This window comes from Acidovorax sp. sic0104, from assembly GCF_019219095.1.
In the GTDB taxonomy this organism is placed as follows: domain Bacteria; phylum Pseudomonadota; class Gammaproteobacteria; order Burkholderiales; family Burkholderiaceae_C; genus Acidovorax.
This window is the reverse complement of the sequence record NZ_JAHUWH010000016.1, coordinates 1-57,671: the sequence shown is the minus strand read 5'-3', so window position 1 is coordinate 57,671 and position 57,671 is coordinate 1. Positions and strand designations below refer to the sequence as shown.

Genomic DNA, 57,671 nt, shown 5'->3' with positions numbered 1-57,671 from the left:
GATCTGGTTGATGGCAAAGGGCGCGGCGGGCTTGTCGGGGTGGGCCTTGTTGTAGGCCGCCAGCGTCTCGGTGATCTCGGCCAGCCATTCGTCGAGCAACTCGGCCGGACGGGCATTGAGCGCGGGCATGGAGCCCACCACACCGGCCTTGCACTGCTCGATCACGAGCTTGGGGTTGCTGATGATGAACAGCGGCGAGCCGATGACGGGCAACGACAGGTTTTGCAACACGGGAGGCAGTTTGGACATGGCAACGACTTCCAGGACAGAAAATTGAATCAAATCAGCCCCTAACGCTTATCCATCAAGCGCCAGCAGCTATTATTTTTATAGCACCCCTGCACTGCAGGAATGCGTCTCCTCACACCACGCTCGGGCCTCAGAAGGCTTCCAGGGCCAACTCGGTCACGCTGGCGGCGCCATCCACGATGCTGTCGCGCAGGCCGGGGGCCTTCACGAGGATGTGCTCGGCGTAGAACTGCGCCGTGGTGATTTTTGCGCGCATGAAGGCTTGGTCCTGTCCCTTGTGCAACAGCTCCTGCGCCACCAGCAGGCTGCGCGCCAGCTGCCAGCCCGCCACCACGTTGCCCGCCAGCATCAGGTAGGGCACGCTGCCCGCGAACACGGCGTTGGGCTGGGCCTTGGTGCCACCAGCCACGAAGTCGATCACGTCGAGCAGCGCCTTGCGCGCGGCCGTCAGGCGCTTGGCCACGGCCAGGGCGGCGGGGGTGCCGCTGGCCGCCAGCTCGCCTTCGGTCTTCTCGATCTGCGCTGCAATGCCCTTGGCCGTCTGGCCACCGTCGCGCGCCGTCTTGCGGCCCACGAGGTCGTTGGCCTGGATGGCGGTCGTGCCTTCGTAGATGGTAAGGATCTTGGCGTCGCGGTAGTACTGCGCGGCGCCCGTCTCTTCAATGAAGCCCATGCCGCCGTGCACCTGCACGCCCAGGCTGGTGACTTCCTGGCTCATCTCGGTGCTGTAGCCCTTGACCAGCGGCACCATGAATTCGTAGAACGCCTGGTTCTGCTTGCGCGTGTCGGCATCGGGGTGGTGGTGCGCGGCGTCGAATGCGGCGGCGGCCACCGTGGCCATGGCGCGGCAGCCTTCGGTGTAGGCGCGCATGGTCATGAGCATGCGCTTCACATCGGGGTGGTGGATGATGGGCGCGCTGGCCGCAATGGAGCCATCCACCGGGCGGCTTTGCACGCGGTCTTTGGCGTACTGCACGGCCTTCTGGTACGCGCGCTCGGCAATAGCGATGCCTTGCATGCCCACGGCATAGCGCGCGGCGTTCATCATGATGAACATGTATTCGAGGCCGCGGTTTTCTTCACCGACGAGATAGCCCACGGCACCGCCATGGTCGCCAAACTGCAGCACCGCCGTGGGCGATGCCTTGATGCCCAGCTTGTGCTCGATGCTCACGCAGTGCGCGTCGTTGCGCGCGCCCAGCGAGCCGTCCTTGTTCACCACGAACTTGGGTACCACGAACAGGCTGATGCCCTTCACGCCTTCGGGCGCGCCCGCCACGCGGGCCAGCACCAGGTGCACGATGTTGGCGGCCATGTCGTGCTCGCCGTAGGTGATGAAGATCTTGGTGCCGAAGACCTTGTAGCTGCCGTCCGCCTGAGGCTCGGCGCGCGTGCGCACCAGGGCCAGGTCCGAGCCCGCTTGCGGCTCTGTGAGGTTCATGGTGCCGGTCCACTCGCCGGTCACCAGCTTTTCAAGGTAGGTCGCCTTGAGCTCGTCGCTACCGGCCGTGAGCAGCGCCTCGATGGCGCCGTCGGTGAGCAGCGGGCACAGCGCAAAGCTCATGTTGGCGCTGTTGGTCATCTCGATGCAGGCCGCGCCGATGGTCTTGGGCAGGCCCTGGCCGCCGAAGTCGGCTGGGTGCTGCAGGCCCTGCCAGCCGCCTTCGCCGTACTGGCGGAAGGCGTCCTTGAAGCCGGCGGTGGTGGTGACCACACCGTCTTTCCAGCTCGACGGGTTCTTGTCACCTTCGAAGTTCAGTGGAGCCAGCACGCCCTCGTTGAACTTGGCGCACTCTTCCAGCACGGCAGCGGCCGTGTCCAGGCCCGCGTCTTCGAAGCCAGGAATTTGTGCGATCTGATCGATACGGGCCAGGTGCTCGATGCCGAACAGCATGTCCTTGACGGGGGCGGTGTAGCTCATGGTTGTCTCCGAAAAAGCAAAACTCGTCAAAAAAAAGGCATCGCAAGCGATGCCTTTTGTGGCGGCTGGTGGGCCTGAGCGCCTTACAGCGCCTTCACCAGTTCCGGCACGGCCGTGAACAGGTCGGCTTCCAGGCCGTAGTCGGCCACACTGAAGATCGGCGCTTCGGGGTCCTTGTTGATCGCGACGATCACCTTGGAGTCCTTCATGCCGGCCAAGTGCTGGATCGCGCCCGAGATACCGGCCGCGATGTACAGCTGCGGTGCCACGATCTTGCCGGTCTGGCCCACTTGCAGGTCGTTCGGTGCATAGCCCGCATCCACCGCGGCGCGCGATGCGCCGATGGCGGCGCCCAGCTTGTCGGCCAGGGGCGTGATGACTTCGTCGAACTTTTCCTTGCTGCCCAGAGCCCGGCCACCAGAGACGATGATCTTGGCGGCGGTGAGTTCGGGCCGGTCGCTCTTGGCGATCTCGCTGCCCACGTAACTGCTCTTGCCGGCGTCGGCAATGGCAGCGGCGGTTTCGACGGCGGCGCTGCCACCGGTGGCGGCAGCGGCGTCAAAGCCCGTGGTGCGCACGGTGATGACCTTCACGGCATCGCCCGATTGCACGGTGGCAATCGCGTTACCGGCGTAGATGGGGCGCTCGAAAGTGTCGGCGCTCACCACCTTGGTGATGTCGCTGATCTGGGCAACGTCGAGCTTGGCGGCCACGCGAGGGGCAACGTTCTTGCCGCCGGCGGTGGCGGGGAACAGGATGTGGCTGTAGCTGGAAGCAATGGCCAGCACTTGCGCGGCCACGTTCTCCGCCAGGCCATGGGCCAGGCCTGCTGCATCGGCATGGATGACCTTGGCAACACCGGCGATCTGGCCGGCGGCGGCCGCAGCGGCGCCCGCGTTGTGGCCCGCCACCAGCACGTGCACGTCGCCGCCACAGGCGACGGCAGCGGTCACGGTGTTCAGCGTCGCGCCCTTGATGGACGCGTTGTCGTGTTCAGCAATAACGAGTACCGACATGTCAGATCACCTTCGCTTCGTTCTTGAGTTTCTCGACCAGTGCGGCCACATCGGCCACCTTCACGCCTGCGCCGCGCTTGGCGGGCTCGCTGACCTTCAGGGTCTTCAGGCGGGGCGCCACGTCCACGCCGAGGTCTTCGGGCTTGACGGTATCGAGCTGCTTCTTCTTGGCCTTCATGATGTTGGGCAAGGTGACGTAGCGTGGCTCGTTCAGGCGCAGGTCGGTGGTGATGACCGCGGGCAGCGTCAGGGCAAGGGTTTCGAGGCCGCCGTCGATTTCGCGGGTCACGTTCACCTTGTCGGCCGCGAGGTCCACCTTGCTGGCGTTGGTGGCCTGGGGCAGATCGGCCAGCGCCGCCAGCATCTGGCCGGTCTGGTTGGCATCGTCGTCGATGGCCTGCTTGCCCAGGATCACGAGGCTGGGCTGTTCCTTGTCCACCAGGGCCTTCAAGAGCTTGGCCACGGCCAACGGCTGCAGTTCCACATCGGTCTCGACCAGGATGGCGCGGTCGGCGCCGATGGCCATGGCGGTGCGCAGGGTTTCCTGGCACTGGGTCACGCCGCAGGACACTGCGATGACTTCGGTCACCAGGCCCTTCTCCTTCAGGCGCACGGCCTCCTCGACGGCGATCTCGTCAAAGGGGTTCATGCTCATCTTCACGTTGGCGATGTCCACACCCGTGTTGTCCGACTTCACGCGGACCTTCACGTTGTAGTCCACCACGCGCTTGACAGGGACCAAGACCTTCATTGCAGCGGCTCCTAGATAGAGTTGGTTGAATTGACGTTTACGTAAACTAGAACATTCTATGCCGCACTGCAGCGCGAGGACTGCGGAGCCGGGTCACAGGGTGCCAGATCGAAAAAAGAACGATCGTGCTTTTTATGAATTATAGGCGACTGAAGGGCGCGCCTGTCCAGAGTTTGCTGTCGCATGCGGCAACCTGGCCCAGACATCTGGCTAAGGCGCTTCATTGGATCGGGCCGCCGGGGGCACTCCCGCCGCCAGTGCAGTGGGCACGGTGCCATCGACCTGCACATGCATCACCCGCTGCGGGAAGGGAATTTCGATCTTGTGGGCTCGCAGCGCCTTGAGGATGGCCCGGTTGATCTCGGACCGAAGGCCCAGCGAGCCGTTCTCGGGGTCGGCGATCCAGAAGCCCACGGTGAACTCCAGCCCGTCGGCACCGAAGGCCGACAAAGCCACGCTGGGTGCAGGGTCGCGCAGCACGCGGCTGCTGGCCAGGGCCGCTTCGGCCAGCAAGCCCGTGACCAGCTCGACATCCGTCTCATAGCCCACGCTCACCACGGTGGACAGCCACACCCGCGTGTCGGCCAGCGACAGGTTCTCCACGCGCTGGATGATCAGCATCTCGTTGGGCACGATGGACTCGCGGCCCGTGGAGGAGCGCACCACGGTGTAGCGCGCCCTGATGTCGGTGATGCGGCCCTCGAAGTTGTCCACGCGCACGTTGTCGCCGATGCGCATGCTGCGCTCGGCCAGGATCACGAAGCCACTTACATAGTTGGATGCGAGCTTCTGCAGGCCGAAGCCCAGCCCCACGCCGATGGCCCCGCCCAGCACCGACAGCGCCGTCAGGTCGATCCCCACGGCCGACAGGGCCATGATGAGCCCCACGAAGATCAGGAGCGCCCGCACCGCATTGCTCACCGCCTTGCGCAGCGACAGCTCGGCCCCTGTGGCGGCGCGCAGCAGGCGCGACTCGATGGCGGCCGATATCCACAGCGCGATCAGCAGCACGCCGCCTGCCGTAAGTGCACCTTCGATCATCGTGCGCACCGACAGGTTGGAGCCTCCCACCTTCCAATGGATCTGGTCCAGCTCCTCGAGCACCAGCGGCAGCAAGCCGGTGACCCACAGCACCATGCCCAGCCATGCCAGCCACGAAATCGACCGCTCGATGGGCCGCACCCAGGAGGCATCCGGGTACGCAGCCTGCAGCACCTTCACCCCGATGCGTATCACCACCAGCGACACCAACACGGGGATCGCCACCTTGAACACCGCGAGCGGCATCCAGTGCATCAGCAACGTACGGGCCACGTAGGCCAGGCTCAGCAGCGCCAGCGGGAACAAGGCGCCATCGATGACGCGGGCACCGAACAGAATGGAGCGCGGGTCGTCCTGGCCCAGGCCGCGCTTGAGCAGCGAGACCAGCCACCACGCCACGCCCACGCAGACGGCGAGCGCCGCCAGTTCCACGAGGACGGCGGGCTGTACAAACGCCTGGGCCCAGCGGCCCACGCCATCCAGCATCAGGGTCGTATCGATAGCCATGGCGCTCACTGCTTCCAGGCGGGCTGGCGCTTGTCGGCAAAGGCCTGCGCGCCCTCCTGCGCGGCGGCATCCATCATGTTGACAGCCATGGCCTGGCCTGCGAGCTGGTAGGCGGCCTCCATGCCCAGTTCGCGCTGCTGGTAGACCAGCGCCTTGCCCATGGCCACCGCCACACGGGGCTTGCCAAGAATGGATGCCACGAGCTGCTCCACCTCGGCATCCAGGGCATCGGCCAGCGCCACGCGGTTGACCAGCCCCTGGGCGAGTGCGGTGCGCGCATCGATGAAGTCCCCCGTGAGCAGCATCTCCATCGCCCGCTTGGCCGGCACATTGCGCACCAGCGGCACGCTCGGCGTGGCGCAGAACAAGCCATAGTGGATGCCGCTGGTGGCAAAGCTCGCCGTGTCCGCCGCCACCGCCAGGTCGCACTGCGCCACCAGTTGGCAGCCCGCCGCCGTGGCCATGCCCTGCACGCGCGCGATCACCGGCACCGGCAGCTTTTGGATGGTGAGCATCATGCGGCTGCACTGCGCAAAGAGCTTCTGGTAGTAGGCGAGCTCGGGATTCGCCGCCATGTCCTTGAGGTTGTGCCCCGCGCAGAAAGCCTTGCCGGCTGCAGCCAGCACAACAACCCGCACGGACTCGTCACGGCCCGCGTCGTCCAGCGCCTGCTGCAGCGCGAACAGCATCTCGGTGCCCAGCGCATTGAAGCGGGTCGGGTCGTTCAGTGTCAGGGTGACCACGCCGCGCGCATCGCGGGTGTTCATCAAGAAATTTTCAGGATTCAAAATCGTCATGTCTTACTTCTTCAGTGGCAGCGAGCGTCACCAGCGGGCGCTGCCTTGCCAGCGCCACCGTGGAACTGGCTCCGCCAGGCCACGGGTGGCGTCCCCCTCCGGGGGAAGACGCCGCAGGCGGCTCAGGGGGAATCAAAGATCAGCCAGGACCCGCACGTGCGCCTCCACGCTGCGCGCGAGCGGCCCCATCACATAGCCGCCCTCCAGGCACGAGACGATCCGCCCCTTGGCAAAGCGGCGCGCCACGTCCTTCACGCGCTGGGTGATCCAGGCGTAGTCCTGCTCGGTCAGGCCCAGTTGGCCCATGTCGTCCTCGCGGTGGCCATCGAAGCCGGCGGACACGAAGATCATCTCGGGCTTGAAGGCCTCCAGCCGGGGCATCCACATCATCTCGATGATCTCGCGGATGTCCATGCCGCGCGTGTATGCCGGCACAGGCACGTTGACCATGTTCGGTGCCGGGTCCTGGTCGCCGCTGTAAGGGTAGAACGGGTGCTGAAAGATGCTGACCATCAGCGCGCGCGGGTCGTTGGCGAGGATGTCTTCCGTGCCGTTGCCGTGGTGCACGTCGAAGTCCACCACCGCCACGCGCTGCAGGTTGTAGCGCTGCAGCGCGTACTTGGCCGCCACCGCCACGTTGTTGAAGAAACAAAAGCCCATGGCCTTGTCACGGCAGGCATGGTGGCCCGGCGGACGCACGGAGCAGAACGCGTTCTCGATCTCCCCGGCCATCACCGCATCGGTGGCCGCCAGCGCGGCCCCTGCGGCGCGCAGCGATGCCTTCCAGGTGTGCGCGTTGATGGAGGTGTCGGTGTCGATCTGCGCGTAATTCGGGCCGCCCGCCACCAGCTCTTCGTTGAGCCGGTCGGACAGGCCGCGCAAGGCGGCGATGTGCATGCGGCCATGGGCCAGCTCGATGTCGGCGAGCGACGCCTCAGGGGCGTCGTAGCGCTCCAGCGCATCGCCCACACCGGTGACCAGCAAGCGGTCTTCGATGGCGTCCAGCCGTTCGGGACATTCGGGGTGGCCCGGACCCATCTCATGCTTCCAACAGTCCCGATGGGTGAAATAGCCCGTCTTGCTCACAGTCTTGTCCCCGTCTCTCGCAATTTCTGGTGTTTTTCGGATAACGTCACGCCATGAATGCACAGCACAAGATCAAATCCTTACTGGATCAGCTTAACACGGTGATCGTGGGCAAACAGGCCCAGGTACAGGACTGCGTGGCCTGCCTGCTGGCCGGCGGCCATCTGCTCATCGAGGACGTACCCGGCGTGGGCAAGACCACGCTGGCCCACGCGCTGTCGCGCACCTTCGGCCTGCAGTTCTCGCGCGTGCAGTTCACCGCCGACCTCATGCCCAGCGACCTGACCGGCGTGTCGGTGTACGAGCGGGGCAAGGAGTCCTTCGTGTTCCACCCCGGCCCCGTGTTCGCCCAGGTGCTGCTGGCCGACGAGATCAACCGCGCGAGCCCCAAGACCCAGAGCGCGCTGCTCGAAGCCATGGAGGAAAAGCAGGTCTCGGTGGAAGGAGAGACGCGCGCCCTGCCCCACCCCTTCTTCGTGATCGCCACGCAGAACCCGCACGACCAACTGGGCACCTTCGCGCTGCCCGAGTCGCAGCTCGATCGCTTCCTGATGCGCATCTCCATCGGCTACCCTGACCGTGCGGCCGAACGCGTGCTGCTGGCGGGCGCCGACCGCCGCGACATGGTGGACACCATGCTGCCGCTGCTGTCCGACGAAGAACTGGCCGAGCTGCAGCGCCAGGTACTGGCCGTGCACACCGCCGACCCGCTGCTCAACTACGTGCAGGACCTGATCGCCGCGACCCGCTCGGGCCGCTGGTTCCTGCAGGGTCTGTCGCCGCGCGCCGGCATCGCGCTGGTGCGCGCAGCCAAGGCGCAGGCACTCATCAGCGGGCGCGACTACGTGGCCCCCGACGACGTGCAGGCCGTGCTGCCGCAGACCATCGCCCACCGCCTGGTACCGGTGGGAGACGCCGGGCGCGGCGCGGTGGAGCAGGTGCGTGCGATGGTGGACGCCGTCCCACTGCAGTGACCCATGGACTCCACTGCATCGCTCCCCCAGTCACCCTTGGCGCGCTGGCGCGCCCTGGCGGCGCGGTTCAGCCCGCTCGCTCCGTTGCGCCGGCGCTTTCAGCGCTGGTGGCAAGGCCGGCTGCCCCTCAACGACACGCTCACGCTCACCCAGCGCAATGTGTACATCCTGCCTACTGGCTCGGGCTGGATGCTGGCGCTGACGCTGATCGTGCTGCTCATCGCATCGATCAACTACGAACTCAACCTCGGCTACCTGCTGACGTTTCTGCTGGCCGGCAGCTCCGTGGTGGGCATGCACATCTGCCACGCCAACCTGCGCGGCCTGACCCTGCACCTGAAGGCGCCCGATGCGCACTTCATGGGCACGAGCACCGCATTCGAGATCCAGATATCGAGCGCCCGCAAGACGCCGCGCTACGGCATCGCGCTGTCGGTGCACGGTACGGGCAAGGAGGCGCACCACTGGGCCTGGACGGACGTGCCCGCACAGGGCCAGACCAGCGTGATGGTGGCCTTCAAGCCCGAGCGCCGAGGCTTGCACCGGGTGCCGACGCTGACAGCGGAGACGCGTTTTCCGCTGGGCACCTTCCGAGTGTGGACCTACTGGCGCCCCGCATCGCAGGTCATGGTGTACCCCGCACCAGAGACACCTGCCCCGCCGCTGCCGCCTGGCGAGCCGCGCACTGGCGGAGCTGGCAGCACGCCGACTCAGGGCATCGGCGAATTCGATGGTGTGCGCGCTTACCGGCGCGGCGATCCCCTCAAGCTGGTGGTCTGGAAAAAAGCCGCCAAGACGCTGGGCACAGGCACCGACGATCTGGTCAGCCGCGATGCGCAGCAGGCCCAGCGGCAGGAGCTGTGGCTGGACCTGGCGCGCGCCACGCTGGCAGACCACGAAGGCCGCGTATCGCGCCTGACAGCCTGGGTGCTGCAGGCCGACCAGCTGGGCCTGGACTATGGCCTGCGCCTGCCCAACGCGGAACTGGCCCCGGATTCGGGGCCCGTGCACAAACGCAACTGCCTTGAGGCGCTCGCGCTGTGCTGACCCCCCACCCGCGCCAGGCGCCCCCTTGCGCACCGCCCCTGCCGTCAACCGACTCCCACCGGCCCGCGTCCCCGCGATGAACCTGCGCCAGACCCTCTCCTCCCTGCCCCGCGACGCCCGCGACACGATCTTTCTGCTGCTGGTCATCGTCTGGGTGATCGCGCCGCAGGCGCCCAACCTTCCGTTGTGGACGAGCGTGCTTGCGGGCGCGCTGCTGCTGTGGCGGGGCCATATGGCCCTGAAGGTCCGGCCGCTGCCGGGCCGCTGGATGGTGTTCGCGCTGCTGGTGGCCTCAGTGGCGGGCACCGTGTTCACGCACGGCACGATCCTCGGACGCGATGCGGGTGTGACGCTCATCGTCCTGCTGCTCGCCCTCAAGATGCTGGAGTTGCGTGCCCGGCGCGATGCCATGGTGGTGTTCTTCCTGGGCTTCTTCACCATCCTCAGCAACTTCTTTTTCTCGCAGTCGCTGACGACTGCTGCCGCCATGCTGGTGGGCCTGATGGGCCTGCTCATGGCGCTGGTCAACGCACACATGCCGGTGGGAAGGCCGCCGCTGTGGCAGACGTTCCGCATCGCAGGGGCGATGGCGCTACTGGGCGCACCGATCATGGTGGCGTTGTTCATGCTTTTCCCCCGCATGGCGCCCCTGTGGGGCCTGCCCAGCGACGACCCCATCGGGCGCAGCGGGCTGTCGGGCAACATGCGCATCGGGGACATGGCCGAGATCGCGCTCGATGATCGGGTGGCGATCCGCCTGCGCTTTGAAGGCAACCCGAATCAGATGCCGCCCCAGTCGATGCTGTACTTCCGAGGCCCCGTACTGACGGCCTTCGACGGCCGCCAGTGGCAGGCCGAGCCGTACCGCGAGGACAGCACCTGGGCCGCAAGCGCGGCACTGCCGGCCAACCTGCAGGTCAGTGGCAGGGAGTTGCGCTACGAGGTCACGCTCGAGCCCCAGCGGCAGCCCTGGCTGATGGTGCTGGAGGCCACGCCGGATGCTCCCCAGTTGTCCAGCATGAAGGCCCACATGACCCAGGACCTGCAGTGGATGACCAACCGGCCGATCACCGAGGTACTGCGCTACCAGGCCGTGAGCTATCCGGAGTTTCGCCACGGGCCGCAGAAATCCGTGCGCCAGTTGCGTGCATTTACGGAGCTGCCACCCGGCTTCAACCCCCGCACCCTGGAGCTGGCCGCGCAAATTCGCGCGGACCCAAAGCTGTCGGCAGGTGGCACCCAGGCCCTGGTCGACGCGGCACTGCAGCGCCTGCGAACCGGCGGCTATACCTACACGCTGGCACCCGGCCTCTACGGCGAACACACGGCGGACGAATTCTGGTTCGACCGCAGGCAAGGGTTCTGCGAGCACATCGCTTCCGCCTTCGTCGTGCTGATGCGGGCCATGGATGTGCCATCGCGCATCGTTGCCGGCTACCAGGGCGGCGAGCGCAACCCGGTGGATGGCTACTGGACCGTGCGCAATGCCGACGCGCATGCCTGGACAGAGGTGTGGATGGAGGATCGCGGATGGGTGCGCGTGGACCCCACGGGGGCTGTGTCTCCCGGGCGCGTCGGCCAATTCCAGCGCCTGCGGCCACCCGAAGGTGTCTTCGGCGCCGCCATCGGAACGCTCAGCCCCGGCCTGGCCCAGAACCTGCGCGCCGTCTGGGAGGCCGTGAACAACAGCTGGAACCAGTGGGTGCTCAACTACACCCAGAGCCGCCAGATGGACCTGCTCAAGGCCCTGGGGTTCGAGTCCCCCAGCTGGCAGGACCTGACCACGGTCCTGGGCTACCTGGTCATTGCCACGGCACTGGGTGCCGGTGCCTGGAGCCTGTGGGAGCGCAGCCAGCACGACCCCTGGCTGCGGCTGCTCGCGCGCACACGCCAGCGGCTGGCACGTGCAGGCCTGGTGCTGCCGGACAACCTGCCGCCCCGCGCCATGGCCGAACGCGTGCAGGCACAATTTGGACTTCCGGCCGCAGGGGTGGCTGACTGGCTGCTGCGCCTGGAGCGCCTGCGCTATGCCCCAGAGCCTGGTGCAGAGCTGGGCGCCTTGCGCCGCCAGTTCCGCGCCCTGCCGTGGCCCAAGCCCGCCAGACATTGATTGAACACACCGATATCGGACATGCAGAAGAACTTGAGCCGGACCGCCATTGCAATAGCTATCACTTTAATAGCAATCAGCACAAGCCCTGTCAGCGCAACCCCCCAAAAATCCCCAAAATCCGCAGCCAAAGGCAGCGCTGCGCCCGCCAGGCAGCCCGCCATCCTGTACGCCACCCGGCCCGAGGCCCTGCAGTTCGCCGACGACCTGGCCGCGCGCCGCGACCTGGACCGCGAATGGGTGCGCCAGGCCATCGGCCAGGCGCAGTTCCTCACGCAGGTGCCGCGCCTCATGCTGCCACCGGCCAAAGGCACGGCCAAGAACTGGCGCGTGTACCGCAGTCGCTTCGTCGAGCCCATCCGCATCCGTGCGGGCGTGCGCTTCTGGCAGCAGAACCAGGCGGCGCTGGAGCGGGCCGAGCGCGAGTACGGCGTGCCTGCCGAGATCATCGTGGGCATCATCGGCGTCGAGACCATCTACGGCCAGCAGATGGGCAACTTCCGCGTGATGGACGCGCTGGCCACGCTGGCCTTCGACTTCCCCTCGGCCCACCCACGCGCCAAGGAGCGCACCGAGTTCTTCCGACGTGAGCTCGAGCAGTTCCTGAGCTTCACCAACCGCAGCAACACCGACCCGTTCGAGGCCCGCGGCAGCTACGCCGGCGCGATGGGCCTGGGCCAGTTCATGCCCTCGAGCTGGGTGCGCTATGCCATCGACTTCGATGGCGACGGCCGTGTGGACCTGTTCAACAGCCCGGCCGACGCCATCGGCTCGGTGGCCAATTACTTTCGCGGCCACGGGTGGACGCCCGGCATGCCCACACACTTCGGCGTGCAGTTCGACACCGCACGCCTGCAGCTCGATGACCTGATGGCCCCCGACATCCTGCCCACCTTCAGCGTGGCCAGCATGCAGGCCAAGGGCGCGGTGCTGGACGCCGCAGGCGTTCAGCACACAGGCCCACTGGCCTTGATCGAACTGCAAAACGGCGGTGATGCCGCCAGCTACGTGGCGGGCACAGAGAACTTCTACGCCATCACGCGCTACAACTGGTCGAGCTACTACGCCATGGCCGTGATCGAGCTGGGCCGCGAAGTGTCCGCCGCGCGCGCCGGGCAGTGAGCACCGGGGGCCCCGGGCTCCGCAGCAGCCGGTGACCAGCCGAGTTCCGGTGCGATATACCGCGCGGTGTCGCGCAGGATCTGCGCATATTCGTCGACGCTGAAGTCGTACGGCAGCTCCAGACGCAGTTCCTGCACCCGCGGCACGATGGGGTCCTTGCGCAGGCTCTCCAGGATTTCGTCGGACGTGCCCACCAGATCGCGCGCGAACAGCGTGCGGCGATCTCCTTGCGGCCCCAGCGTGCGCGGCAGCCTGAGCGCGGCCCAGGCGCGGTAGCGGGCACGCGTGGCAGCGTCGGCACCGTCCAGCGGCACGATGACCCGCCCCAGCGCCACGCGCGGGGCATAGGGCGCCGACCAGTTTGCGTGGAACAGGTCGAGCTGGCTGCGCTGCGCCTCGAAGAAGTCGTCAGTCTGCTCACCTCGGTTGAGATTGCCGATCAACAGGTGATGGCCGCTCGCACCCGCCCAGTGGGCTGACCGCAAAGAGCCGCCGCCGTACCACAGTCGCTCCACCAGGCCCTGGGCATGAGGCTGCACCCGCGGGCGCTGGCGGCCTGCGGGCGACTCCACGAAAAAGTCATCGTCGCCGAAGAAATCCCCGCGCAAGTTGCTGCGCAATCGCTCCACCCGCGCATGCGAAAAGTCGATGCCCTGCGCATCGCCGTCGAACAAGTGCCCGCCCAGCAGAGGCCCGTACGGCGGCGCCCCTGCACTCAGCCCCACCTGCAGGCGCCCGCGCGACAACACGTCCACCGTCGCCAGATCCTCGGCCAGCCGAAAGGGGTTCTCATACCCCATCTGGATCACCGCCGCACCGAGCGCAATGCGCCGCGTGCGCTGCGTGGCGGCGGCCAGCAGCGTGGCCGCGGACGACACCGCCCTCTCCAGATGCCGCTGCCGCACCCAGGCACCCTGGAATCCCAGCGCCTCCCCGTGCTCGAACAGCCGCAAGGTGTCTTCCAGGCCCTGGAAGGGACCGTCCTCGGCATAGTTGCCGGGTGTCAGAAATGCAAGGTGCGCAATGGCCATGGTCAGAACTTCGGGAGCCCAGGGGGGTTGGTCTCAGACTTGGGCAAGGCTTCTTCCAGCAGGCTCCAGCGCTGCAGCGCCTGCGTGTACTTGCCGTTCTTGATGAGCCCGTTGGTGGCCAGCGTCAGCGCATCGGCCAGGCCCGAGCCTCTGCGCGTGGTGATGGCCACGTCGGACTTGAGCGGCCAGCCCGCGTTCACCGTGCCCACGAGCTTGATCTTGCCGTCCTTGGCCGCGTGGTAGGCCTGCGGCGCGTTGGGGTTGAAGTTGGCGTCGGCCCGGCCCGACACCACGCCCAGCAGCCGCGCGGCGTCGTCGTCGAAGTACACAGGCTCCACGGGCTTGAGGCCCGCGGCGACGTTCTGCTTGTTCCACTCCAGCAGGATGCGCTCCTGGTTGGTGCCCGAGCCGGTAATGACCTTGAGACCGGCGATGTCCTTGGGCTCCTTGATGGAGGTGATCTTGCTGTCGGCGCGCACATAAAAGCCGTGCAGCCCCAGGCGGTAGGTGGAGAAGTCGTACTTCTCCTTGCGCAGCTCGGTCACGCCCACGTTGGAGATCACCGCGTCGTACTTGCCCGAGGTGAGCCCGAGCGGCCAGTCGGCCCAGGCAATCGGCAGCAGTTCGAGCTTGAGCCCCAGGGCGTCGGCAATCAGCTGCGCATAGTCCGGGTCGAACCCCACCACCGTCTTGGCGTCGCTGGCATACGTGGCGATGGGCGGCGCAAACGGCGCGATCGCCACGGTGAAGACTCCTTCCTTCACGAACTTGAAAGTCTTCGGAATGGCCTGGACGGCCGCTGCGTCTTTCTCGGTGCGGATGCGGCCCTTCTGCTCGGGGCTGAAGTCAAACGCGGTGGCAGCACCGGCCACGGTCCACGCGCAGGACAGCGCGCACGCCGAGGCCAGGGCCACCAGGCTGCGGCGCAATAGGGAATGGAGAGTCATGGATCGTCCTTGAAGGCCGCGGGCTTATTTCTTGGGCAGGCCGGGAGGGTTGGTGCGCGAGACCTGGATGGCCTCGGACTGCAGGTTCCAGCGCTCCAGCGCCTTGGCGTAGTTGCCGTTCTTGATCTGCGCATTCAGTGCCGTGGTGATCGCGTCGGCAATGCCCGAGCCCTTGCGCGAAGTCACGGCGATCTCGGCCGCCTGCGGCCAGCCGCCTGAAAAGGTGCCTACCAGTTTCGTCTTGCCGTCGCGCGCGTTGTGCGCGGCGATGCCGTTGGGGGCCAGGTACGCGTCCGCACGGCCCGAGGCCAGCGCCAGATACAGCACCACATCGTCGTCGTAGTACTGGATCTCCACGGGCTTGAGGCCTGCGGCGATGTTCTGCTGGTTCCAGCGCAACAGGATCTGCTCCTGGTTGGTGCTCGCGCCCACCACCACCTTGAGGCCCGCCACATCCTTCGGCTCCTTGACGGAGGTGATCTTGCTGTCGGCCTTGACGTACACGCCCAGTTGGTCGTTGCGGTAGGTCGAGAAGTCGAACTTTTCCTTGCGCTCCTCGGTCACGGTGACGTTGGAGATCACCACATCGAACTTGCCCGACTGCAGGCCCAGCGGCCAGTCGGCCCAGGCCACGGACACCAGCTCCAGCTTGCGCCCGAGGCTGTCGGCCACCAGCTGTGCGATGTCGGGAGCATTGCCCACGGGCGTCTTGTTGTCGGTGGCATAGGCGCCAAACGGCAGCCGGCCCGTGGTGGTGCCCACGGTGAGCACGCCGTCCTTGGCGAACTTGAAGTCCTTGCCGACGAGCTTCAAGGCATCGTCCACCTTCTGCGAGCGCGGCCTGCCCGGCTGCTCGGGGCTCAGGTCGATGGCCTGCGCCGACGCATGGAGGGGCGCCAGCGCGGCGACGGAGGCGGCGGCCAGCGCGAGCGCGGCCAGGGTCTTGTTCACAAGGGTCATGAAGGGGCTCCGGAATAACAAGCAGGTTGCGTGGGTGGGTGTGAAAGAAAAATGAGTGCTGCGTCCACGCTGACGCCCGGCCTGGGTGCAGGCCGGCGGCAGCGGGCAGGGAAAGAGGTTTTCTAGAGCACCTTGGCCAGAAACTCGGCCGTGCGCGGGTGGTCCGGCCGGCTGAACACCTTGGCGGGCGCGCCCGTTTCGATGATCCGACCCTGCTCCATGAACACGACCGTGTCAGCCACCTCGCGGGCGAAGCCGATCTCGTGCGTCACGATGATCAGCGTGGTGCCGGTGCGCGCCAGTTCCTTGATGACATCCAGCACCTCGCCCACCAGTTCGGGGTCGAGCGCCGAGGTGGGCTCGTCGAACAGCAGCACCTTGGGCTTGAGCGCCAGTGCCCTGGCAATCGCCACCCGCTGCTGCTGCCCGCCGGAGAGCTGCCGGGGGTAGCTGTGCGCCTTGTCGGACAGGCCCACGCGGGCCAGCAGCTCCAGCCCCAGGGCCTCGGCCTCCGCACGCGCGACCTTGCGCACGTTCACCGGTGCCTCGACGATGTTCTCCAGCACCGTGAGGTGCGGGAACAGGTTGAAGTTCTGGAACACCATGCCCACGTCCACCCGGCGCTTGAGGATGTCCTTCTCGCCCAGCTCGTACAGGGTGTCCGCGTCCTGGCGGTAGCCGATCAGCTCGCCATCGATGGCGATGAAGCCGTCGTCCACGCGTTCGAGGTGGTTGATGGTGCGCAACAAGGTCGACTTGCCCGAGCCGGACTGCCCCAGGATCACCGTGACGCTGCCGGGGGGAACCGTCAACGTCACGTCCTTCAGTACGCGCAAGGCGCCGTAGCTCTTGGACACGCCGTGGATGGTGACTTCACCACCGCGGTTGCGCTCGCCCGTCCAGCGCGGCACGGTGGCGACGGCGGGCGCGGGCGCCGCCACGGTGCGTTCAGCTACTGCATCTCCCTGGACGGCCACGCGCCGCGCAGGCCACAGGCGCTGCGCCATGCCGCTGAAGATCGACGGCGGCAGGCTGCGCAGCGCGCCCTTGGAAAAGTGGCGCTCGATGTAGTACTGCAGCAGCGACAGCACCGTGAGGATCACCAGGTACCACACGGTCGCCACCATCAGCAGCGGAATCACCTCCAGGTTGCGGCGGTAGATGATCTGAATGGTGTAGAACAGCTCGGGCAAGGCCAGGATGTACACGTTCGACGTGCCCTTGGCCAGCCCGATGATGTCATTGAAGCCCGCCGGCAATATGGACCGCATGGCCTGCGGCAGCACGATGCGAAACGCCTGGCGGCGGCGCGGCAGGCCCAGGGCGGCCGCCGCTTCCAGCTGCCCCTGATCCACCGATAGGATGCCGCCGCGCACGATCTCCGACGCAAAGGCCGCCTGGTTCAGCGTGAGGCCGATCAGCGCCGCCACGAAGGGACTGATGAGCTGCGTGGTGGGGTACGAGAAGAACGTCCAGCCGGTGAAAGGCACGCCCAGGCTCACGGTTTCGTACAGGTAGCCCAGGTTGTTGATGATGAGCAGCAGCACGATGACCGGGATGGACCGGAATATCCAGATGAAGGCCCACGACAGCCCCGCCAGCAGCGGCGAGCGCGACACGCGGGCCAGCGCCAGCGCCGTGCCCAGCGTGAAGCCGAACAGCGCCCCGAGCGCCGTCAGCAGGAGCGTGCGGCCCAGGCCCACCAGCACGGGTTCCGAGAAGAAATACTCGCCGAAGATGCTCCAGCCCCAGCGCGGGTTGGCAAGCACCGAGTACAGCACCAGCGCAATGACAACAGCTGCAAACACGGTGCCCACGGCCCGCGCCCGGTGTCGCGCAGGCACGACCCGGTAGTGCGAGAAGTCGCCCTTGGCGGGCGCGGACGATGGCGTGGCAGGGGACGCACTGGATGCATGGCTGCCAACGGCTGCAGCGGGATGCACTGGGCCTCGTGGCAGACCTCCAGCGGCATCCAGGATGGTGGTTGTGGACATGGTGGCAAGAACTCCCGAAACAATGCGTCGGACAGGGTGAAATCAGGCTGCGCGGGCCAGTTCCTGCGCCCGCAGCCACTTCTCGAACGGCAGGTGCCGGTAGGTCTCGTGCGGCAACGATGTATCGAACAAGGCGGCGTAGCCATGGCTCAGGTACAGCCCCACGGCCTCGGGCTGGCGAAAGCCCGTGGTGAGGTACAGCCGCGCGTAGCCTTGGCGCAGCGCCTGCGCCTCCAGTTCCTGCAGCACGCGGCCCGCCAGGCCCTGGCGGCGATGGGCCGAGTGGGTCCACACGCGTTTGAGTTCGGCCGTGTCGGGGTCGTCATGGCGCTTGAAGGCGCCGCCGCCGATGGCCCGCCCATCGCGCAGCAGGAGCAAGAAATTGCCGCCTTGGGCAGGCGAGAACAACCCGGGCGCGTATTTGTCCATTTCGCGCAGGCCGCCTTCCTGCTGGTAGAAATCGCCATAACGGCTCTCGTACTCTTGAGTCAGCTCGTCGATCAAGGGCCGAGCCAGCGGGTCCTGCGGCGTGGTGTAGATGAATCTGTCGCTCATGGTGGGCTCCGGGTCAAGCGAGAAACCGCTCGGCCAGCCGCACCCAGTACGTGGCCGATGGCGCCAGGATGGCGTCGTTGAAGTCGTAGTACGGGCTGTGCAGCGATGCGCCATCGCCATTGCCCACGAACACGTAGCTGCCGGGGCGCTTGAGCAGCATGAACGCGAAGTCCTCGCTGGCCGTGCGCGGGCGAAACCCGGCGTCCACGCGCGCGGCGCCGAAGGTGTCGATGGCCACACTGCGCGCCAGCTGCGTCTCGGCATCGTGGTTGAGCACCGCCGGATAGCCGGGCCGGTACAACACATCGGCCGTGGCGCCGAAGCTCTCGGCCTGCGCGCGGGCGATGGCCGGAATGCGCTCCTTGAGCACCTCGCGCACCTCGGGCTTGAAGGCGCGGGCCGTGAGCTTGAGCTCCACGCTCTCGGGCACCACGTTGGGCGCGTTGCCGCCGTGGATGGAGCCCACCGTGACCACGCCCATGTCGAGCGGATCGACATTGCGCGAGACCACCGTCTGCAGCGCGGTGATGATGTGCGCGCTGGCGACCACCGGGTCCACCGTTTCGTGCGGCGCCGCGCCGTGGCCGCCCTTGCCGCGCACGGTGATGGTGATCTGGTCGACCGAGGCCATGGCAGGCCCCGTCACGCAGCCGAAGTGCCCCGCGCCCACGCAGGGCCAGTTGTGAAGGCCGAACACCGCGTCGCACGGAAAGCGCTCGAACAGGCCCTCGCCGATCATGTGCTGTGCACCGCCGCCGTTCTCCTCGGCGGGCTGGAAGATCAGGTTCAGCGTGCCATCAAAACGGCCCGACTCGGCCAGGAAACGCGCGGCGGCCAGCAGCACTGTGGTGTGCCCGTCGTGCCCGCAGGCGTGCATCACCCCGGCGTTCCGGCTGGCATAGGGCAGGCCCGTGGCCTCGGTGATGGGCAGTGCGTCCATGTCGGCACGGATGCCCAGGGCCTTGGTACCCTGCCCTTTGCGCAGCGTGCCCACCACCCCCGTGCCCGCGATGCCGGTGGTCACCGCGTAGCCCCAGGACCCCAGGCGCTCGGCCACAATGGCCGAGGTGCGGTGCTCCTGGAACGACAGCTCGGGGTGCTGGTGCAGGTCCCGGCGCAATGCCTGGAACTCGCCGATGAAGGCCGCAATGCCCTCTTCCACACATTTCACGCGCTGCACGTCCTGCTCTGGAGCCGCTGTCGGCAATGCCGCTCCCATCACGCGACCTTCTTCTCAGGCGTCTTGCCTGCGTCAGCCGCGACCTGCGCGTACCGGCTGGCCTTGCGCGGCAGTCCCAGGTGGTCGCGCAGGGTGTGGCCCGGCAGCGTGCGCTGGTAGCGGCCCCGCGCCTCCAGCACCGGGATCACGTGGGTGATGAAATCATCCAGCCCCTGCGACAGCACGGGGAAGCCCAGGATGAAGCCATCGGCCGCGCCTGCGTCCACCCAGCGGATGATCTCGTCGGCCACGCGCTCGCCGGTGCCCACGAACTGCGAGCGCGGCGTGGCGGCCTCCAGCGCCACTTCGCGCAGGGTCAGGCCGCGCGCCTTGGCGTCGGCCTTGATGCGGTCGGTGGTGGAGCGAAAGCTGTTGCGGCCGATCTCGCCCAGCTCCGGGAAGGGTTCGTCGAGCGGGTACTGGCTGAAGTCGTGGTGGTCGAAGTAGCGGCCCAGGTAGGCCAGCGCTTCATCGACCGTGAGCAGCTCGCGGATGGCCTGGTACTTGGCCTCCGCCTCTTCCTGCGTGGCGCCCACCACGGGGCCGATGCCGGGGAATATCTTCACATCGTCGGCCTGCCGGCCGTGCACCACGGCGCTGGCCTTGACCTTGCGCAGAAAGCTGCGCGTCTCATCGACCGAGGGCGAGTGGGTGAACACCGCATCGGCGTACTTGCCTGCCAGTCCGATGCCTGCGTCGGATGACCCGGCCTGGAAGATCACCGGCTGCCCCTGCGGCGACCGGCCGATGTTGAGCGGCCCCGCCACCTGGAAGAAGCGGCCCTTGTGGTTCAGCGTGTGCAGCTTCGCCGGGTCGAAGAACTGGCCAGTGGCGCGGTTGCGCACCACGGCGTCTTCGTCCCAGCTGTCCCACAGGCCCTGCGTCACCTGCAGGTACTCGTCGGCGATCTCGTAGCGCAGCGCATGCTCGGGGTGGTTGCGGCTGTAGTTGCTGGCCGTGCCCTCCAGCGGCGTGGTCACCACGTTCCAGCCTGCGCGCCCCTTGCTGATGAGGTCCAGCGAAGCGAACTGCCGCGCCACCGTGAAAGGCTCGCTGTACGAGGTGGAGATGGTGCCCGCCAGCCCGATCTTCGACGTCGCCACGGCGAGCGCCGACAGGATGGAGATGGGCTCGAAGCGGTTCAGGAAGTGCGGGATGGACTTCTCGTTGATGAACAGCCCGTCGGCGACGAAGGCGAAGGCAATGCCATGGGCCTCGGCCTTCTTCGTGGTCTCGATGTAAAAGTCGAGGTTGACGCTCGCGTCCGCAGGGCCTGCGGGGTGCTTCCACGAATTCATGTGGCCGCCTGCGCCATGCAGCATGACGCCGAAACGGATGGGGGATGGGGTGTAGCTCATGGTGTCTTTTCCAGGGAAAGTAATGGCCGCGCCCGGCAGCTCAGACCTCGGCGGTGGCGTAGGCACCGGCCAGCAGTTCGACCGACGCCAGCCGCTCGGCAAAGCCCGTGACGGGCGTGTCGACCACGAACTCCTCGATGCCGTAGCGCTCGCTGAGCACATCGAGCTGCTCGCGCACATGCTCGGGCGAGCCGGCGATCACGTGGGGCCGGGTTTCTTCGAGCCGGTAATCCGCCACGCCGGCCTGGCGCGCGAACTCCGCGGCCGCCTGCGCGCTGGGCAGGTTCACGCTCTGTCCGGTGGACAAATGCAGCTTGAAGACGCGCAAGGCACCCACCAGGCTTTCGGCCTCGGCCTGCGTGGGGGCCACCAGCGCATAGAGCGCCAGCGACGGGGCCCGGCCAGCGGCTTCGCGGTACACGCGCACCGTGCGCTCGATGTTGACGGGGTCGCCGTTGAAATGGCCCGCGTACGTGAAATGCCAGCCGTGGCGCGCCGCCAGCACAGCGCTGTCGGGGCTGCCGCCGAGCAGATGGCGCTCGGGCAGGCTGGGCGGTGCGGGGTAGGCCACGGCGCCCGCCAGCGCGTGGTCCGGGTCCAGCGTGCCGTGCAGGAAGGCGTCCAGCTCCGCAAAGCGCGCGCTGAAATCGGACGGCCTGGATTTGTCGTGCAGCGCCTGCAGCGCCCGCGTGGACAGCGGCAGGCCGCCGGGCGCCTTGCCCACGCCCAGGTCCACGCGGCCGGGCGCCAGCGAGGCGAGCACCTTGAAAGCCTCGGCCACCTTGAAAGGGCTGTAGTGCTGCAGCATCACGCCGCCCGAGCCGATGCGGATGCGCGAGGTGCGCGCCAGCAGATGCGCCACCAGCACCTCGGGCGCCGAGCCGGCCAGGCCCGGGTTGCCATGGTGCTCCGCCACCCAGAAGCGTCGGTAGCCCAGTTGCTCGGCGCGCTGGGCCAGCGCTACGGTGCGCTGCAGCGCCTCGGCCGCCGTGGCCCCGTCGGGGATGGGACTTTTGTCGAGCAGGGAAAGGGCGTAGGACACGGTGGAGGCAGCGAATCGCGCATGAGTGATCGATGCGGCAAATTCTGTGGCCCGGGGGCCTCCACCGGTTGCGCTAACTTTTCATATCGATATGCGGCGCGCGCTGGGCCGCACATCCCCAAGTCGCGCGTCAGGGACGCTGCATTGCACAGCTGTGAGGCTGCTGGGCCTTGGCGGCGGCAATCTGCCTCACTACGCGAAAGCCGTAGCCCGAGCCTTCGACGTCGAACTTCACGCCCGGTGCGCCCTTCCTGTCCATCACGCCCACCACCAGCGCCTGCTGGAACTGGTGGTCCGCCGCGCGCATGCTGCCGCCCTGGCCGGAGAGCTGCACGTTGGCGCCCTCCATCTGGCGTGCGATGGCCACGACATCGGTGCTGCCCGCGCGCTCGATCGACTGGGCCAGCGCCTCGACCATGAGCTGCATGCGCATGTGCACATAGTCGTCCTGCGGTTTCGGGAAACGCGTGCGGAACGACTGGTAGAACGCCTCGCTCTGCGCGCCCGGCACGTTGGGCAGCCAGTCGGCCACCGCGACCACCTTGCCGATGCCTGCATCGCCGATGGCGGCGGGCGCACCCAGTGCGTTGCCGTAGAAGGTGTAGAAGCTGCCTTCGTAGCCCACCTCGCGCGCAGCCTTCACCAGCAGCGTGAGGTCGTTGCCCCAGTTGCCGGTGACCACGGCCTGCGCGCCGCTGGTCTTGATCTTGACCGCATAGGGCGCGAAGTCCTTCACGCGGCCGATGGGGTGCAGCTCGTCGCCCACCACGGCCACATCGGGGCGCTGGGCGGCCAGCTGCTTTTTCGCCTCGCGAAGCACGGCCTGGCCGAAGCTGTAGTCCTGGCCGATGAGGTAGACGCTCTTAAGAGCCTTGTCCTCGCGCATGACCTCCATGAGCGCGGCCATGCGCATGTCGGCATGGGCATCGAAGCGGAAGTGCCAGAAGCTGCATTTCTCGTTGGTGAGGATGGGGTCCACCGCCGAGTAGTTCAGGAAGATCACGCGCTTGTTCGGCTCGCGCTCGTTGTGCTTGTTGATGGCCTCGATCAGCACCGCTGCGGTGGCCGACGAGTTGCCCTGCAGGATGACCTGCGCGCCGTCGTCGATGGCGGCGCGCAGCGCAGAGAGCGCCTCTTCGTTCTGGCCCTTGCTGTCGTAGCGCTCCAGCGCCAGCGGACGGGGGCCGCCGCTGCTGGCGGGCAGCTGCACGCCGCCGCGCGCATTCACGCGCTCCATGGCCCAGTACACGTTGCGGTAGACGGCCTCGCCGGTGTTGGCAAACGCGCCCGAGAGGCTTTCGATGAGGGCCACCTTGACCGGCTTGGCCGGCGCGCTGGCTGCTGCAGGATTCGCACTTTGCGCAGCCGCTGGTGCCATTGAAAACAAGGCACCCGCCATGCCGAGAAGCGCCGCAAAAACCGTAGGACGTAGTGCCTTGGCGCCTGTTTTCAAGCCCCCGGATCGCAATTTATTCATGCCACTTTTTCCCTTGAAAAGCGATGCGGCCGTACATAACTCCTGTCCATGCGGCGACCACGTCGAGAGCCGCGCAGTGTAAAGGAGTACCTTCCATGATCTTCGCCCCCGTCGCCCGCCGTTCCGCCTTCAACGCACCCCGCTCCGCAGACCTGGCGCTGCAGCGCTTTTTGCTGGGCAGCTTTGCCAATGCCGCCCCTGCCGGCTCCGCTGGCGTGAGCGTGACCCAGGACGAGAAGACCACCACCTTGCAGCTCGATGTGCCCGGCCTGGCGCGCGAGCAGCTGTCCATTCAGATCGAAGGCAACCAGGTCCGCCTGCACAGCGTGGAAGGCGCGCCCCGCCAGGTGCAGCGCGCCTGGGAGCTGGCCACTGAAATCGACGTGGCCAACAGCAGCGCCAGGCTGGAAAACGGCGTGCTGACCCTCACGCTGGCCCGCCTGGAGCCCGTGAGCCGGGCCACGCAGCTGAGCATTCAGTAAAGCACCTGCTTGGAGAACGCATCCGTCCGCTCTGGGCGGGTCGTCTTCAGACAGCAGTTTTGCTATTGATTCAATAGCTTGAGACGCCCTTGCCGCGAGCGGCAGGGGCGTTTTTCATTGTAAAAATCGGCTGCCAGGCCTGCACCGCGGCCTGCGGGCACACCCGCTCCTCAGTGCGCCAGCGCCGGCGCACTCGCCCGCGTGCGGTACTCGCTGGGGCTGCATCCCACCTGCGCGCGGAACACGCGGCTGAAATGCGCGCTGCTCGCAAAGCCCCAGGACAGCGCGATGTCCGTGACCGAGCGCTGCGCCTGCGCACTGCTGCGCAGGTCGCGCAGGCAGGCCTCCAGGCGCCGCCGCTGGATCATGGCGGCCAGCGTTTCCTCATCGTCGGCCACCGCGTTGTACAGGTGGCGCTTGCTGCAGTTGAGCGCCTGGGCCATGCGGTCGATGGTGAGATCAGGGTCTGCGAGGTGGCGGTCGATGAATTGGCCGATGCGGTCGCGCAGGGCTTCGCGCTGCGACACGGCGCTGTGCTGGCCGTTGCGCTCCAGCAGCGACAGCTGCACCAGGTGCGTGATCACGTCGGCCACGCCGTCGGCAGCGGCGTCGGACATGCTGGGCAGTTCGGTGAACGCCGCGCGCATGGTGTCCCACGCCAGGCGCGACACGCCCGTGGTGCCTGAAAACCGCTGCACCATCAGGTCATCGAGCTTGAGCTTGCGCTCGGGCAGTTGCTCCTTGGGGATCATCAGCACCATCTGGCGCACGGCCTCGGGGTTGCTCACGGCGTAGGCGCGCGTGGTGTCGTACACGCTCCATTCGCCGGGCGACAGCCACACCTGGCGGCCGTTCTGCTCGAAGCAGGCGCGCCCTTCGAGCTGCGCCACCACCTTGATGTAGGCCCGGTCGCTGCTGCGGATGAGGCTGGGGGTGCGCACCACGCGGTGGCGGCTCACGTCCAGCTGGCACAGGTTGACGTAGCCTGCCTGGCCCGAGGTGATGTGGCCCGCGAAGGCCTCGTCGCCGAAGGCATCGGACTCCAGCCCGCCAATGAGGCGCCACACCGCGTCGCCCCACAGGTGCAGGCGGTCGCGCGGTGGCACGGTGTCGGTCGATACCTCGGTCAGAGGGTGGGCCATGGGTGTCTCCAGTCGTCATGCAGACGGTGCCGCCTGTCTCTGGCTGGATTATCGACCGCAGCCCTATTCCTGCGGCGGGTGCGGAAATCCGGGTAAACCCCCTGCACCGTGCACGCTCGGACAAGGCTTTTGTGCACGCAGAGCGCAGCGTGCAGGCCGGTGTCTTCCTACGATCCCGGTACGGCCTGCGCTGCGCGGGCCTCCCATCCGTGGAGACACACAATGACAAAGCACCACCAACCCTCCAAGCGCCAATGGATCAAGGGGGCCGCCGCCACCGTGGGCGCGCTGGCCGTGGCGCCGCAACTGCTGGCCCAGTCGGGCCCCGTGCGCATCGGCTACGCGATCGCCCGCACGGGCCCCTGGGCTGCGGGCGCCCAGGTCAGCCAGGAGCCCAACTACCTGCTGTGGGCCGAACAGGTGAATGCGGCGGGAGGCCTGTCCGTCAAGGGCGCCAAGCGGCCCATCGAGCTCATCGGCTACGACGACCGCAGCGAGACCGAGACCTGCGTGCGCACCTTCGAAAAGCTCATGGGCAGCGACAAGGTGGACCTGATCCTGCCGCCCTGGGGCTCGGGCGCCAATTTCGCCATCGCGCCGCTGGCCAACCGCTTCGGCTACCCGCTCCTGGCGCCCACGGCGCTGTCGCGCAAGCTGATCGACATGAACCTGCCCTACTTCTTCTCGCTCTTGCAGCAGCCCGACAAGATGATGGGCGCGCTGGTGGACATGCTGGTGGCCAACGGCGTGAAGTCGGTCGCCATCGTCTACATGGACGACCTGTTTGGCCTTGAGAACTTCGCGGCGCTGAACAACGCGCTCAAGAAGACCAGCATCCAGGTGGTGGAGAGGAAGAGCTACCCGCTGGGCGTGAAGGACCTGGCGCCCGTGCTGCGCGGCATCAAGGACCTGAACCCCGACGCCTTCATCGGCATCACCTACCCGCCCGACACCATCCTGGCCAGCCGCCAGGCGCGCGAGGTGGGGCTGAACCCCAAGTTCTTCTACGCCTCGGTGGGCACGGCCTTCCAGCTCTACAAGAACGTGATGCAGGCCAACACCGAGGGTGTGATCGGCATGGGATCGTGGAGCGTGAAGACCAGCCCCGAGGCCAAGGCGTACTTCGACGCCCACGTGAAGAAGTTCAACAAGGAGCCCGACCGCTGGGCCAGCGGCCATGCCTGGGCGGGCCTGCAGATCCTGCAGCAGGCCGTGGAGAAGGCGGGCCTGGACCGCAAGGCGCTGCGCGAGCACATCGCCAGGAACGAATTCAAGACCATTCTGGGCGGCATCCGCTTTGCGGGCAGCGAGAACGCGTCCATCCCCGGCACCGTGAGCCAGTGGCAGGGCAGCGACTTCGAGGTGGTCTGGCCGAAGGATCGCGCCACAGCACAGCTCAACACCAACAAGCCTGCCTGGAAGTAACACGGAATGTCCCTGACCTCCTGGGCCGAACTGGTCGCCAGTGGCCTCATTACCGGCGGCATCTATGCGCTGGTGGCCATGGGCCTGAACCTGCAGTACGGGCTGATGCGCATCATGAACATCTCGCATGGCGAGTTTTTGATGCTCGGCGCCTTCATCACCTGGTGGGCGCACACGGCGTGGGGCTGGTCGCCCCTGCTGCTGATGCCCATCGCCTTCATCGCGCTGTTCGTGCTGGGCGTGGTGGTGCATGCGCTGTGCTTCAAGCGCCTGGCAGCGCGCGCACCGAACGTGGACGTGTTCGAGGCGCGCAGCCTGATGGTGGGCTTCGGCCTGATGTTCCTGGTGCAGAACACCGCCCTGGTGATCTGGGGCGGCGACCTGCGCGGCTACGAATATCTGGCCGACCCGATACAGGTGGCGGGCATGCGCTTCACCGAGAACAAGCTGGTGCTGTTCGGCGTGGCGCTGGCCCTGTCGGCCGCGCTGATCGCGCTGCTCAAGCTGACCCTGCTGGGCAAGGCCGTGCGGGCACTGATGCAGTCGCCCACCGGGGCGCAGCTGGTGGGCATCAACACCCGGCGCCTGCACCCCATGATGTTCGGCATCGGCCTCGGCCTGTCGGGCGTGGCGGGAGCGCTGCTGTCGATGACCTACGAGATCTCGCCCTCCATGGGCGAGCCCTACACCGTGACGGCGCTGATCGTCATCACGCTGGGCGGCTTCGGCAGCCTCGCGGGCAGCCTGGCCGGCGGATTGCTGCTGGGCGTGGTCGAAGCCCTGGGCATGCACTTCAGCAGCCCGTCTCTCAAGATGCTGCTGAGCTATGCGGTGTTTATCGGCGTGCTGATCTGGCGCCCCAACGGCCTCTTTTCCAAGAAATGAAATCCTTCCATTCCAACAAGCCCTGGCTCGCGCTCGCGGCGGGCACGGCCGTGGTCGGCACCCTGCCCTGGCTGGTGTCCGAATTCGCGGCCTCGGTGCTGCTCAGCTGCCTGATGTACATCGCGCTGGCCACCAACTGGTCGCTGTTCTGCGGCGCCACGCGCTACCTGTCGCTGGCCACCTCGGCCTTCTTCGGCATCGGCGCGTATGCCAGTGCCACACTGCTGGGCACGCTGCCCTGGCCGCTGGTGATCGTGGCGGGAGCACTGATCGCCGCTGCGGTGGCCGTGGTCATGGGGGCGGCGGTGCTGCACCTGCGCGGCACCTACTTCGCGGTGCTGACCTTCGGCATGACGGAGCTGATCCGCCACGCGGTGACCTTTGTCGAGAAGCAGGTCTCGGGCACCGTGGGCCGCGTGCTCACGGTGGTGCCCAGCAACGAGACGGTGTACCTCACGGTGCTGCTGATCGCCTCAGGCGCCATCGCCACCGCGATTGCCGTCAAGCGCAGCCGCTTCGGCCTGGCGCTCTCGGGCATTGGCGCCGACGAGCAGCGCGCCCAGACCCTGGGCGTGGACACGCGCCTTGCCAAGATCGCGGGCTTCGGCATCACCGCCGCGTTCGCGGGGGCCGTGGGCGCGGCCATGGCCGTGCGCTGGACCTACATCGAGCCCGCCGCCGTGTTCAGCCCCTTCATCGGCTTCCAGACGGTGCTGATCGCGCTGATCGGCGGTGCGGCCAGCATCGGCGGGCCGGTGCTGGCGGCCATCGTGTTCAGCCTGCTGGCAGAAACGCTGCGCCTGCAGCTGCCCTATGGCTACATGATGGTTCTCGGCCTGCTGCTGATTTTGTGCGTGATGTACCTGCCCAATGGCCTGGCCACGCTGTGGCAGCGCAAGCGGACTGCCACAGCGCAGCAGGAGGCGGCCCATGGCTGAGACCCTGCTGACCATCGACGCCGTGACGGTGCGCTTTGGCGGCCTGACCGCCGTGGACGGCGTGAGCGCCACGCTGCAGGCGGGTGAACTCATCGGCATCATCGGCCCCAACGGCGCAGGCAAGACCACCTTCTTCAACGCCATCTCGGGCGTGCAGCCGCCCACCTCGGGCACGCTGGTGAGCGGCACCGACAACCTCACCGGCAAGGGACCGCACCACTATGCGGCGCACGGCATTGCACGCACCTTCCAGACGCCGCGCGTGTTCCCCGACATGACGGTGCGCGACAACGTGCGCTTCGGCATGCAGTTCGCAGGACGCCACCGCCAGGGGCCCGTGGGCCTGCGCACCGAGGACGAGATCCTGGCCATGCTGGGCCTGGCCGCCCTGGCCGAGCGCCCCGCCGCCGACGTGACGCCCTCGCAGCAGCGTCTGCTGGAGATCGGCATGGCGCTGGGCACGCGCCCGCGCCTGTTGCTGCTCGACGAAGTGGCCGCCGGCCTGACCGAGGCCGAGGTGAATGCCATGGCCCAGCGCATCCGCCGCCTGCGCGACGACTGGGGCCTCACTGTGGTGTGGATCGAGCACGCCGTGACCACCCTGCTGAAATACGTGGAGCGGGTGCTGGTGCTGCACCAGGGCCGCAAGATCGCCGACGGCACGCCCGCCGAGGTGGTGCGCAACCCGGAGGTGATCGAGGCCTACCTGGGCGATGAAATGACGGCCACCAGCGAAGGAGCCACGGCATGAGCGGCGCACACCTCACCGTGCAGGGCCTGACCACGGGCTACAACGGCTTCCAGGTGCTGCAGGACCTGTCGCTGGAGGCCAGGCCCGGCATCACGGTCATCGTGGGCCCCAACGGCGCGGGCAAGACCACGCTGCTCAAGGCGCTGGCGGGCCTGCTGCCGCGCCAGGGCACAGTACTGCTGGATGGCCAGGCCGTGCCCGCAATGAATGCGACGGCCTGCGTGCAGCGCGGCCTGGCCCTGGTGGCCGAAGGGCGCCAGCTGTTCCCGCAGATGACGGTGACCGAGAACCTGGAGCTCGGTGGCTGGCTGGTGCCCTCGCGCGTGCGCGCCGAGCGCCTGGCCCAGGCCTTCGAGGACTTTCCGCGCCTGAAGGAGCGCGCCCAGCAGCTGGCCGGCACCATGAGCGGCGGCGAGCAGCAGATGGTGGCCGTGGCCCGCGCCATGATGAGCGGCCCGCGCCTGTTGATGCTGGACGAGCCATCGCTGGGCCTGGCGCCGCGCATGGTGGACGAGCTTCTCTCCATCGTGCAGCGCATCGCGGCCCAGGGCGTCACCGTGCTCATGGTGGAGCAGAACGTGCGCAAGGCGCTGCAGGTGGCGCAGCGGGGCTATGTGCTGGAGCGCGGGCGCATCGTCGCGTCCGGCGAAGCGTCGACGTTACTGCAATCGGATGCAGTCCGGCAGGCCTACCTCGGCGTAGCCTGATTGCCCTCTTCTTTCCTTCTTTCTTGTTGCCCAGGAGACTATTTCCAATGACCGCCATTTCCATGCTGATCAACGGCGAGCGCGTGCAGGCCACGGGCGGCGCCACCTTCGAGCGCCGCAATCCGCTGGACGGCTCCGTGGCCACCACCGCGCCGGCTGCCACGGTGGCCGACGCCAAGGCGGCTGCCGATGCCGCCGCCCAGGCCTTCCCCGCCTGGTCGGCGCTGGGGCCCAACGCGCGCCGCGCGCTGCTGCTCAAGGCCGCGCATGCGCTCGAAGCCAAGGGCGAGGCCTTTGCCGCCGCCATGGCGGCCGAGACCGGGGCCTCGGGCCTGTGGGCCGGCTTCAACGTGCACCTGGCCGCCGGCCTGCTGCAGGAGGCCGCAGCCCTGACCACGCAGATTGCTGGCGAGGTGATCCCGTCCGACGTGCCGGGCAGCTTGGCCATGGGCGTGCGCCAGGCCGCGGGCGTGGTGCTGGGCATAGCGCCATGGAACGCGCCCATCATCCTCGGCGTGCGCGCCATCGCCACGCCGCTGGCCTGCGGCAACACGGTCATCTTGAAGGGCTCGGAACTCAGCCCCGCCACGCACGGTCTGATCATCGAGGCCCTGCAGGAGGCTGGCCTGCCGCCGGGCGTGGTCAACTTCGTGACCAATGCGCCGGCCGATGCTGGTGCGGTGGTGGAGGCCATCGTGGCCCACCCGGCCGTGCGCCGCGTGAACTTCACGGGCTCCACCAAGGTGGGCCGCATCATTGCGCAGACCTGCGCGAAGTACCTGAAACCTGTGGTGCTGGAACTCGGCGGCAAGGCTCCGCTGCTGGTGCTGGATGATGCCGACCTGGACGCCGCCGTGGCCGGCACCGTGTTCGGCTCGTTCGCCAACTCGGGCCAGATCTGCATGTCCACCGAGCGCATCATCGTGGACAACGCAGTGGCCGACGCCTTCGTGGCCAAGCTCGGCGAGCGCGCCAAGGCCCTGCCCCTGGGCGACCCGCGCAAGGGCCCTGTGGTGCTGGGCTCGGTGGTGGACATGGCCACGGTGCACCGCTGCAATGCGCTCATCGACGACGCGCTGGCCAAGGGCGCCACGCTGGTCTGCGGCGGCAAGAGCGACAGCACGCTGATGCAGGCCACGGTGCTCGACCACGTGACCGCCGAGATGGACATCTACCGCGAAGAGTCCTTCGGCCCCGTCAAGCCAGTGGTGCGCGTGAACGGTGTCGAGGAAGCGATCGCCTGCGCCAACGACAACGAGTTCGGCCTGTCCTCCGCCGTATTCAGCCGCGACGTGGCCAAGGCCTGGAACGTGGCGGCGCGCATCGAGTCGGGCATCTGCCATGTCAACGGCCCCACGGTGCATGACGAAGGGCAGATGCCGTTCGGCGGCGTGAAAAGCTCGGGGTATGGGCGGTTTGGCGGGCTGGCCGGCGTGCGGGAGTTCACCGAACTGCGCTGGATCACGGTGCAGACCACGGCCCGCCACTACCCGTTCTGACGGCATCGGGCTGGCGGCCGAAGCGCCAGCCCCGGTGCGGACTTGGCGCAGCAGCTCCAACAGCCTGCACGCCCGCCGCGAACGCCCCGGGGCAGGCATTCGCAGCGCCAGCGAATCACTCGCCGAGCACGCCCGACACCAGCCTCACCACCCGCCCGCAGCGTGCCGCCAGGGATTCGTCATGGGTCACCATCACAAACGCGGTGCCGTGGTCCCGCGCCAACTTGAGCATCAGCTCGAACACCGAATCCGCGGTCTTTCGGTCCAGGTTGCCCGTGGGCTCATCGGCCAGCACGCATGCGGGCCGGGTCACGAGCGCACGGGCGATGGCGACCCGCTGGCGCTCGCCGCCCGACAGCTCGGCGGGGCGATGGTGGACGCGCGACTTGAGACCCACGGCCTCCAGCACCTGCTCGGCCTCCTGCTGGCACTGGGCGTACGGCATGCGACGGATGCGCAGCGGCATGGCCACGTTGTCCAGAGCGCTGAACTCGGGCAGCAGGTGATGGAACTGATAGATGAAGCCCAGGTGCTGGTTGCGCAGCTGGCCCTGGCGATCTGCCGACAGCGATGACAGCGTCTCGCCCTGGAGGCGGACCGTTCCGGATGTCGGTGCATCCAGGCCGCCCAGCAGGTGCAGCAAGGTGCTTTTGCCCGAGCCGGAGGCCCCGACGATGGCCACGGTTTCACCCGCGCAGATCTGCAGGTCCACGCCGTGCAGCACCGTCACGTCGAGCCGGCCTTCCGTGAAGCGCTTGGTCAGGCCCTTGGCTTCCAGCACCACCGCGCCATGTGCCTGGCCGCGTTCGTTGCCGTTGTTGTTCTTGTCGTCACTCATAGCGCAGCGCCTCGGCAGGGTTCACACGGCTGGCGCGCCAGCTGGGGTACAGCGTGGCCACGAAGGCCAGCACCAGGGAGATGAGCCCGATGGGCACGATGTCGCTGCTCTGCGGCTCGCTGGGCATCTTGCTGATGAGATAGATGTCCTTGGGCAGAAAGCTCGCGTTCAGTGCGCGCTCGATGGCGGGCACGATCACGTCGATGTTGAACGCGATCCCGAGGCCCAGCAACAGGCCCACGGCCGTGCCGATCACGCCCACCATGGCGCCCTGCACCACGAAGATGCCCATGATGCTGCGGGGGCTCGCGCCCAGCGTGCGCAGAATGGCGATGTCGGCACGCTTGTCGGTCACGGTCATCACCAGGGTGGAGACCAGGTTGAACGCGGCCACCGCCACGATGAGCGTGAGGATGATGAACATCATGCGCTTTTCGAGCTGCACGGCCGCGAACCAGGTGCGGTTCTGCTGCGTCCAGTCGCGGATCAGCAGCATGCCGCTCAGGCTGCCGGCCAGCTGCTGCGCCACTTCGCGCGCCTGGTGCAGGTCCTTGAGCTTCAGGCGCACGCCCGTGGGGCCTTCCAGGCGGAAGATGCGCTGCGCGTCCTCGTGGTGCAGCAACACCAGGGCCGAGTCGTATTCATAGTGGCCCGAGTCGAACGTGCCCGCCACCGTCATCTGCTTGAGGCGCGGCACCACGCCCGCAGGGGTGACCTGGCCTGCGGGGGCGATCAGCGTCACCACGTCGCCGGGCCGCACGCCCAGCGCGCGGGCCAGCTCGCCGCCCAGTACCACGCGGAATTCGCCGGGCACCAACAGATTGAGCGTCTTTTCATTGGTGGCGGCCAGGTCGGTCACCGCGCCTTCCAGCGCGGGGTCGATGCCGCGCACCAGGGCGCCTTTCATGTCCTCGCCCCGCGCCAGCAGGGCCTGCGCGGCCACGAAGGGGGCAGCGCCCACCACGTTGGGGTTTTGCTTGGCCTCGGCCAGCGTGCGCGCCGGGTCGGGCAGCGCGGCGCCCTGGGGCGCGAAGATCTCGATGTGCGAGACCACGCTGAGCATGCGGTCGCGCACTTCCTTTTGAAAGCCGTTCATCACCGACAGCACGATGATGAGCGCCGCCACCCCGAGCGCAATGCCCAGCATGGACACGCCCGAGATGAACGAGATGAAGCCGTTGCGCCGCGTGGCGCGGCCGGCGCGGGTGTAGCGCCAGCCCAGGGCCAGTTCGTAGGGGATTTTCATGGATGAGGAAAGAAGGCCTTGTGCCCCAGCGGAATGCCGGGCCCGGGCCGGGGCAGATTGTGGCATCCCGGACAATAGGGGGATGTCGGACACCACCCATTTGCTGATCCCCTACGCTGCGAGCGCCTCCGAGGGATGCCAGCAAGCCCTGCAGAACCTCCCCTTGCCCCATCTGGACCGGCTCCTGGCCCGGCTCAGCCTGCATCCCGCATCGAGCGACAACGGCGAGGACACCAGCTTCACCCCACCCCACGAACGCACCCTGGCGCGCGCCCTGGGCCTGCCGGCCCAGGATGGCCGCATTCCCTGGGCTGCGTGGCACCGCCACCAGCAGGGCCTGCCCGACGGCGGCCAGGCGTGGGCCTTCTTCACGCCCTGCCAGTGGCAGGTCACCACCGACCACGTCACCCTGCGCGACCCCGAACTGCTGGGCCTGGACGAGGCCGCTTCGCGCGCGCTGCTGGCCATCGTGGCGCCGTGGTTTGCCGAGGACGGCATCACCCTGCACTACGACACGCCCACCCGCTGGCTGGCCCATGGCGAGCTGTTCGACCAGCTCGCCACCGCATCGCTGGAGCGCGTGCTGCTGCGCGATGTGCGCGCCTGGATGCCCGACGCCCGGGCCGAGCCGGCCGCGCGCACCCTGCACCGCCTGCACAGCGAGATGCAGATGCTGCTGTACACCCACGCCTTCAACGACGAGCGCACGGCGCGCGGACTGCCCGTGGTCAACTCGTTCTGGGTGCACGGCGCGGGGTTGCTGCCCCAGCCCGCCCCGGATGCCGATGCCGTGCCACCCACCATGCCCACCACGCTGCGCGACGCGGCGCTGCGCGAGGACTGGCGTGCCTGGGCGCAGGCCTTCACGGCGCTGGACGCGGGCCCGGTGGCCGATCTGCTGAGGCAGGCCGAGGCCGGCGCGCACGTTCAGCTCACACTGTGTGGCGAGCGCAGCGTGCGGGCGTTTCACACGGCCCCGCGCAGCCTCGCCCAGCGCATTCAAGGCCTTTTCAGGCCCTCCCGCTTCATGGACCTGCGCCATCAGCTATGAAAATAGTAGCAAGAGACATTCCCCCCCGCGCCGCCTGGGCGCTGGAGCAGGCCGGAGTGCACCCGCTGCTTGCACGCCTGTATGCGGCGCGCGGCGTGCGCGCCAGCGATGAGCTGGACGACGGCCTGGCCCGGCTGCTGCCGCCTAGCGGCCTGAAGGGCATCGACGACGCCGCACGCCAGTTGGCCGACGCCATGGCGCACCACAAGCGCCTGATCATCGTGGCCGACTACGACTGCGACGGCGCCACCGCCTGCGCCGTGGGCGTGCGGGGCCTGCGCATGCTGGGCGCACAGCATGTGGACTACCTCGTGCCCGACCGCGTGACCGACGGCTATGGCCTGACCCCACCCATCGCGCGCCGCGTGAAGGAGCGCGGCGCCGACGTGCTGATCACCGTGGACAACGGCATCGCCAGCGTGGAAGGCGTGGCGGAGGCCAAGGCGCTGGGTCTGCAGGTGGTCGTCACCGACCACCACCTGCCCGGCCCCGAACTGCCCCTGGCCGACGCCATCGTCAACCCCAACCAGCCCGGCTGCACGTTCGAGAGCAAATCCATCGCCGGCGTGGGCGTGATGTTCTATGTGCTGCTGGCCCTGCGGGCCGAGCTGCGGGCGCGGGGCGTGTTTGATGCGGCCACACAACCCAAGCTCGACCCGCTGCTCACCCTGGTGGCGCTGGGCACCGTGGCCGACGTGGTCCGGCTCGATGCCAACAACCGCCGCCTGGTCGCCCAGGGCTTGAAACGCATCCGCGCCGGCCAGATGCCCGCCGGCGTGGCCGCGCTGTTCAACGCGGCGGGCCGCAAGGCGCCCGCAGCCACCACGTTCGACTTCGGCTTTGCGCTGGGCCCGCGCATCAACGCAGCGGGGCGCCTGGCCGACATGACGCTGGGCATCGAATGCCTGCTGACGGACGATGCCGGCCGCGCTGCCGAACTGGCCAGCACGCTGGACGGCATCAACCGCGAGCGGCGCGAGATCGAGGGCGGCATGCGCGAGCAGGCGATGCTGATGGCCGAGAGCCTGTTCGACAACGGCGAGGAGCCGCCGCCCGCCATCAGCGTGTTCGACCCGGATTTTCACGAAGGCGTGGTGGGAATCGTGGCCAGCCGCATCAAGGACAAGCTGCACCGCCCGACCTTCGTGTTCGCGGCCAGCAGCGCGCCGGGCAAGGAGCACGAGCTCAAGGGCTCGGGCCGCTCCATCCCCGGCTTTCACCTGCGCGACGCGCTGGACCTGGTGGCCAAGCGGCACCCGGGCGTGATCCTCAAGTTCGGCGGCCATGCGATGGCCGCGGGCTGCACCGTGACCGAAGAGGGCTTTGCGGCCTTCGAGCAGGCCCTGGCCCAGGTGGCGCAGGAGTGGCTCGACGCCTCCACCCTCACCCGCCGCATCGAGACGGACGGCCCGCTCTCGCCCGAGTACTGCCGCGCCGACATCGTGGACACGCTGCACCGCGAGGTCTGGGGCCAAGGCTTTTTGCCCCCCACGTTCAGCGAGGAGGTGCAGATCGTGAGCCAGCGCCTGGTGGGCGAGGCGAAGAACCACCTGTCGATCAAGCTCATCCACCAGGGCAATCCCGTGGATGCGATCTGGTTCGGCCATACCGAGCAGCTCCCCGCGCGGGTGCTGCTGGCGTTTCGGCTGGATGTGAATGAATGGCGGGGCGAGCGGAAGGTGCAGTTCCTCGTCGAGGGCGCCGAGATCTAGGTGCTTCGCACCTCGGTGCGTCCGCCAGAGGCGCCGCTGGCTTGGGGCTGCGACAGTTGCACAGGCTGGTGCCCGCAGCTCAGGTCTGCAGGGGCCCTTTGCTGCGCTGGCGCACCACGGTGACCTGCTCGCCGCCCACGCCCCAGTTGTCGGGGTCGATCTCGTCGATGATGACGGTCACGGTCTCGGGTTTCTTGTCCAGCACCTCCTGCATGAGGCGGGTGACGCCCGCGATCAGGGCGGCCTTCTGGGCGGATGTGGTGGGAATGTCGCGGTTGGCGAGGCGGATGTTGACCAGGGGCATGGGCGGGTCCTTCGTTCTTTCTTTCGGTGCGGTATCAAAGCAAAAGGCAGCCAGGGCTGCCTTTGTTTTTTGTTGCGGGCTGGGTCAGAAGCTTTCCCAGTCGTCATCTCCTCCCTGGGCCGCAGCACGGGGTGCAGGGGACGGGGCTGGCGCATGGGCGGCTGCGGCACGGGGTGCGGGGGCTGCCGATGATGCGAGCCGTGGGGCGGCAGGCGCCTTGGCGCTGGCGGGCTTGGGTGGTGCGGCGACGCGTGCCGCACTCGGGGAGACCTTCACAGCCGCAGCGGGCCTTGGCGCGGCAGCCGGAGCGGGTCGTGGTGCCGCAGCGGGTGCACGCACTGCCGCAGCAGCGCCGACGTTGAACACCGACACCACCTCCGCCAGCCTCTGCGCCTGGTCGCGCATCGACGCCGCCGCAGCGGTCGACTCCTCCACCAGCGCCGCGTTCTGCTGCGTCATCTGATCGAGGTGCGTCACCGCCTGGTTCACCTGCGCTATCCCGTCCCGCTGCTCCGTCGAGGACGCCGTGATCTCTCCGATCAGATCGCTCACCCTCTGCACGCTCGCCACGATCTCCTGCATGGTCTGCCCCGCCTGCGCCACCTGCGCCGAGCCCGACTCCACGTTCTGCACCGACGCGCCGATCAGCGCCTTGATCTCCTTGGCCGCCTCCGCGCTGCGACCGGCCAGGCTGCGCACCTCGCTGGCCACCACCGCAAAGCCCCGGCCCTGCTCTCCCGCCCGCGCCGCCTCCACCGCCGCGTTCAGCGCCAGGATGTTGGTCTGGAACGCGATGCCGTCGATCACGCCGATGATGTCGTTGATCTTCTTGCTGCTGTCGGTGATCTGCTGCATGCTGGTCACCACCTGCCCCACCACTTCGCCGCCACGCGCTGCGGCCTGCGCGGCGGTGCTGGCCAGCTGGTTGGCCTGGCGGGCGGTGTCGGCCGACTGGCTCACCGTGGCCGTGAGCTGCTCCATGCTCGCCGCCGTCTCTTCCAGGTTCGAGGCCGTCTGCTCCGTGCGCGCCGACAGGTCATGGTTGCCGTTGGCGATCTCCACCGACGCCGAGGACACCGAGTTCACCCCCGTGCGCACCTCGCCCACCACGCCCCGCAGTCGCTCGGACATCGCCGACAGCGACCGCAGCATGTGGCCGAACTCGTCCTTGCGGGTGGACTGCAGCTCGCGGGTCAGGTCGCCAGCGGCGATGGCGTCGATGGTCTCGACCGCCTGGTCCAGCGGCACGGTGATGGAGTGAACCAGCCTCCAGGCCAGGAACAAGCCCACGGCCATGAGGACCAGCGAGGTCACGACGCCCCAGATGGCGTATTCCACGCGGCGTGCCGTGGCGTCGGCGCGGATGGCGTCGCGGCGCTTTTCCAGCGTGGCCACGAAGTCGTCCTGCGCCTTGAGGTACTTGGTGACCAGCGGCGCGAATTCATCGTCCGCAAACTTCTGGGTGGCCACGGCATCGCCCGCGCCCTTGAGCTCCCAGGTCTTGGCGGTGGCGGCCAGCACGGCCTTGCGGGCATCCAGCACCTTGTCGAGCGAGGCCTTTTCCTCGGGCGCGGTGGCCGACGCAACGATGCTTTCCTGCACCTTGTTGATGGCGCCGATGATCTCCTTGACCTTGGCGCCGTACTGCTCGGCCAGCACCGCGTCGGTGGTCACCGCGCCGCCCATGACCATGGTGACGGCGGTTTCGGTGGCGCCACGCCAGCGCACGGCCGAAGAGATGCGCGCCTCGATCTCCACCACGGCATCGATGGCGGAAGACATGGAGGTGTTGGCCCGGTTCTGCGCAAAGCCCGACAGCAGCAGCATGCCGATCATCAGGCCCAGAAAGGCGCCCCACAGCTTGCGGGAAACGCGGATATTGTCGAGTTGCATGGTTTGTTTTTCCTCGTGGATCTGTAGTGCTTTCATGCAAGGCGAGGCTCGCCCGGGAAACATTCGTTTACATCAGCAACTGGCATAGCCTACGCCAGCCCGGCCCGCTGCCGCGCCCGCCGGTCCCCGGGAGAAACCCGCATTCAGAAATCGAAGGAGCTGCCGGTATGCGGCTGACGGCACGGCCGGTAGCCCAACCCGTCATCGCGCACCGCTGCAAAGGCCACACTCGGCAACCGCGCACCGCGCACCGGGATGAAAGCGGCACCTAACGACCTGTCAACAAGGGTCATCAGCTATCAATTCGGGAGCGGCCAGGGCCGCCAACCGGGATCAGAAGCTTTCCCACTCATCGTCGTTGCCTCCTGCTGCGGGCCGGGGTGTGGGTGCTGGGGATGGTGAGGCCGATCCCGCCGCTGCATTGGCGGCTGCGTCAGGCTTGGCAGAGGCCAGCCGGGGGGCTGCGGCAGCCTTTGCGGCGGATGGAGATGCCGATGAGACGGGGGGTTTGGCCCCCTTGGCGGCCACGCTGCCCACGCGCGCGTTGGCGGCGGGTGCAGGCCGTGGGGCAGCAGCCGGAGCGGGTCGTGGTGCCGCAGCGGGTGCACGCACTGCCGCGGCAGCGCCGACGTTGAACACCGACACCACCTCCGCCAGCCTCTGCGCCTGGTCGCGCATCGACGCCGCCGCAGCGGTCGACTCCTCCACCAGCGCCGCGTTCTGCTGCGTCATCTGATCGAGGTGCGTCACCGCCTGGTTCACCTGCGCTATCCCGTCCCGCTGCTCCGTCGAGGACGCCGTGATCTCTCCGATCAGATCGCTCACCCTCTGCACGCTCGCCACGATCTCCTGCATGGTCTGCCCCGCCTGCGCCACCTGCGCCGAGCCCGACTCCACGTTCTGCACCGACGCGCCGATCAGCGCCTTGATCTCCTTGGCCGCCTCCGCGCTGCGACCGGCCAGGCTGCGCACCTCGCTGGCCACCACCGCAAAGCCCCTGCCCTGCTCTCCCGCCCGCGCCGCCTCCACCGCCGCGTTCAGCGCCAGGATGTTGGTCTGGAACGCGATGCCGTCGATCACGCCGATGATGTCGTTGATCTTCTTGCTGCTGTCGGTGATCTGCTGCATGCTGGTCACCACCTGGCCGACCACTTCGCCGCCACGCGCTGCGGCCTGCGCGGCGGTGCTGGCCAGCTGGTTGGCCTGGCGGGCGGTGTCGGCCGACTGGCTCACCGTGGCCGTGAGCTGCTCCATGCTCGCCGCCGTCTCTTCCAGGTTCGAGGCCGTCTGCTCCGTGCGCGCCGACAGGTCATGGTTGCCGTTGGCGATCTCCACCGACGCCGAGGACACCGAGTTCACCCCCGTGCGCACCTCTCCCACCACGCCCCGCAGTCGGTCGGACATCGCCGACAGCGCGCGGGTCAGGGTGCCCAGCTCGTCCTTGCGGTCGTCGTGGATGTTCTGCGTCAGGTCGCCCGCCGAGATCGCCTCGGCCAGCGCCACCGCGCGGTCCAGCGGCCGCGTGATGGAACGCACCAGCATGGCGGCCAGCACCATGCCCAACGCAATCACCACCGCTATCGCGGCCATGCCGACCAGCACCAGGTTGCCGCGGGTGTCGCGCGATGCCTTCACCGCCTCGTCGCGCTGGCGCTGCTGCGCCGCCACGAACTTGTCGATGGACGCCAGGTAGGCCACCGCCTTGGGCCTGTAGGTGCTCACCAGGTACGCCTGCTTGGCAGCGGCATCGCCGGCGTCCGTCAGTTCCTTGAGCTTGTCGCTCTGACCGCGGATGTCCGCGCGCGTGGCGGCGACCTCGGCCAGCGCAGCCTTGTCCATCGCCGACACAGAGGTTTTGCTGATCTGCTCCTGAACCGGCGTGATGCGGGCCGTGAGGGCTGCAACGCGGGCATCGAAATCCGCCTTGAGGGCCTGGTCAGTGGTGACGAAGCTGGCCATGGACATCGTCACGGCCACCTCGGCCAGGCCGCGCCAGGTCACGGCAGTGGTGATCGCTTCTTCGTGCTTGTCCACCACCTCCTCGGTGGCGACGGTCACCTGCCGGCCGTACCACTGTGTCCAGACCGTGGTCACCAGCATCAAGGCCAGCAAACCGAGGATGACGCTCCACATCTTGTGGGCCACACGCAGGTCGTTGAATTTCATGCTCGCTCCTTGGAACAGCCCCCGATGACCGGCTGCCGCTGCGGCTGTGCCAAAAGGCACCGGTAACGCAGCCGGGCCCATGCCCCTACTGTCAGTGTTGCTTGGTTCGGCAGCGCGCGTTATCGGTACAAGCCCTAAAATGAACTGGTGACAACCATTCTCAACGCCGACCTGCACTGCCATTCCGTCGTATCCGACGGCACCCTGACCCCGGAAGACCTGGCCGCCCGCGCCAAAGCCAACGGGGTCGAGCTGTGGGCGTTGACCGACCACGACGAGGTCGGCGGCCAGCACCGCGCCTTGGCCGCAGCGCGCGCACTGGGCATGCCCTACCTCACGGGTGTCGAGATCTCCGTCACATTTGCCGACACCACCGTCCACATCGTGGGCCTGGGGTTCGACCCCGACAACTCCCAACTGACCGAAGGCCTGGCCGCCACCCGCGGAGGCCGTGGCGACCGCGCCAAGGACATGGCCGAGCAACTGGCCCAGGTGGGCATAGAGGGCGCGTACGAAGGCGCGCTGCAGTTCGTGGGCAACCCGGCGCTGATCTCGCGCACGCACTTCGCGCGCTTCCTGGTGGAGACCGGCGTCTGCCGCGACACACCCGAAGTCTTTCGCAAGTACCTCACCGAGGGCAAGCCCGGCTACGTACCCCACCGCTGGGCGGCTCTGGGCGATGCCGTGCGCTGGATCACCGGGGCCGGCGGCATGGCAGTGATTGCCCACCCAGCCCGCTACAAGTTCAGCGCCAATGCGGAGTACGCCCTGTTCTCCGAGTTCAAGCAGCACGGCGGGCGCGGCGTGGAAGTTGTCACCGGCAGCCACAGCGCCCCCGAATACGTGACCTACGCCGCCATGGCCCAGGAATTCGGCCTGGCCGCCTCGCGCGGCAGCGACTTCCACAGCCCCGACGAATCCCACACCGATCTGGGCACGCTGCCGATGCTGCCCGGCCAGCTCACCCCGGTGTGGGAGCTGCTGGCCGACAGAATCGTGAGATGACATGGCCCAGTACTTCGAAGCCCACCCAGACAACCCCCAGCCGCGCCTGCTCAAGCAGGCCGCCTTGCTGCTGCAAAAGGGCGGCATCGTGGCCGTGCCCACCGATTCGAGCTACGCGCTGGTCTGCCACCTGGACGACAAGGACGCGGTGGACCGCCTGCGCCGCATCCGCCAGGTGGACGAGAAGCACCACCTCACCCTGTTGTGCCGCGACCTGTCGGAGCTGGCCAACTACGCCCGCGTGGACAACCGGCAGTACCGCCTGCTGAAGCTGGGCACGCCCGGCCCCTACACCTTCATCCTCGAAGCCACCAAGGAAGTGCCGCGCCGCGTCAGCCACCCCTCGCGCAAGACCATCGGCCTGCGCGTGCCCGACCGCAAGGGCCTGCAGCTGCTGCTGGAGCTGCACGGCGCCCCGTTGCTGGCCACCACGCTGATTCCTGCAGGCGAGACCGAGCCCCTGAACGACCCCCAGGAAATCCGCGCGCGCTATGAAAAACTGCTTGACGCCATCGTCGACGCAGGCGCCTGCCCCCTGGAGCCCACCACCGTGGTGGACCTGACCCCCATGGGCACCGGCGGCGACCCCGAAGTCATCCGCGAAGGCCGCGGAAGTTTGCAGGCGCTGGGGTTGTAGAACCAAAGTCTCGGGGCATTCTGAGCCTGCGCAGATCAGGGCAGGCGCACCAGAAAAGCTTTTCGGAACGCAGCGCCCGAAACTGGCGCGACCCAAACGCCGGCGCCACCGTAGAACTGGCTCTGCCAGGCTACGGGTGGCGTCCCCCTGAGGGGGAAGCCGCGCAGCGGCTCAGGGGGCTCAAAGCTTAAACGCCCCGACCGCCTGCTCCAGATCGCTGGCCTGCGCCGACAGTGCCGAGGCCGTGGCGACGGCGTTCTGAACCAGTGCCGCCGTTTCCTGCGTGGCGCCATCCATGTGCGAGACGGCGGTGTTCACATGGCTGATGGCCTCGCTCTGCTCGCGCAGGGCCACGGATATCTCGCCCAGCAGGGTGCTCACCTGGCCGACGGCGGTGACGATCTCCTCCATGGTCTTGCCAGCCTTGCCGACCTGGCCCGCGCCGCTTTCCACCTGCTCGACCGAAGCGCTGATCAGCGCCTTGATCTCGCGCGCGGCCACGGCGCTGCGCTGGGCCAGGTTGCGCACTTCGCTGGCCACCACGGCAAAGCCGCGGCCCTGCTCGCCCGCGCGCGCGGCCTCGACAGCGGCGTTGAGTGCCAGGATGTTGGTCTGGAAGGCGATGCCTTCGATCACCTGGATGATGTCCACGATCTTGCGCGAGCTGCCGCTGATGGCCTGCATGGTCTGCACCACCTCGCCCACCACCGCGCCACCCTGCTCGGCAATGGCCGACGCCTTGACAGCCAGGCCGCTGGCCGAATGCGCACGTTCGGCGTTCTGGCGCACGGTGGCGGTCAGTTCCTCCATGCTGGCGGCGGTTTCCGTCAGGGACGACACCTGGTCTTCCGCGCGGCGCGACAGATTGCTGTTGCCCCGGTCGATATCGGCGGCCGATGCGGTGATGGAATCGGTGCTTTGCTTGATGCGCGAGACCAGGTCCGTGAGCGTGTCTTCCATGGTGCCCAGACCGTCGAGCAGACGGCCGAAGTCGCCCTCCAGGTCAGAACTGAACTCCTGACTCAGGTCGCCGGACGCCACGGTCTCGGCGATCAGGATGGCCTGGTTGAGCGGGCTCACGATGCCACTGCGCAGCGTCAGAAAGGCCACGAGCGACAGCGCAAACACCGCGATGCCTCCACCCACGATCCAGGAACGCGCTCCGGACAACTGTTCTTGCGCGTCCCGGGCCTTGGACGTGCGCTCGCCGTCGGTGGTGGTGGAGACCGCACTGCGGTAGGTATCTTCGGCACGACTGATACGGGACAGGCCCATGCCCATGATCAGCGCCATCAGCAGCGCAATGCCGCCGAAGGCAAGAACGAGGCGGGTTCCGATTTTGAGGTGATCCAGGGGCACGGGATGTCTCCGAAGGGTGTTCTGTGTGAGTATGGGACGCAGCGCAACGAAAAACCGCAGCCGTGTGCGATGCATTTTGTTACTCCGTTGCCACATGCTATCAACGATTGGGCACCGAGGGTGTAACGCTGTCGTACAACTGCATCACCCGCGCCGCCACCGGCAGACTTCCCCCTGTGACAGGGACGGACGCCAGGGTCTGAGAGAATCCACGGGTGGACATCTCCAATCTCATCCAAACCGTTCTGATCTACGCCCTGCCGGTGTTGTTCGCCATCACCGTGCACGAGGCAGCCCATGGCTATGCCGCGCGCCACTTCGGCGACAACACCGCGTACATGATGGGGCGCATCACGCTCAACCCGCTCAAGCACATCGATCCGGTCGGCACGATCCTGATGCCGCTGCTGCTGTACTTCGCCACCTCCGGCGCATTCCTGTTCGGCTACGCCAAGCCGGTGCCGGTCAACTTCGGCCACCTTCGCAACCCCAAGCGCGACATGATCTGGGTCGCGCTGGCCGGGCCGGCGTCCAATTTCTTCCAGGCCATCGGCTGGGCCGTGCTGCTGGTGGCGCTGGTGGGCTCGGGCGTGGAGGAACGCTTCTTCATAGAGATGGCGCGCGCCGGGGTGCTGGTCAACCTGGTGATGTGGGCGTTCAACCTGTTCCCGCTGCCGCCCCTTGACGGCGGGCGCATCCTGGTCGGCCTCCTGCCCTGGAAGCAGGCCCACATGGTCTCGCGCATCGAGCCCTATGGCTTCTTCATCGTTCTGGCCCTGGTGGTGGCAGGGGTGGTGGGAACGCTTTGGCTGCGCCCCCTGATGTCGGTGGGCTACACGGTCATCCAGTTCCTGCTCACACCGCTCACGGCGCTGTTGAAATGACGCTTCCCCTGAATCGACTGTGCCGCCTTCCCTCTCTCCTTCGGGTTGGGGACGCAACCGGTGGCCCGGCAGAGCCAGTTCCACGGGCGCACTGGCGGGCGCGGCGCCCGTCTCGCGTGCCGCACTCCACCTCTGGCATCGTGCAATGTCCCACCGTCTCCTTGTCCTCCATTTGCTGATTTCGTCCCCATGAGCACTACGCGTTTTCTCACCGGCATCACCACCACGGGCACGCCCCACCTGGGCAACTTCGTGGGCTCGATCCGCCCCTCGGTGGCGGCCAGCCTGTCGCCCGACGTGCAGAGCTTTTACTTCCTGGCCGACTACCACGCGCTGATCAAGTGCGAAGACCCGGTGCGCATCCAGCGCTCCACGCTGGAGATCGCGGCCAGCTGGCTGGCGGCGGGCCTGAACCCCGATCACGTCACCTTCTACCGCCAGTCCGACATTCCCGAGATTCCCGAGCTCAACTGGCTGCTCTCGTGCGTGACCGGCAAGGGAGTGCTCAATCGTGCCCACGCCTACAAGGCATCGCAGGACAAGAACCTGGCTGCCGGGCGTGAGGCCGATGACGGCGTGACAGCGGGCTTGTTCATGTACCCCGTGCTCATGGGCGCCGACATCCTGATGTTCAAGGCGCACAAGGTGCCTGTGGGGCGCGACCAGATCCAGCACATCGAGATGGCGCGCGACATGGCCGCGAGCTTCAACCACCTGTACGGCGAGCACTTTGTGCTGCCCGAAGCAGCCATCGACGAGCACGTGGCCACACTGCCCGGCCTGGACGGCCGCAAGATGAGCAAGAGCTACGACAACACCATCCCGCTGTTCAGCTCTCGCGAGCAGCTCAAAAAACTCATCGGTTCCATCCTCACCGACTCGCGCGCGCCCGGCGAGGCCAAGGAGGTCGAAGGCTCCGCGCTGTTTCAGATCTACCAGGCCTTCGCCACGCCCGCCGAGACCGAGGCGCTGCGCAAGGCGTATGCCGACGGCATCGCCTGGGGCGACGCCAAGAACACGCTGTTCGAGCGCGTGGACGAGGTGATCGCGCCCATGCGCGCCAAGTACGAGGACCTGATCCACAACCCCGCCCGCATCGAAGCCACGCTGCTGGCGGGTGCCGAGCGGGCCCGCGCGCTGGCCACGCCGTTCATCCGCGAGTTGCGCTCGGCCGTGGGCCTGCGCAGCCTGGCCCAGGCCGCCACGGCTGCCAAGCCTGTGAAGGCGGCCAAGGCCGCCCTGCCTGCCTTCAAGCAGTACCGCGAGGCGGATGGAAAGTTCTACTTCAAGCTGGTGGCGGCGGACGGACGGCTGCTGCTGCAGAGCACCGGCTTCGATGCGCCGAAGGAGGCGGGGCAGGCCATCGGCCAGTTGCAGAAGGATGCGGGTGCTCTGCAGGCGCTATCTGCTCGCCTGGCACCCGTCGATGGCGTGCAGGCCGACGAGGTGGCCGCAGCGCTGCAGGCCCTGGCAGACGCGGCCGCCGCAGCCTGAGCGAATCGCCCCGCTCGCCCCCGAAGCCGGCCTCTGAGGCCGGCTTTTTCGTTGCTACTTTATTGATAGCAAATAGCGCACACTCATCATGCGTTAGCGGCCAAAAACATATCAATCGCGGTAGCGCACCAATGCCCACAGCGTCGGCCGCTCACCGGTGCGCAGCCCGGTCTGCACCGTGCCGGTCAGGCTCCAGCGCCGGTCCAGCGACTCCCAGCCGTGGGCCAGGGCCAGGCTCCAGCCGGGCGGGCGCAGTACCGTGTTGGCCTCGTCGCTGTAACGCGCGCCGCGCCAGGTCATGCGCAGCAGCGAGAAGCTGCGGCCCTCGTGCCGCCAGGTGGTCTGGGCCAGCGCCACATGCCGCGCAAAGCCGGGCAGCAGATGGCCTGCAAAGCCTGTGCCGGTGTTGCGCGAGTCGGTGTGGATGTAGCTGCCCAGCACGCTCCAGCGCGGCCCGAGCAGGTGGTTCACGGACACGCTGGCCTGCGCCAGGTGGCCCTGGCCGAAGACCGGCGTTTCCTCGTACGTGTTGAGCGTGGTCTGCGCGTTGAGCACCACGGGCGCGATGGTGGCCACGTTGTCGAACAGCGCACCGGTGTTCTGCGCAAACAGCCTGCCACTGCGCGTGGCCGGGTTGCTGATGCGCTGGCCCGACAGGCTGGCCCCCACGAAGGTGGACGCCCCCAGCTCCCAATCGAGCTGCACCGCGTGCTTGCGCGCGTAGCTGCCGGCCAGCAGGTACTGGTTGTCCACGGCGATGGCGCCGGTGGACACGGGGGCCAGCGTGTGGGTGCCGGGCGCGCGCAGGCTCTCCTGGTAGGCCCAGTGCAGCGCACGGCCGGGCGCGAGGCGCAGGCTGGCGCCCAGTCGGGGCAGCACACGGCGGCGGTGCGTCGCGCTGTCGTCGATGGGCCGCAGCAGGTCCTGGCCCGTCGCGGTGTCGGTGTAGCGGTTGCTTTGCTGCAGGGCCAGGCGCGGCCAGTAGGCCTCGGCCATCCAGCTCCAGGCACCGGTGCGCCACTCGCCCGCCACCCACGGCATGCTGTAGCGCTCGGTGTTGGTGTTGGGCGTGGTGATCACCGGGTCGGCGATGGCGCTGCCGCTGTCGCGGTCCACGCGCTCCCAGCCGGTACTCAGGCGGTGTGCACCCCACAGCATGGTGTGGCGCAGGAAGACGCCCTTCTCGTCACTCGCGTAGCGATAGTCCTGCGGGCCGTAGCGCGCGTCGTCCAGCACCAGGCCCACGGTCTGGCGGCCGGTATGCACCTTGGCCCAGGTCTGGCTGTCGGCCGACCAGCGCCACGATGCGCCCACGTCGGTGCGACGAGTGCGTGTTTCAGCCCCGCCGGTGAAGGTGATGCCGTTGCCGAAGTCCAGGCCGTCCGGAAACCGGTAGCGCAGCGTGGCGTCGCCGTGCAGCACAAAGAGCGCAAGGCTTTCGGTGGGCCGGGCCCCCACCGCCAGGTCGATGCCGGGCGACGACAGTCGGTAGCGCGAGCCGGGCGGGCCTTCGCGCGGCCACATCTGCACATCGTTGGCACGCACCAGCCAGGACACGGGCAGGCTGCCGGCAGCCAGGCCGCGGTGGCCCACGTCCACCGTGGCGTTGTGGCGCAGCGGATTGCGCTCGGCACTCGCGCCGGCCGTCCATTCGCTGCCGGTGGTGAGCATCAGCGGTGCGCGCTTGTCGCTGGCACCGAACACCGTGGGGTCGGTGAGGTAGCCCTGAAAGAGCTCGGAGCGGCGGTTGAAGTCGCTCTCGTACCGGTCGGCCAGAAAAAAGTGGCTGCCGGCCCACAGCGGGTAGTACGAGGCGCTGGCATAGGCGCGGGCCCAGTGCTCCATGCCGAAGTCGCCCAGCGCCTTGCCCAGGTTGGCCGAGCCCTGGCTGTCCGACGCGAGCGGGTTCATGGACTTGAGGTACGGCAGCCGTACGAGCGCTTCGCGCGCCGCTGCGATGGCCAGCACGGGCTCGCCGCTGTCGTTGCGCAGCATCGCCTCGATCTGCCAGGGCAAGGGGTCGCGCGGGTCGGCGATGCGTGCGCGGTCCAGCGCGTCGAGCGCGGCGGCGCGCTCGCCCAGCGTGTACTCGGCCACCGCCAGCCACACCTGGGCGCGTGCGTGGCGCGGCTCGATCACCAGGGCCTTGAGCAACTGGGTGCGCGCAGCCTGCGCATCGCCTTGCCGCAGCGCCAGCAGCCCGGCGCCCGCCAGGCCCACGTAGTCGTCACCCGCCAGCGCCAGGGCCGCATCGACGCCCGCGCGCGCTTCAGGCAGGCGCAGCGACTCGGTGGCGGCCGTGGCCAGCTCGCCGTGGTAGGTGGGGTCGCCAGGGGCCAGCGCCACGGCGCGCTCCAGTGCGGCGCGGGCCGCACGCGCGTCGCCGCGCTCCTGCAGCGCACGGCCCCAGGCCCACAGCGCCTGGGCACGCAGCTCCGCCGCAGCACCGGCATCGGCCTGTGCACGGTCCACCGCCTCGCTGTACAGGGCCAGGGCCGCTTCGCCCTGCCCGTCCAGGCGGTGCCAGTCGCCATCGGCCAGCAGGAGCTCGACAGCCTGCGGCGCCAGGGCGCGCGCGGCATCGATCCAGGCACGCGCTTCGGCGGAGCGGTCCAGCGCCATCAGCAGCTCGCCGCGGCGCGCCGCCGTGCGCACATCCCGCGTGCGCCGCCAGGCGGTGGCAAGGCGGGTCTGCGCGGCATCGATCCGGCCATCCAGCACGTCCAGGTCCGCCAAGGCCAGATCGACCACCGCGCCGCCTTCTGCCTGCACGGCCATCGCCTGCAGCCGCTGCTGCGCACCGGCCCAACGCCCGGCCTGCAGATCGCCCCGCACCTGCGCCAGCGCGGGCGAGATGTCTGCCCGCTGAAACTCGGCCCAGCGCGCCACGCGGGCCGGGTAGGCCATGACCCATTGCACGCGGTCGCGCGGGCTGACCAGCAGCCGCTTGACGGGCGCCTGGCCTGGCTCGGCGGTGCCCTGCTCGGCCGGGCCCAGCTGCACGCTGCCCTGCGCGTTGGAGAGCTCGACCAGCCCCGACAGCACGGTGAGCGTGGTGCGGCCGGCCGCATCCACCTCCACATCCCAGTCGGTGCCCCGCACCACGGCCAGGGCCGCCGGGGTCTGCAGCTGCAGCGCTGCCGGCGTCTTCTTGGTGCGGGCCCACAGGCGGCCGGCTGCGAGCTCCAGCACGGTCCGCGCGGGCTGCGATTCGCACAGGCGCACCTGCGCCTGGGCCGCCATGCGGATCTGCGTGCGGTCGGCCAGCAGCAGCGCGGCCGACGACAGCGCCAGCGTGCGCATGTCGGCACCCGGGCGCAGCTGCTGCGACAGCACGGCGCTGGACCACGGCTCGACGCCGGGCGCGCGGGTCTGCCCCTGCCCGGTCAGCGCCACGATCTGCGCGGCCGGGGCATCGGGCGCTGCCGGGGCGCCTGTGCACTGGGCCCAGGCAGCAGGGCCGGCCAGCCCCGCCGCCACCAGGCCCACGGGAGTCATCCAGACAAAACGGCGTATGCGCATGGGACGGTCTTTCATGAAACTCAAGCGTCAGGACTTGTCGAGCGCTCGGGCGCCAAACACGGTGGGGACCTGAGCGGACGGCGGCTCGTTCATCCTCGCCTGGACCCGGTCTCGCAGTTGCACGGTGTGCGCCAGCCACTGCGGTGCGTGCTGCCCCGCGTGCGCGTGCCACTGCACGCAGCACTGCAGGGCCTGCGCCCAGTCGCCCGCATGCAGGTGGCCTCGCAGCGCCAGGCTGATCTCCACCAGCACCGCGTCATCGCACGGGGTGTAGACGTCGATGCCCGCGCTGCGCCCTGCCAGCACCACCGCATCCACCCAGAGCAGGTGCGCCAGTGCGTTGCCCCCCGCAGGCAGTGCGTCGCGCATGGCAGCCGAAAGCAGGATGCTGGTTCCGAAAGCTTTGTTCGCGCCTTCCAGCCGCGCGGCGGTGTTCACCGCATCGCCCACCGCGGTGTAGGTGAAGCGTTCGTGCGAGCCCAGATGCCCCACCGCCGCCTCGCCCGTGTGCAGGCCAATGCGCAACAGCACCCGGCCGAAAGGGGTGCCCTGCCACTCGGTGCGCAGCGCCACCATGTCGGCCTGCATGGCCTCTGCGCAAGCCAGTGCGCGTGCAGCGTGGGCTGGCTCGGGCAGCGGCGCATTCCAGAACGCCATGACCGCATCGCCAATGAACTTGTCGAGCGTGCCTCCGTGCTGGTGCACGCAGCGCGTCATGCGCGTGAAATACGCGTTCAGCGCCTGGGCCACCGCCTCGGGCGGCAGGTTTTCACTGGCTGCGGTGAAGCCCGCCAGATCGGAGAACAGCAGCGTGAGAACGCGGCGCTCGCCCTGCACGGCGGCAGGGGCCGTGCCCGCGGCGGCGAGCGCGTCCACCACCGCAGGCGGCACGTAGCGCGCGAAGTCGCTGCGCAGCTGCTCGCGGCGGCGGCGCTCGCGCCAGTAGCTGCCGGCCGCCCCCACGTTCAGGTGCAGCAGCAGGCCCGCCAGCGTGGGCAGCGCGCTCCACCACACGCCCACCAGATAGGCCCAGAAGGCGCCGATCAAGGCCAGCAGCGACAGCGCCACAGTGAGCCAGCCCGCACGCCACCCGCGCCAAACGCGCGTGGCCCACGCCGCGAACGCCACCGCCAGCACCGCCTGCAGCGCGGGGCCCGCCGGGTGCGCCGGCACGATCCAGTCGCCCGTCAAGCCGTTGATGAGGGCCGTGGCATGCATGAACACCCCCGACTGCGTGCCGGCGCCCCGCAAGCGCTGCGGTGTCGTGAACTGGTCCACCCCGCCCACCGGCGTGTTCTGCCCCACCAGCACCAGCCGGCCTTTCAGCGCACCGGGCGGCAGGCTCTGCCCGGGCTCCAGCACTTGGCTGTAGTGGGCATAGGGCAGCGGCACTTCCGGTGCGTAGTGGCGCATCAGCGCACCGGGCGGCGGTGCGGTGACGGGGCGGCCCGCGCTCTGCGCGAGCACACGCCAGAAAGCATCGCCCTGGGCGGGCGCGCGGCGCAGCACGCCGTCGTCGTCCACATCCACGGCCACGCTGCCATGGCGCGCCTGGGTGAATAGGGACGGCACGCCCTGCCGGTAATGCGCCACCTGCGAGCTTTGCACCGTGACCTCGGCACTGGCCAGCACGACGGGCATGCGGCCCTGCAGGGCACTGCCCAGGGCCGCATCGTCCGCCGCAGTCTGCGCGGAGGCGAAAAGCAGGTCCACTCCCACTGCGGCAGCACCTGCGGCCGACACCGCCCCCAGCATGCGCGCGTGCAGGCTGCGCGGCAGCGGTGGAGACAGGTTCAGTTCGGCCAGGCTGGGTTCGTCGATGCCCACCACCAGCACACCGGCATCGGGACGCACCGGCGCGGTCAGGCTGCTGAGCAGGTCGTACTCGAGCCGCGCAAGCGGCGTCCACAGCGGCAACAGCCACAGGAAAGCCAGCAGCAAGAGCGCAGCCAGCACCCGCAGCCCCCAGGACTGCCATGCGCCCTCCAACCCGTTCGGTGCCAGACTGGCCGTCATCTGCGCCTCTCTCGAAACGCTCGGCCGACAACGATGTTTTTTGCACGACCGCGTGTAACACACTGTATCTCGATCGATCGAATCCGCACTGCGTAGACACCCTGAGACGCGTCGCATCAAGCGCCAGGGGCCATGGTGTCCCGCGCGTTCTTGTGCTTAAACTGGGCGCATCTGCATGTTCTTTTCTGGAGATGCCATGAAGCTGTCGACTGTTTCTGTCGGGGCGCTGGCCGGCGCGCTGGCCGGCCTGCTGGCGGGGTGCAATACCGCCACCATGCCCCCGTCCGCCGCGATGGCCTCGGGGCGCGACCGCACGTTCAGCGTGCCTGTGTATGGTGCGGACACCGCCCCGGCCTATGGCGTCGCCACCCGCGAATGCCAGAAGCTGATGCTGTTTCCCAAACTGCTGCGCAATGACGGCTCGCGCCTGGTCTTCGAATGCGTGAGCGAAGCGCCAGACCGCCAGCCCTGAGCCGCGCGCGCAGCGCAGTGCCGGCTGGCGCCCTCGCTGCGCTGGCGGCCCTGCTCGCGGGCTGCGCCGCGCCATCGCCGCCGACGCAGGACGCGGCCCCGCCCCATGGGCGTCCCGCTGCCTGGACCAACAGCATCGGCATGGCGTTCGTGCAGGTGCCTGCGGGCACCTTCTCCATGGGCGGCGTGGAGTCGCCCGAGGCGCTCGCCCAGGCCTATCCCACGCTGGAGCCTCGGCGCTTCACCGATCTCGCGGACGAGCAACCCGCGCACACCGTGCACATCAGCCGCGCGTTCTACCTGGGCCGGCACGAAGTGACCGTGGGCCAGTTCCGCCGTTTCATCGACGCCTCGGGCTACGTGCCCGAGTCGGTGGCGGACGGCACTGGCGGCTACGGCTACAACGCGCAATACGACCCGGCCACCACGCGGCGCGGCGACGCTTTCGAAGGGCGCGACCCGCGCTACTCCTGGCGCAACCCCGGCTTTGCGCAGGGCGACGACCATCCTGTCGTCAACGTCACCTGGAACGACGCTCAGGCCCTGGCAGCGTGGCTGAGCCGCACCGAAGGCCACCGCTACCGCCTGCCCACCGAGGCCGAATGGGAATACGCCTGCCGCGCGGGCACCCGCACACGCTACCCCCATGGTGACGACCCGAAGGGCCTCGCACAGATGGCCAATGTCTTCGACCAGGCTGCGGCACCCTTGTGGGCACGCTGGCAGCAGCATGCCCTGAAGGGCAACGATGGGTATGCCTTCACGGCCCCCGTCGGCAGCTATGCGCCCAATGCGTTCGGCCTGTACGACATGCTGGGCAATGCGTGGGAATGGGTGGCGGACTGGCATGGCGACGACTACTACGCGCAGTCGCCGAGCTACGACCCGCAGGGCCCCGCAGAAGGCTCGGTGCGCGTGCGCCGAGGGGGCTCCTGGCACACATGGTCGTTCTATGCACGCTGCGGCTATCGCAACTGGAACAGCCCCCAAACCCGCTACACCTTGGTTGGAATCCGGCTGGCCAGAGATTGAGGGGGTGGAGCAGGTACCTGCAGGCAGCCCTGGCCCAGGAGAAGCGTCAACGAATGCACATATATTTGTTGACTTTCGTAGGACAGGACCGACATTTCTGACCGGGGCACGATAATTTGGGTATCTCCCAAACCTTATCGCAGCCATGAGCAGTCCGTCCTTATCCCTCTTCTATGTTCCGCTGTATCGTACGGACGACGATGATGCGCGGACGGCATCCGAGCCGCAGGGCGATAACTTCGGCCAAGCCTTTTCCGGCGGCGGCAACGGCATCGGTGCGAGCGTCGTGGGGGTATACACCTTCTCGTCCTCGGAAATCGGCAACTCTTCCGTGCAGGGGCTGTCGGTACGCAATCTGGCAGGCGGGGTGAAGTGGGGAACCGATGGGCTCGGCAATGGCGTATCGCTGACCTACAGCTTCCTGGTGCAGGGCGTGTCGGTATTCAACGAGAGCGAAGGCAACAGCTCTGTCACATCCTCCTTCTCGGCATCACAAAAGGCGGGCGCTCAGTCGGCCATGCAGAAGTATGCCAACGTGGCCAACATCACCTTCGCGCAGGTGACTGACTCGGCCGCACTGGCCGGAGACATCCGCTGGGGCAACTCGACCGGCATTTCCACCGCCATGGCGTACTTCCCATCCAATAGCGGCGTCGGTGGGAACGTCTGGTTCGGGACGAACTACTCCGACTACCAGAACCCCGTGGCGGGCGGGTATGGATACCAGACCTTCATCCACGAGCTGGGGCATGCGATGGGCCTGAACCATCCGCACACGTCGACGACGAACACGCCCGTGCCTGGGCATGACGTGTTGCAGTACTCCATCATGAGCTACAGAGGCTACGTGGGCCAGCCCTTGAACTCGGGCTACAGCCTGAGCTACTACCCGACAACGCCGATGATCGACGACGTCGCGGCGCTGCAGGCCATGTACGGCGCCAACATGTCCTACAGGGCAACGAACACGGTCTACTCGTGGGCAGCGGGAGCCCAGATCTTCGAGACCATCTGGGATGCGGGCGGCATCGACCATATCGACGCCTCCAACCAGACTCAGGGCGCCGTCATCAACCTGCAGCCTGGCACGTTCTCTTCCATTGGCGCATCCATCTGGAATGGCCAAACCAGTATCCGCGACACGCTGGGCATCGCCTACGGCGCGGTGATCGAGAACGCCACGGGGACCGCCTACTCCGATCTCATCTACGGCAACTCGGTGGCCAACACCCTGGTGGGCGGCTCGGGCAACGACACCATCGAAGGCGGGCTGGGCAACGACACCATCGAAGGCGGGCTGGGCACGGACACCATCATCCTGGCGGGTGCGCGAGGGACATACAGCGTCGCCCGGCCTACCGCCACGGAAGTGATTCTCACGGGCAATGGGCAGACGGTCACCGTAAGTGACGGCGAGCGTTTTCAGTTCACCGATGTCACCCGCAACCTCGAAGAGCTCATCGGTACCGTACCCACATCCGGTCCCGACCAGTTGGTCGGCTCGGCCGGGGACGACTCCATCAACGGCCTGGCGGGCAATGACAGCATCAGCGGCCTGGGCGACAACGACACCCTCATCGGCGGCGCCGGCATTGACACCCTCGTGGGCGGCCAGGGCGACGACACCTATGACGTGGATGTGGCCGGCGACGTGATCAACGAAGCCCTCAACGAAGGCATCGACCTGGTGCGCGTGGCCCTGGCCTCCGGCACCTACAGCATGGCCGACCACATCGAGAACGCCATCGTCACCTCTGCCGCCGCCGTGGGCATCACCGGCAACGCGCTGGACAATCTGCTCACCGGCAACGCCATGGCCAACACCCTCACCGGCAGCGGCGGCAACGATACGCTGGACGGCGCCGCCGGCGGCGACCGCCTGGTGGGCGGCACGGGCGATGACAGGTACATCGTGAACATGGCCAGCGATGTGATCGTGGAAGCCCTCTCCGAGGGCCTTGACAGCGTGGACGTGAGCTTCACGGCAGCCGGCACCTATGTGCTGTCGGCCAACGTGGAGAACGCTCTTGTCACCAACGCGTTGAACGTCAACCTGACGGGCAATGCGGACGCCAACCTGCTCACAGGGGGCGATGGCGCCAACCTGCTCAGCGGCCTGGGCGGCAACGACACCCTCGTGGGCGGGCTGGGCAAGGACACGCTGACCGGCGGTGCGGGCGCAGACCGCTTCGTTTTCTCCACGGCGCCCAGCGCTGGCAATGTGGACACGATCACGGATTTCCAGTCGGGCGTCGATGTCATCGCGTTGTCTGCCAGCGTGTACTCTGCGCTGGGGGCTGCCGGCAACACAGTCGGGCTCAGCGCCAACCTCACCTACAACAGCACGACAGGCATTCTGGCCTATGACGCCGACGGCGCCGCCGGAGACCCCGCAGTCCAGATCGCGCTGCTGGGCGTGTCGACCCACCCCGCCTCGCTGGGTGCGGCCTTCCTGCTGATCTGAAGGCTTCGCCGCGCCCGCCACGGGCATCCGCGGTCGCTCGCTACCGCGTGGTTGTTGATTCACGCTGAAAATTAAGCCATCTGGAACTGGCGCGGTCTCAAGCAGGCCCCTGATGGGCTTTGCAGTCCCTCCCTGATCAGCTCTACCCCTAGCTGGGGTTGATGCACCGAGCGATGCGTGCTGATACGGACGCTTTAGTAGCCTCCCCGGGAAGCTCACAATTTGTGAAACTGCACGAGGGGGGGCGATTCGAGCGCCGGTAGCGGGGGGGGGAATTTGATGGGTAGAAATGAAAAACGGGCCACGAGGGCCCGTCTTTGCTTGCTTACTGGCGGAGAGGGTGTCTGCCAAAAATACATCCAGCAATGATCAACAGGATCCAAAAACTTGCTCTACATTGTTGTTTTATATAAAGAAAATGTCCAACAACATCCAAGCACTACCGATAGGAACAGGCTGACAGTGGCATACTGATTGGCACACCCAATCAGATTTCCACGATGGCCGCAATCACTGACACTAAGGCGCGAAGTATCAAACCAGCGGACCCGGCAATGCCTCATGGCAGCATCACCGGTCTTGCCCTACACCCCTCTAGCACCAAGGGCCACGGCAAATGGGTCCTGCGATACGTCAGCCCAATCTCGGGCAAACGTCGAAATGCCGGCCTGGGCTCCTACCCTGAGATCAGCATCGCGGAAGTGGGCAAGCGCGCAACCGCAATGCGCATCGAGCTGGCCGAGGGCAAGGATCCGCTGGAAGAGAAGGCAAAGACTAAAGCCAAGCCTACGGTCCCCACCTTCAAGGAAGCGGCTCTCACACTTCATGGAAACCTTCTTCCTGGCTGGAAGAACCCCAAGCATGGCCAGCAATGGCTCAACACCCTGCAGGAGTACGTTTTCCCAAAGATGGGGACCAAACGTTTGCACGAGATTCAACCTAGCGACGTTGCCGAGGTGCTGAAGCCAATCTGGCTCATCAAGGCAGAAACAGCCGGTCGGATCAAACAGCGCATTCATGCCGTGATTGCCTGGGGTTTGGCCCACGGATACTGCCAATCCAATCCCGCTGATGTGGTTGGCCATTTGCTCCCGCAGCAGCCAGGCAAGGCTGTGCGTACTCAACACCATCCCGCCATGCCCTGGCGAGAAGTTCCAGAGTTCGTGCAGAAACACCTCCGGCCGGGCGACCGACCTGAGGTGACGCGCACCTTGCTTGAATTTGTGATTTTGACAGCCTGCCGCTCAGGCGAGGCACGGGGGGCAACCTGGAACGAGATCGATCTCAAGAACAAAACTTGGACTATCCCGCCCGAGCGCATGAAGGCAAAGTTTCCCCATCGCGTCCCGCTTTCGCCACGTGTGATGACAATCCTTGGAGAGCAGATGGACTTGCATAAAACCCTCGTGTTCCCTTCGGTACGAGATCAGGTCGAGCTCTCCGACATGGCACTGACATCGCTTCTGCGCCGGTTGAATGCTCGCAGTGACACCCCTGGAAGAGTGGCAACAGCACATGGATTCCGATCAAGCTTTCGGGATTGGTGCAGCGAGAAAGGTGTAGCTCGCGACCTCGCAGAGCGTTCATTGGCGCACTCAATTAAAGACAAGGTAGAGGCAGCCTACCATCGCACCGATCTACTCGAGCAGCGTCGGAAGATTATGAATTTATGGCAAGCCTTTGTCACAGACACGCCCTAAAATGAGATCCAATACCATCTGCTAAAGATAAATCTTATAAAACCCCTCAACCGACATCAAGATCTAGAAGGGTTTAACCGAGGATCCTCGACATCAGGATCCAGCTCTGGAAATTGCATCATGATGGGATGCATAAAATCGCGAAACACTTTAATCATCGCCACTCCAATCTCCTGCCTTATCCTTTTTTCAAGCTCTGGGTCTGGAATTGCACTTGCAATATCACCGATTTCGCTAAGAAATTCGCCAAGCTCTTGCGCGCATTTCATAATATTTTTCGCCTCATCGATATTCATTAGAATCCTTTAAACAGGCCATTTCGCCCACATTAATAGTCATTACATTTGTTGTCTCGCATGCATTTCCGGATACAAAGACGAATGCCATTAAATCCATCAGTGACGCGCCCCTCCGCATATTCATCTCTACAAAAATCCGCACATTTTTGCCAAACTTTTTTGCAGCGCCCAGTTAAGAAATTCACACATGTATCAACCACCGGCGGTATCACACAAGCCCAAGGCATGACCATACAAAGCGTGCGAGTTGGGTCAGGTAGCGTTGGAGGCGGAATGTAGGGATCGACGGGAGGAGGCACAGGGGGCTCAGGATCAATAGGGGGCGGATTTGTATCCCAACACTGTCCTGTTAGAACAGAGCAGACGCGGATCAGCCCCGTCGGATCGGTATAGCTCAGCGGATTCCCAGTGACATACCTGTCGCATCCCGGATGATTGCATAGACTCTAAACGCTATCCACTCTTCATGGCGCGAGCCGTTCTGCAAGAGTTGATAGAGTCGTTTCAATCCACCCAGGGAGTGAAGCCATGTTGATAGCCCTGCA

47 protein-coding genes (1 of these 47 running past the window's edge) are annotated in these 57,671 nt (G+C 67.3%); 21 read left to right on the top strand and 26 right to left on the bottom strand.

Features of this window, described 5'->3' with window-relative positions; all coding sequences use genetic code 11:
* From KW835_RS21315 to KW835_RS21285, 7 genes are all read right to left on the bottom strand, one after another.
* Window positions 1–249, bottom strand: the 5' end (the start) of a protein-coding gene (locus KW835_RS21315) for a nitronate monooxygenase family protein (RefSeq protein ID WP_218386138.1). Its footprint begins 705 nt before the window's first position; only the first 249 of its 954 coding nucleotides appear in the window; it begins with the start codon at window positions 247–249; the stop codon falls past the left edge of the window.
* A gap of 130 nt (window positions 250–379) precedes the next feature.
* Window positions 380–2,170: an acyl-CoA dehydrogenase gene (locus KW835_RS21310; protein WP_218386135.1), complete on the bottom strand. Its 1,791-nt coding sequence runs from the start codon at window positions 2,168–2,170 to the stop codon at window positions 380–382.
* Window positions 2,171–2,253: 83 nt separating this feature from the next.
* Window positions 2,254–3,186, bottom strand: a complete 933-nt coding sequence (locus tag KW835_RS21305; protein ID WP_218386133.1) for an electron transfer flavoprotein subunit alpha/FixB family protein — start codon at window positions 3,184–3,186, stop codon at window positions 2,254–2,256.
* A 1-nt stretch (window position 3,187) separates the two neighbouring features.
* Window positions 3,188–3,937 (bottom strand): electron transfer flavoprotein subunit beta/FixA family protein, encoded by a 750-nt coding sequence (locus KW835_RS21300; RefSeq protein ID WP_218386125.1) that lies wholly within the window; start codon window positions 3,935–3,937, stop codon window positions 3,188–3,190.
* Between the two features lie 210 nt (window positions 3,938–4,147).
* A complete protein-coding gene (locus KW835_RS21295) occupies window positions 4,148–5,485 on the bottom strand; it encodes a mechanosensitive ion channel family protein (RefSeq protein WP_218386123.1) in 1,338 nt (445 codons plus the stop codon).
* A 5-nt stretch (window positions 5,486–5,490) separates the two neighbouring features.
* The gene (locus KW835_RS21290) at window positions 5,491–6,252 is read right to left on the bottom strand and encodes an enoyl-CoA hydratase (RefSeq protein ID WP_370633667.1); all 762 of its coding nucleotides are present in this window, start codon (window positions 6,250–6,252) and stop codon (window positions 5,491–5,493) included.
* Between the two features lie 162 nt (window positions 6,253–6,414).
* On the bottom strand, window positions 6,415–7,320 hold the full coding sequence (locus KW835_RS21285) for a histone deacetylase family protein (protein ID WP_255593766.1): 906 nt from the start codon (window positions 7,318–7,320) through the stop codon (window positions 6,415–6,417).
* A gap of 101 nt (window positions 7,321–7,421) precedes the next feature.
* Here KW835_RS21285 and KW835_RS21280 point away from each other — a divergent pair, with 101 nt between their 5' ends.
* From KW835_RS21280 to mltB, 4 genes are all read left to right on the top strand, one after another.
* Window positions 7,422–8,342: a MoxR family ATPase gene (locus KW835_RS21280; protein WP_218386117.1), complete on the top strand. Its 921-nt coding sequence runs from the start codon at window positions 7,422–7,424 to the stop codon at window positions 8,340–8,342.
* Window positions 8,343–8,345: 3 nt separating this feature from the next.
* Window positions 8,346–9,389, top strand: coding sequence for a DUF58 domain-containing protein (locus tag KW835_RS21275; RefSeq protein WP_218386116.1), 1,044 nt, complete (start codon window positions 8,346–8,348; stop codon window positions 9,387–9,389).
* A gap of 76 nt (window positions 9,390–9,465) precedes the next feature.
* The gene (locus tag KW835_RS21270) at window positions 9,466–11,499 is read left to right on the top strand and encodes a DUF3488 and transglutaminase-like domain-containing protein (protein WP_218386278.1); all 2,034 of its coding nucleotides are present in this window, start codon (window positions 9,466–9,468) and stop codon (window positions 11,497–11,499) included.
* Window positions 11,500–11,520: 21 nt separating this feature from the next.
* Window positions 11,521–12,621, top strand: coding sequence for a lytic murein transglycosylase B (mltB, locus tag KW835_RS21265; protein WP_255593765.1), 1,101 nt, complete (start codon window positions 11,521–11,523; stop codon window positions 12,619–12,621).
* On the opposite strand, the gene KW835_RS21260 is transcribed toward mltB, so the two are convergent.
* From KW835_RS21260 to KW835_RS21220, 9 genes are all read right to left on the bottom strand, one after another.
* Window positions 12,561–13,652 carry an LLM class flavin-dependent oxidoreductase gene (locus KW835_RS21260; protein ID WP_218386114.1) on the bottom strand — a complete coding sequence of 364 codons (1,092 nt, stop codon included), beginning with the start codon at window positions 13,650–13,652 and terminating at the stop codon, window positions 12,561–12,563. The two genes, mltB and KW835_RS21260, sit on opposite strands and share 61 nt — an antisense overlap.
* Window positions 13,653–13,654: 2 nt before the next feature.
* Window positions 13,655–14,599, bottom strand: a complete 945-nt coding sequence (locus KW835_RS21255; protein WP_218386113.1) for an ABC transporter substrate-binding protein — start codon at window positions 14,597–14,599, stop codon at window positions 13,655–13,657.
* A 24-nt stretch (window positions 14,600–14,623) separates the two neighbouring features.
* Window positions 14,624–15,559, bottom strand: a complete 936-nt coding sequence (locus tag KW835_RS21250; RefSeq protein ID WP_218386111.1) for an ABC transporter substrate-binding protein — start codon at window positions 15,557–15,559, stop codon at window positions 14,624–14,626.
* Window positions 15,560–15,681: 122 nt separating this feature from the next.
* Complete coding sequence (locus tag KW835_RS27060; protein ID WP_218386110.1) at window positions 15,682–17,553, bottom strand: amino acid ABC transporter permease/ATP-binding protein; 1,872 nt, start codon at window positions 17,551–17,553, stop codon at window positions 15,682–15,684.
* Window positions 17,554–17,595: 42 nt separating this feature from the next.
* The gene (locus KW835_RS21240; RefSeq protein ID WP_218386108.1) at window positions 17,596–18,108 is read right to left on the bottom strand and encodes a GNAT family N-acetyltransferase; all 513 of its coding nucleotides are present in this window, start codon (window positions 18,106–18,108) and stop codon (window positions 17,596–17,598) included.
* Between the two features lie 13 nt (window positions 18,109–18,121).
* Window positions 18,122–19,327 (bottom strand): M20 aminoacylase family protein, encoded by a 1,206-nt coding sequence (locus KW835_RS21235; RefSeq protein WP_218386107.1) that lies wholly within the window; start codon window positions 19,325–19,327, stop codon window positions 18,122–18,124.
* On the bottom strand, window positions 19,327–20,685 hold the full coding sequence (locus tag KW835_RS21230; protein ID WP_218386106.1) for an LLM class flavin-dependent oxidoreductase: 1,359 nt from the start codon (window positions 20,683–20,685) through the stop codon (window positions 19,327–19,329). The genes KW835_RS21235 and KW835_RS21230 overlap by 1 nt, the downstream gene beginning before the upstream one ends.
* 40 nt (window positions 20,686–20,725) lie before the next feature.
* Window positions 20,726–21,727 carry an LLM class flavin-dependent oxidoreductase gene (locus KW835_RS21225; protein WP_218386104.1) on the bottom strand — a complete coding sequence of 334 codons (1,002 nt, stop codon included), beginning with the start codon at window positions 21,725–21,727 and terminating at the stop codon, window positions 20,726–20,728.
* A 130-nt stretch (window positions 21,728–21,857) separates the two neighbouring features.
* Window positions 21,858–23,204: a branched-chain amino acid ABC transporter substrate-binding protein gene (locus KW835_RS21220; protein ID WP_218386103.1), complete on the bottom strand. Its 1,347-nt coding sequence runs from the start codon at window positions 23,202–23,204 to the stop codon at window positions 21,858–21,860.
* Window positions 23,205–23,299: 95 nt separating this feature from the next.
* Here KW835_RS21220 and KW835_RS21215 point away from each other — a divergent pair, with 95 nt between their 5' ends.
* Window positions 23,300–23,686 (top strand): Hsp20/alpha crystallin family protein, encoded by a 387-nt coding sequence (locus KW835_RS21215; protein WP_218386102.1) that lies wholly within the window; start codon window positions 23,300–23,302, stop codon window positions 23,684–23,686.
* A gap of 170 nt (window positions 23,687–23,856) precedes the next feature.
* Here the strand turns inward: KW835_RS21215 and KW835_RS21210 are convergent, their stop codons facing one another.
* Window positions 23,857–24,828 carry a helix-turn-helix domain-containing protein gene (locus KW835_RS21210; protein ID WP_218386100.1) on the bottom strand — a complete coding sequence of 324 codons (972 nt, stop codon included), beginning with the start codon at window positions 24,826–24,828 and terminating at the stop codon, window positions 23,857–23,859.
* A 222-nt stretch (window positions 24,829–25,050) separates the two neighbouring features.
* Here KW835_RS21210 and KW835_RS21205 point away from each other — a divergent pair, with 222 nt between their 5' ends.
* From KW835_RS21205 to KW835_RS21180, 6 genes are read left to right on the top strand one after another with little or no spacing between them, the layout of a single operon-like run.
* Entirely contained in the window at window positions 25,051–26,253 is a 1,203-nt protein-coding gene (locus KW835_RS21205) for an amino acid ABC transporter substrate-binding protein (protein WP_218386099.1), read from the top strand.
* A gap of 6 nt (window positions 26,254–26,259) precedes the next feature.
* Window positions 26,260–27,138 (top strand): branched-chain amino acid ABC transporter permease, encoded by an 879-nt coding sequence (locus KW835_RS21200; RefSeq protein ID WP_218386097.1) that lies wholly within the window; start codon window positions 26,260–26,262, stop codon window positions 27,136–27,138.
* On the top strand, window positions 27,135–28,076 hold the full coding sequence (locus KW835_RS21195; protein ID WP_218386096.1) for a branched-chain amino acid ABC transporter permease: 942 nt from the start codon (window positions 27,135–27,137) through the stop codon (window positions 28,074–28,076). The genes KW835_RS21200 and KW835_RS21195 overlap by 4 nt, the downstream gene beginning before the upstream one ends.
* Complete coding sequence (locus KW835_RS21190) at window positions 28,069–28,827, top strand: ABC transporter ATP-binding protein (RefSeq protein ID WP_218386094.1); 759 nt, start codon at window positions 28,069–28,071, stop codon at window positions 28,825–28,827. Before KW835_RS21195 ends, KW835_RS21190 begins: the two co-directional genes overlap by 8 nt.
* Window positions 28,824–29,534: an ABC transporter ATP-binding protein gene (locus KW835_RS21185; protein WP_218386092.1), complete on the top strand. Its 711-nt coding sequence runs from the start codon at window positions 28,824–28,826 to the stop codon at window positions 29,532–29,534. Before KW835_RS21190 ends, KW835_RS21185 begins: the two co-directional genes overlap by 4 nt.
* Window positions 29,535–29,581: 47 nt before the next feature.
* On the top strand, window positions 29,582–31,033 hold the full coding sequence (locus tag KW835_RS21180; protein WP_218386090.1) for an aldehyde dehydrogenase: 1,452 nt from the start codon (window positions 29,582–29,584) through the stop codon (window positions 31,031–31,033).
* Window positions 31,034–31,148: 115 nt separating this feature from the next.
* On the opposite strand, the gene lolD is transcribed toward KW835_RS21180, so the two are convergent.
* Entirely contained in the window at window positions 31,149–31,871 is a 723-nt protein-coding gene (gene lolD, locus KW835_RS21175) for a lipoprotein-releasing ABC transporter ATP-binding protein LolD (protein WP_218386089.1), read from the bottom strand.
* Window positions 31,864–33,117 (bottom strand): lipoprotein-releasing ABC transporter permease subunit, encoded by a 1,254-nt coding sequence (locus tag KW835_RS21170; RefSeq protein WP_218386086.1) that lies wholly within the window; start codon window positions 33,115–33,117, stop codon window positions 31,864–31,866. Before KW835_RS21170 ends, lolD begins: the two co-directional genes overlap by 8 nt.
* Window positions 33,118–33,199: 82 nt before the next feature.
* On the opposite strand from KW835_RS21170, the gene KW835_RS21165 reads away from it, so the two are divergent.
* Window positions 33,200–34,168, top strand: a complete 969-nt coding sequence (locus KW835_RS21165; protein WP_218386084.1) for a phosphoglycerate mutase — start codon at window positions 33,200–33,202, stop codon at window positions 34,166–34,168.
* Window positions 34,165–35,880, top strand: a complete 1,716-nt coding sequence (gene recJ, locus KW835_RS21160; protein WP_218386081.1) for a single-stranded-DNA-specific exonuclease RecJ — start codon at window positions 34,165–34,167, stop codon at window positions 35,878–35,880. Before KW835_RS21165 ends, recJ begins: the two co-directional genes overlap by 4 nt.
* Window positions 35,881–35,959: 79 nt before the next feature.
* Here recJ and KW835_RS21155 read toward each other — a convergent pair whose 3' ends face one another.
* From KW835_RS21155 to KW835_RS21145, 3 genes are all read right to left on the bottom strand, one after another.
* Entirely contained in the window at window positions 35,960–36,184 is a 225-nt protein-coding gene (locus KW835_RS21155) for a 4-oxalocrotonate tautomerase family protein (RefSeq protein WP_218386080.1), read from the bottom strand.
* An 84-nt stretch (window positions 36,185–36,268) separates the two neighbouring features.
* Window positions 36,269–38,077, bottom strand: coding sequence for a methyl-accepting chemotaxis protein (locus KW835_RS21150; RefSeq protein ID WP_218386078.1), 1,809 nt, complete (start codon window positions 38,075–38,077; stop codon window positions 36,269–36,271).
* Window positions 38,078–38,410: 333 nt separating this feature from the next.
* A complete protein-coding gene (locus KW835_RS21145; protein ID WP_218386076.1) occupies window positions 38,411–40,243 on the bottom strand; it encodes a methyl-accepting chemotaxis protein in 1,833 nt (610 codons plus the stop codon).
* Window positions 40,244–40,390: 147 nt separating this feature from the next.
* Here KW835_RS21145 and KW835_RS21140 point away from each other — a divergent pair, with 147 nt between their 5' ends.
* Entirely contained in the window at window positions 40,391–41,248 is an 858-nt protein-coding gene (locus KW835_RS21140) for a 3',5'-nucleoside bisphosphate phosphatase (protein WP_218386074.1), read from the top strand.
* 1 nt (window position 41,249) lies between these two features.
* A complete protein-coding gene (locus KW835_RS21135) occupies window positions 41,250–41,885 on the top strand; it encodes an L-threonylcarbamoyladenylate synthase (RefSeq protein ID WP_218386072.1) in 636 nt (211 codons plus the stop codon).
* A 180-nt stretch (window positions 41,886–42,065) separates the two neighbouring features.
* Here the strand turns inward: KW835_RS21135 and KW835_RS21130 are convergent, their stop codons facing one another.
* Window positions 42,066–43,244, bottom strand: a complete 1,179-nt coding sequence (locus KW835_RS21130) for a methyl-accepting chemotaxis protein (protein ID WP_339385458.1) — start codon at window positions 43,242–43,244, stop codon at window positions 42,066–42,068.
* Between the two features lie 215 nt (window positions 43,245–43,459).
* Here KW835_RS21130 and KW835_RS21125 point away from each other — a divergent pair, with 215 nt between their 5' ends.
* Window positions 43,460–44,128, top strand: a complete 669-nt coding sequence (locus KW835_RS21125) for a site-2 protease family protein (protein WP_218386067.1) — start codon at window positions 43,460–43,462, stop codon at window positions 44,126–44,128.
* Window positions 44,129–44,317: 189 nt separating this feature from the next.
* Window positions 44,318–45,622, top strand: a complete 1,305-nt coding sequence (locus KW835_RS21120; RefSeq protein WP_218386065.1) for a tryptophan--tRNA ligase — start codon at window positions 44,318–44,320, stop codon at window positions 45,620–45,622.
* 111 nt (window positions 45,623–45,733) lie between these two features.
* Here KW835_RS21120 and KW835_RS21115 read toward each other — a convergent pair whose 3' ends face one another.
* Together KW835_RS21115 and KW835_RS21110 are read right to left on the bottom strand one after the other, a co-directional pair.
* Complete coding sequence (locus tag KW835_RS21115; protein ID WP_218386064.1) at window positions 45,734–49,159, bottom strand: FecR domain-containing protein; 3,426 nt, start codon at window positions 49,157–49,159, stop codon at window positions 45,734–45,736.
* Window positions 49,160–49,171: 12 nt separating this feature from the next.
* A complete protein-coding gene (locus KW835_RS21110; RefSeq protein WP_218386062.1) occupies window positions 49,172–51,160 on the bottom strand; it encodes an adenylate/guanylate cyclase domain-containing protein in 1,989 nt (662 codons plus the stop codon).
* A gap of 196 nt (window positions 51,161–51,356) precedes the next feature.
* On the opposite strand from KW835_RS21110, the gene KW835_RS21105 reads away from it, so the two are divergent.
* The 4 genes from KW835_RS21105 to KW835_RS21090 all read left to right on the top strand — a co-directional run bounded on the left by KW835_RS21105 (window position 51,357) and on the right by KW835_RS21090 (window position 56,827).
* A complete protein-coding gene (locus tag KW835_RS21105; protein ID WP_218386059.1) occupies window positions 51,357–51,632 on the top strand; it encodes a hypothetical protein in 276 nt (91 codons plus the stop codon).
* A complete protein-coding gene (locus tag KW835_RS21100; RefSeq protein ID WP_218386057.1) occupies window positions 51,599–52,663 on the top strand; it encodes a formylglycine-generating enzyme family protein in 1,065 nt (354 codons plus the stop codon). The genes KW835_RS21105 and KW835_RS21100 overlap by 34 nt, the downstream gene beginning before the upstream one ends.
* Window positions 52,664–52,808: 145 nt before the next feature.
* A complete protein-coding gene (locus tag KW835_RS21095) occupies window positions 52,809–55,127 on the top strand; it encodes a M10 family metallopeptidase (protein WP_218386055.1) in 2,319 nt (772 codons plus the stop codon).
* A gap of 500 nt (window positions 55,128–55,627) precedes the next feature.
* Window positions 55,628–56,827, top strand: coding sequence for a site-specific integrase (locus KW835_RS21090; protein WP_218386053.1), 1,200 nt, complete (start codon window positions 55,628–55,630; stop codon window positions 56,825–56,827).
* 56 nt (window positions 56,828–56,883) lie between these two features.
* On the opposite strand, the gene KW835_RS21085 is transcribed toward KW835_RS21090, so the two are convergent.
* Window positions 56,884–57,123: a hypothetical protein gene (locus KW835_RS21085; RefSeq protein WP_218386052.1), complete on the bottom strand. Its 240-nt coding sequence runs from the start codon at window positions 57,121–57,123 to the stop codon at window positions 56,884–56,886.
* Window positions 57,124–57,671: the final 548 nt, after the last annotated feature.

Bases quoted from the DNA above. Each gene is read 5' to 3' on its own strand.
- KW835_RS21295 (WP_218386123.1), bottom strand. From the start codon at position 5,485: ATGGCTATCGATACGACCCTGATGCTGGATGGCGTGGGCCGCTGGGCC.
- KW835_RS21120 (WP_218386065.1), top strand. From the start codon at position 44,318: ATGAGCACTACGCGTTTTCTCACCGGCATCACCACCACGGGCACGCCC.
- KW835_RS27060 (WP_218386110.1), bottom strand. From the start codon at position 17,553: ATGTCCACAACCACCATCCTGGATGCCGCTGGAGGTCTGCCACGAGGC.
- KW835_RS21310 (WP_218386135.1), bottom strand. From the start codon at position 2,170: ATGAGCTACACCGCCCCCGTCAAGGACATGCTGTTCGGCATCGAGCAC.
- KW835_RS21220 (WP_218386103.1), bottom strand. From the start codon at position 23,204: ATGAATAAATTGCGATCCGGGGGCTTGAAAACAGGCGCCAAGGCACTA.
- KW835_RS21190 (WP_218386094.1), top strand. From the start codon at position 28,069: ATGGCTGAGACCCTGCTGACCATCGACGCCGTGACGGTGCGCTTTGGC.
- KW835_RS21155 (WP_218386080.1), bottom strand. From the start codon at position 36,184: ATGCCCCTGGTCAACATCCGCCTCGCCAACCGCGACATTCCCACCACA.
- KW835_RS21230 (WP_218386106.1), bottom strand. From the start codon at position 20,685: ATGAGCTACACCCCATCCCCCATCCGTTTCGGCGTCATGCTGCATGGC.
- KW835_RS21205 (WP_218386099.1), top strand. From the start codon at position 25,051: ATGACAAAGCACCACCAACCCTCCAAGCGCCAATGGATCAAGGGGGCC.
- KW835_RS21110 (WP_218386062.1), bottom strand. From the start codon at position 51,160: ATGACGGCCAGTCTGGCACCGAACGGGTTGGAGGGCGCATGGCAGTCC.
- KW835_RS21135 (WP_218386072.1), top strand. From the start codon at position 41,250: ATGGCCCAGTACTTCGAAGCCCACCCAGACAACCCCCAGCCGCGCCTG.
- KW835_RS21240 (WP_218386108.1), bottom strand. From the start codon at position 18,108: ATGAGCGACAGATTCATCTACACCACGCCGCAGGACCCGCTGGCTCGG.
- KW835_RS21165 (WP_218386084.1), top strand. From the start codon at position 33,200: ATGTCGGACACCACCCATTTGCTGATCCCCTACGCTGCGAGCGCCTCC.
- KW835_RS21235 (WP_218386107.1), bottom strand. From the start codon at position 19,327: ATGGGAGCGGCATTGCCGACAGCGGCTCCAGAGCAGGACGTGCAGCGC.
- KW835_RS21105 (WP_218386059.1), top strand. From the start codon at position 51,357: ATGAAGCTGTCGACTGTTTCTGTCGGGGCGCTGGCCGGCGCGCTGGCC.
- KW835_RS21150 (WP_218386078.1), bottom strand. From the start codon at position 38,077: ATGCAACTCGACAATATCCGCGTTTCCCGCAAGCTGTGGGGCGCCTTT.
- KW835_RS21285 (WP_255593766.1), bottom strand. From the start codon at position 7,320: ATGGGTCCGGGCCACCCCGAATGTCCCGAACGGCTGGACGCCATCGAA.
- KW835_RS21305 (WP_218386133.1), bottom strand. From the start codon at position 3,186: ATGTCGGTACTCGTTATTGCTGAACACGACAACGCGTCCATCAAGGGC.
- recJ (WP_218386081.1), top strand. From the start codon at position 34,165: ATGAAAATAGTAGCAAGAGACATTCCCCCCCGCGCCGCCTGGGCGCTG.
- KW835_RS21185 (WP_218386092.1), top strand. From the start codon at position 28,824: ATGAGCGGCGCACACCTCACCGTGCAGGGCCTGACCACGGGCTACAAC.
- KW835_RS21170 (WP_218386086.1), bottom strand. From the start codon at position 33,117: ATGAAAATCCCCTACGAACTGGCCCTGGGCTGGCGCTACACCCGCGCC.
- KW835_RS21275 (WP_218386116.1), top strand. From the start codon at position 8,346: ATGGACTCCACTGCATCGCTCCCCCAGTCACCCTTGGCGCGCTGGCGC.
- KW835_RS21200 (WP_218386097.1), top strand. From the start codon at position 26,260: ATGTCCCTGACCTCCTGGGCCGAACTGGTCGCCAGTGGCCTCATTACC.
- KW835_RS21100 (WP_218386057.1), top strand. From the start codon at position 51,599: ATGCGTGAGCGAAGCGCCAGACCGCCAGCCCTGAGCCGCGCGCGCAGC.
- KW835_RS21255 (WP_218386113.1), bottom strand. From the start codon at position 14,599: ATGACTCTCCATTCCCTATTGCGCCGCAGCCTGGTGGCCCTGGCCTCG.
- mltB (WP_255593765.1), top strand. From the start codon at position 11,521: ATGCAGAAGAACTTGAGCCGGACCGCCATTGCAATAGCTATCACTTTA.
- KW835_RS21215 (WP_218386102.1), top strand. From the start codon at position 23,300: ATGATCTTCGCCCCCGTCGCCCGCCGTTCCGCCTTCAACGCACCCCGC.
- lolD (WP_218386089.1), bottom strand. From the start codon at position 31,871: ATGAGTGACGACAAGAACAACAACGGCAACGAACGCGGCCAGGCACAT.
- KW835_RS21115 (WP_218386064.1), bottom strand. From the start codon at position 49,159: ATGAAAGACCGTCCCATGCGCATACGCCGTTTTGTCTGGATGACTCCC.
- KW835_RS21090 (WP_218386053.1), top strand. From the start codon at position 55,628: ATGGCCGCAATCACTGACACTAAGGCGCGAAGTATCAAACCAGCGGAC.
- KW835_RS21095 (WP_218386055.1), top strand. From the start codon at position 52,809: ATGAGCAGTCCGTCCTTATCCCTCTTCTATGTTCCGCTGTATCGTACG.
- KW835_RS21250 (WP_218386111.1), bottom strand. From the start codon at position 15,559: ATGACCCTTGTGAACAAGACCCTGGCCGCGCTCGCGCTGGCCGCCGCC.
- KW835_RS21290 (WP_370633667.1), bottom strand. From the start codon at position 6,252: ATGAACACCCGCGATGCGCGCGGCGTGGTCACCCTGACACTGAACGAC.
- KW835_RS21180 (WP_218386090.1), top strand. From the start codon at position 29,582: ATGACCGCCATTTCCATGCTGATCAACGGCGAGCGCGTGCAGGCCACG.
- KW835_RS21260 (WP_218386114.1), bottom strand. From the start codon at position 13,652: ATGGCCATTGCGCACCTTGCATTTCTGACACCCGGCAACTATGCCGAG.
- KW835_RS21085 (WP_218386052.1), bottom strand. From the start codon at position 57,123: ATGAATATCGATGAGGCGAAAAATATTATGAAATGCGCGCAAGAGCTT.
- KW835_RS21280 (WP_218386117.1), top strand. From the start codon at position 7,422: ATGAATGCACAGCACAAGATCAAATCCTTACTGGATCAGCTTAACACG.
- KW835_RS21145 (WP_218386076.1), bottom strand. From the start codon at position 40,243: ATGAAATTCAACGACCTGCGTGTGGCCCACAAGATGTGGAGCGTCATC.
- KW835_RS21210 (WP_218386100.1), bottom strand. From the start codon at position 24,828: ATGGCCCACCCTCTGACCGAGGTATCGACCGACACCGTGCCACCGCGC.
- KW835_RS21270 (WP_218386278.1), top strand. From the start codon at position 9,466: ATGAACCTGCGCCAGACCCTCTCCTCCCTGCCCCGCGACGCCCGCGAC.
- KW835_RS21195 (WP_218386096.1), top strand. From the start codon at position 27,135: ATGAAATCCTTCCATTCCAACAAGCCCTGGCTCGCGCTCGCGGCGGGC.
- KW835_RS21300 (WP_218386125.1), bottom strand. From the start codon at position 3,937: ATGAAGGTCTTGGTCCCTGTCAAGCGCGTGGTGGACTACAACGTGAAG.